A 50728-nucleotide genomic window follows, 5' to 3' on the forward strand; every position below is an offset into this window, starting at 1 on the left:
CGGCTTCCGCGCGGCCGGCAGAGCGGTCACGGCAGCCGGCTTCGTGGCCGGTGCGGTCAGGGCCGGCCGTCGCGGCGGCGGGGCGTCGCCCGCCCGCACCCAGCCGGGGCCGGGGTTGATCGGAGCACTGCGTTGGAATGCCTCTGACACGGCGCGGGCGCGGGTGTCCGCGGCCTCGTTGAGGGGATGGTTCGCGTGCCCCTTGACCCACTCGAACCGGTATTTGCGCCCCTTCAGGGCCTCATCGAGTTCCTGCAGCAGGTCGAGGTTCATCACCGGCTTGCCGTCCGCCTTGCGCCAGCCCTTCGCCTTCCAGCCGCGCATCCACTTGGTGATGGAATTGATCACGTACTGGCTGTCGCAGAGCACGAGCAGGTCGTCGTCCAGGTGCGCGGTGGCCCGGAACAGCTCGAGCACGGCCTTGAGCTCGCCCTGGTTGTTGGTGGCGTGCTTCCACCCGCCGGCGGCCCAGCAGGAATCGTCGACGAACCAGGCCCAGCCGGCGGGGCCGGGGTTGCCGAGAGCGGAGCCGTCTGCGGCGGCGATGATAGTCATACGGGCCTTTCGTGGTGCCGGCTTCTGCGGGACCCGTCTAGTCTGCCATCGTGACGAGGGGCCCAGTCCAGCCTCGCGGCTCAGGTTAGGGCCGCCGGCGCAGGCTACAAGCTCCGCCGGCGTCGCTAACCTGCGCCACGAGGCCCGACCACGGGTGCGGGCGGCCATCGTGACGCGGGGCTGCTATTCGCTGATGCAGGCTCCGGAGGACACGGGCGCACGCAGCGCCGCGGCCTGCTCCACCACGGGGTCGACCTCTTCCATGGCGAGGGCGTAGCCGAGGTTGGCGGTCACCGTCGACTTCGCGAAGATGACACCGGAGACGAGACCGGCCTCGCTCAGCAGGGGGCCGCCCGATTCGCCGTGCTGCACATCGGCGGCCAGCGTGTAGATCTGCCGTTGGGAGGGGTCCTGGCCGTAGATGTCGGCCACCAGGGCGGGCGCGACCGCGACCACCTCCGCGGGCCCGGACTCGAACGGGCCGCCGAAGGGATAGCCGTCGCTGACGGCCGGGCTGCCCGGCGCGAGGTTGTCGCCGAGCGGCAGCGGAGGAGCGTCCAGGCCGGAGACGGCGATCACGGCGAGGTCGACGCTCGGGTCGAAGTAGACGACCTGACCCGGCCTGGCGTTGCCGTCGGGGGTCTCGACGACGGGTTCGGCCACGCCGGCGACGACGTGGGCGTTGGTCAGGACACGGTCGGGGGCGATCACGAAACCGCTGCCCGACTGGTTTTGCCCGCAGGCGTAGGCGGTGCCGGTGATCTTCACCACGGATGCCTGTGCCGCGAGCAGCGCGTCGCTGTCCGTTCCCATGCTGGGGAGCGTGGGGGCCGGGCCGTTGAAGGCCTCGATCACCCGGGGGATGCCCTCGGTCACGACGACGGAGCGCAGCTGGGTGAGCAGCGTCCTGACCTGGTCGGGCGTGAGGGAGTCGATCGTGCGGATCACGCTCGAGGAGGCGATCGCCGGGGACAGCACGGGCACCCCGAGGGAGCCGATGCTGAAGGCGATCATGGAGGCGACCAGGGCGGAGACCGTGAGAGCGGCTCCGGCGCCGAAGACGCGGTCGACGGCGTGGAGCCTGGCGCGGGCGCGGCGCGGGCGGAGCGCCCGGCCGATCGCTCCCCCCAGGGAGAGCCCGCCGAACAGGAGCAGGGCCGCGGTCGCGAGCGTGGCCGCCGTGCGCCACTCGGCGGCGGGGACCCAGGAACCCACCAGCGGAACGAAGAAGTAGGCGGCGACGGCGCCGCCGACGAGGCCGGCGATGCCGCTCAGGCTGCCGATCAGACCGCTGCGAAAACCGGAGACGAGGTAGCCGACGAGCACGAGCAGGAGGGTGAGGTCGAGGATGGTGGTGATCGGCATCCGTGGACCTCGTTCGCTAGTCGGTGTGCTGCTTCCCCCACCGGCCGCATCTGTCATCACAGCGTACGTCGTCGGCGGTCGGGTTTGCTGAAGGAAGCCTCCACAGGCGGCGGAGCCCGGAGTTCTTCACCGGTCCCGGGCGGCGCCGTGCCGTGCCGCCGGCCAGGGCAAGGGTTGTCCCATGAATCGGACAATCGTCAAGACCAGGGAAGCCCACGACTTCCTCGCGCTCGTGCCTCAGCTGGCCGGGTTCCTGCCCGAGAACAGCCTGGTGCTCGTCGCCTTCCGCGGCAACCGAACCTGCGGAGCGATGCGCTTCAACCTTCCTGAACCCGACTCCTCCCGTTCCGTGCTGGGACGAGTCGTCTCGTCGCTCATCGGCACGCTCTGCAAGATCCCCGGGGTGGATGCGGTCGTCCCGGTCGTCTACAGCGATGAGCCCATCGCGAGCGTGACCGGCCTGCCCCAGGAACGATTCGCGGAGGTCCTCTCTGCACGCGCACGCCTGTGCGGGTTCCTGGTTCGGGACTCGCTCTGCGTGGCACCCGATGGATGGGGGTCCTACCTCGACCCCGACTGCCCGGCCGGCGGGCATCCGTTGAGCGCCATCGCGGCGTCCGAGGTCAACCGGTCCATTCCCGCCGAGGCGCGCCTCGACCTCGCCACCCTGCGAAGCCGGGCCGACCTGCCGCGGGTCGACCCGGCGCGGAAGGCTCGGGTCGGCCGCAGGCTGGCCAGGTACCAGCGGCTCGGGAGCTCCGCGCAGACCGTGCCGGAACTGCTCGACCTGGCCGGCGACATCATCGACCCGGTCGCCACCGCCGAGGCCGCGCTCGGCTTCGATTCGGAGAACCTCGCCGTGGAGGAAGCCGCCGCGTTGCTCTTCCTCGTGCAGGGACCGGCCTGCCGGGACCAGATGATGCTGCAATTCGCGTTCGGGGAATCGGTCGGGCGCCGAACCTTCGCGCTGAATCTGCACTACGCGGCCCTGCAACGCGCCACCGGGCGCAGCCTCGACGACCTCGTCGCCGAGGAATGCGCGGCATCCGACGTGCCCGATGTGCCGGACGCGCGGGAGACCAGCGACTACATGCTCGGTCTCACGGACGAACGCCCGGACCCCGGCCGAATCGAGCGGGCCGTCCGGCTGCTGAAGGCTGTCGTCGCGCTGGCGCCTCGCGCGTGCCGGCCGGCACCGCTCTGCATGCTGGCGTGGCTCTCCTGGGCGATGGGCCGCGGGTCGGTCGCCGGCATCTTCATCGACCAGGCGCGTTCCATCGACCCCGGTTACGGCATGGCCGAGCTGCTCGACACGGTGGTGTCGAGCGGACACCTGCCGGACTGGGCGTTCGCCGTGCCGCCGGACGAGACCTCAGAAAAATGACCGGGACGCCCTGGCCGTGAAGTCAGGGCGTCCCGGTCGGGTGCTTGCCTAGAGGTACTTGGGTGCCTCGGAGAGCACGCCGTGCAGGATATCGCCGATCTCGCTGAACTCGGCCGGGCCGATGGTGAGCGGGGGAGCGAGCTGCACGACGGGGTCTCCGCGGTCGTCGGCGCGGCAGTAGAGCCCGGCCTCGAACAGTGCCTTGGACAGGTAGCCGCGCAGCAGGCGCTCGGACTCGGCGTCGTTGAAGGTCTCCTTCGTCACCTTGTCCTTGACCAGCTCGATCCCGAAGAAGTAACCCTCACCGCGCACGTCGCCGACGATCGGCAGGTCGAGCAACTTCTCCAGTTCGGCGCGGAAGAGCGGCGAGTTCTCGCGCACGTTCTCGTTGAGCTTCTCCTCCTCGAAGATGTCGAGGTTGGCCATGGCCACCGCAGCGGACACCGGGTGCCCGCCGAAGGTGTAGCCGTGGTAGAAAGTCGTGTCGCCGTGCTTGAAGGGCTCGTAGATGCGGTCGCTGATGATGGTGGCGCCGATCGGCGAGTATCCGCTGGTCATTCCCTTGGCGCAGGTGATCATGTCCGGTTCGATCCCGAAGGTCGTCGACGCGAACATGTTGCCGATTCGTCCGAAGGCCGTGATGACCTCGTCGGCCACCAGCAGCACGTCGTACTGGTCGCAGATCTCGCGTACCCGCTTGAAGTAGCCGGGGGGCGGCGGGAAGCAGCCGCCGGAGTTCTGCACGGGTTCCAGGAACACTGCGGCCACGGTCTCCGGCCCCTCGAACTGGATCATCTCTTCGATCCGGTTGGCCGCCCACAGGCCGAACTTCTCCAGGTCGTCGCCCAGACCGGAGCCCATCTCATCGGCCCGGTAGAAGTTCGTGTTCGGCACCCGGAACCCGCCCGGGGTGACCGGTTCGAACATCTCCTTCATCGCGGGGATGCCGGTGATGGCCAGGGCGCCCTGCGGTGTGCCGTGGTAGGCCACGTTGCGCGAGATGACCTTGTGCTTGGTCGGGCGGCCCTGCAGCTTCCAGTAATACTTCGCGAGCTTGAAGGCCGTCTCGACGGCCTCGCCGCCGCCGGTGGAATAGAACACACGGTTCAGGTCGCCGGGGGCGTGGGAGGCCAGTCGGTCGGCCAGCTCGATCGCGCTCGGGTGGGCGTAGGACCAGATCGGGAAGAAGGCGAGTTCCTCCGCCTGTTTCGCGGCCGCCTGCGCGAGGCGCTTGCGGCCGTGGCCGGCCTGGACGGTGAACAGGCCGCTCAATCCGTCGATGTACTTCTTGCCGTTGGAGTCCCAGATGTGGTGACCCTGGCCCTTGGTGATGATCGGCACGCCGTGGCCGGCTTCGAGCACCGACTGGCGCGAGAAGTGCATCCAGAGGTGGTCCTTCGCCTTCTGCTGCAGGGTGGCGTTCTCGGCATCCGTGTAGACGCGAGGTGTCGCCGTCTCGTCGGTCTGAGCGATGGGTGCTGTGATAGTCATTTTTTACCGTGTTCCCCAGTTGTAGAACTGCTTGTGGAGTTTGAGATAAACGAATGTCTCGGTGGAGGAAACCCCATCGAGACTGCGGATCTGTGAGTTGAGCAGGGTGATGAGTTCGTCGTCGTCCTCGCAGACGACTTCGACCAGAAGATCGAACGAACCGGCCGTGAGCACGACATAGTCGACGGCCGGGATGGCGGACAGCTGCTCGGCGAGAACCCGGGTGTCCCCGGTGGCACGGATGCCGATCATGGCCTGGCGGTAGAAGCCCAGCTGCATCGGGTCGGTGACTGCGACCACCTGCATGACCCCGGCATCCGTCAGCTTCTGAACGCGCTGGCGCACGGCCGCTTCGCTCAGGCCGACCGCCTTGCCGATTTCGGCATACGATCGGCGGCCGTCAGCCTGGAGCTGCTCGATGATCTTCTTCGAGACATCGTCCAGTTGTGCCGTCTTGCCCGCAGCGTTGCGTCCGATTAGAGCCATTCAGCGATTATGACAGCGAGAACACCCTCAGGCAAGCGATTCCGCAGAAAATCAGCTCGAAAGCGACGGAATCGAATGAGAAAGGCCTGGTTTCGTCTGGTTGGGTTTCGGTCGGTCGCCGTTAGGATAAACCCGTCGACGTGGTGCCGTCGGCGATTTGCACCCGGTACCCGGTGCCCGGTGCACTCAACGGAAGGTGGCCTGCCGTGGGACGCGTCGGTTACGAACTTCTGCCCGGACAGGCAGCCGACTGGACCTTTGTGGTGGGGCGCGGCTTCATGGCCGCCCTGCCCGCGGCCACCCCGTCCGGCATCATCGCCACCCTGAACGCGCTGGTAAGCGCACCCCAGGTGGAGGCCGAGGACATCGTCGCGCTCCTGCCGCTGGGTGGCGGGGACGCGGTCGAGAGCTTCGCGGTCATCGTGCAGCGGGCGCCGACGGATGAGGACGGCATCCCGGTGTCCGTGATCGTCCGCGGCGAGGTCGCGGTCGATGTGTTCTCGGTCGGCGGGTCGCGACGGTTCACGGCCGGCGGCATCCGTCCCTGGCACCTCGCGGACTTCCGCGCCGTGATCGGGCTGGCCGTCGGTTCGCCGGAGCGATCCGCCCCCCGGTTGGACCGGCTCGAAGCGGGCCGGGATTTCGGCGTGGGCACGGTTCTGGCGCGCACCCTGTTCTGGTCGCTGGCGGACCTCGCCCAGAGCGAGGAATCGACGCTCATCCGGGTGCCCCGCCCCGATGCGGGCGCGGACGCCGATACCGTCCTGCATCGGCCGACCCTGCCCGCGCCCGCCCCGCAGCCCCAGGCCGAGCCTGCCGACGGGCCCCGGGGCGCGCCCGCCGACCGGCCCCGGTGCGGGTTCCGGCTGCCGGACGGCCAGGAAATCCGCCTGGACACGGTCTGCCAGCTCGGCCGTCGGCCGCGCCCACCGCGCATTCAGCGGTCCGTTCCGGTTCGGCTCGTCACCGTCGCCTCCCCGACCTCCGCCGTCTCCGGAACGCACCTGGAAATAGGGCAGGAGGGGGAGTCGGTGGTGGTCACCGACCTCGGCTCCACCAACGGCACAATCGTCACCGCGCCCCGGGGCCGCGGGCAGCGGCTGCGCCCCGGCGAGTCGCTGGTGGCGCTGCCCGGTACAAAGGTGGACATCGGGGACGGTAATATCATCGAGATCCTCCCCGCGAGCGGCATCACGCCGACTCAGTAAGCGCACGCCGATTTCGGAAGGCACATCCGTGACCCAGATAGGTCAAGGTTCGACCGGCTTCACGGTCGTTCTCCCGTCGGTGCAGAAGACGGTGACCCTGGCCTGGGCCGCCCTCACCGACACCGGGCACCGCCGCCAGGTCAACGAGGACAGCCTCGTCGCCGAACCTCCCGTCTTCGCCGTCGCTGACGGCATGGGCGGCCATTCGGCCGGCGACGTCGCCAGCGCCGCGGTGGTCACCCGGCTCGCCGAACTCGCCGGGACCGACCACCTCGAAGCGGAAGCGATCAACTTCGCCCTCGGCCTCTCGGTCATCGACATGGCCGCCGGCGAAGGCGTGACCGACCTCGGCACCGGAACCACGGTGACGGGCGTGGCAATCGGCATCGTGTCCGGCGCACCCCAGTGGATCGTCTTCAACATCGGCGATTCCCGGGTGTACCAGCTCACCTCCGGCGTGCTCGAACAGGTCACCACCGACCACTCCGTTGTGCAGGAACTCGTCGACGCGGGACGCATCACGCGGGACGAAGCCGACGTGCACCCGCACGGCAACATCGTCACTCGGGCCGTGGGCTTCCACGAACCGCCCGTTCCCGACTACCGCATCCGCCCGCTGCAGGCCGGAATGCGCCTGCTGATCTGCTCCGACGGCCTGACCAAGGAGCTCACGGCGTACGGCATCCGTCATTTCCTCATTTCCAACCCGCGGGCGGATGACGCGGCGGAGGCACTCCTGGACGCGGCCCTCGACAACGGCGGTCGGGACAACGTCACCGTGATCGTGCTCGACGTTCTCGCCGTCGAAGACTCCTCAGCAACCGAAGACACCGCAGCAGCCGAAGGGTCCGTACCCCCAGAGTTGGGGTGATTCCCCGGCCCCGGTTCGGGAAATCCCGTGCCTAGACTTAAAACCACGCCCGTCGATAAACCCGGTCGCCGGCATGGGTCCACGCACGAGATGCATCGATGACACGGGAGGCGACAATGGCCAGACGCTTACCGTCGACGCCCCCGAACCTGCCCGGGTTCTCCTACCTGCGCGTGCTCGGTTCCGGCGGTTTCGCCGACGTCTTCCTTTATGAGCAGAACATGCCCCGGCGTCAGGTCGCGGTCAAAGTGCTGCTGGCGGAGATCGTCAACGACCACGTTCGCCAGCTGTTCCAGGCCGAAGCCAATCTGATGGCCCAGCTCAGCTCGCATCCGTCCATCCTGACGGTCTTCCAGGCGAGCGTCTCCGCCGACGGGCGACCGTATCTGGTGATGGAGTACTGTTCCTCCACCCTCAGTCAGAGCTATCGCGTCGAAGCGCTCTCGGTGCCGGAGACCCTGCGGGTGGGAATCAAGATCGCCAGCGCCGTCGAAACGGCGCACCGGGCCGGAGTGCTCCACCGGGACCTCAAACCCTCCAACATCCTCGTCACCGCGTACGGACACCCGGTGCTGTCCGACTTCGGAATCGCCGCCACGCTCGGCGAGGCCGAGAATTCCGACGCGATCGGGCTCTCCATCCCCTGGTCGGCGCCCGAGGTGCTGCTGAACGAGATCTCCGGCTCGGTGGCCTCCGAGGTGTGGTCGCTCGGCGCCACGCTCTACTCCCTGCTGGCCGGCCGCTCGCCGTTCGAATTGCCCGGTGCGGACAACGGCTCGGCCCAGATCATGGGCCGGATCCAGAAGGCCGGGATTCCCCCGCTGAACCGCACCGATGTGCCCGGCCGGCTCGAACTGATCCTCGCCAGGGCGATGTCCCGGCGCCCGGAACTCCGGCAGCCCAGCGTGCTGGAACTCATCCGTGAGCTGCAGTCGGTCGAGGCGGAGCTGGGGCTCGCGCAGACCCGCCTCGAGGTCGCGGTGGACGACTGGGCGACGAGCACGCTCGCGGACCAGGACGACAAGACCCGGATCACGGCCATCAACTCGATCGACGCCTACGCCGGGCGCCGGCGCCGGAAGCCCGTCCCGGCCGGCGCCGCACCGCGGTCCACGACCAGGGCCGGAACGGGCAGCGGCACACCGGGGGACACCGTGACGACCCTGCCCCGCACGCGCAAGCGAGCGCTCACGCTCGTGGCGCTGCTCACGGCGGCGGTGCTCATCCTCGGGCTGGCCGCGACGGCGGTCGCCTTCCTCATGCGCGACTCCGGGAACGCGATCCCCGGCGTCAGCGATGTGTCCGGCGAACTCCGCAACGGGACGGTCGTCTTCAGCTGGCCCGACCCGGGGGTCAGGGACGGCGACAACTTCGTGGTCGCCCTCCGCACCGGCGAGAGCAGCATCCAGCGCGGAACGGAATTCGCGGTCGACCCGCAGGGCGAGGAGCGGGTCTGTGCGACCGTGTCCGTCAGCCGGGACGGCCAGGCCGGCACTCCGAGCGGCGAGAAATGCGTCGACACCACCGGTGGCGGCCCGTGATCCGTCGGTGGCTCTCCGCCCACCGTTCCCTGTTCGTCACCACGCTCAGCGGCACCGTCGTGGTCGCCGTCATCGCCGCCGTGGCGATCGTCTCCGGCGGCTACACGGCCCAGCGCCTCGACCTCGGCGACGCCGCCGTCTGGGTGACGAACGAGACCCGGCAGGTCGTCGGTCGGGCCAACACGGCGGTGTTCGAGCTCAACACCGTCGTCACCGCCGGGAGCGGGAACCTCGATGTCGTGCAGCAGGGCGCCACCGTCCTGGTGTTCGATCGCGGCAACAGCGCGCTCGACATCCTCGACCCCGCGACCGCGGAGGTCGCCGACAGCGTGGCGCTGCCGCCCACCGCGCCCACCGTGTTCCTCGCGGGGGACCGAGCGGTGATCGCGTCGGATGGCAACGTCTGGAACGTGCCCGTCAGCCGCCTGGACGGCTTCGACGCGGCCGCGGAACCCACGCTGGCCTTCGGCGCCGGATCCGTCGTCAGCGTGGACGCCGACGGGGTGCTGTACGCGTTCACCCCGTCCACCGGCGAGCTGTCCCGGGTGGACCTGCTCACCGCCGGTACTGTCACGGACACTCTCACCCTGGCCGCGGGCGCACCGGAAGACCGCTACCAGCTGACCAGCGTCGACGACCGGTGGGCACTGCTGAACGAGTCGACCCGTCGCCTGCACCTCGAGAGCGGCGAGGTCGACCTGACCGGGATCATCCGTTCGGGGGACGGGCCACTGCTGGCCCAGCCGAGCGTGCGCGGCGACCGGGTGCTCGTCTCCCACCGGGAGGGGCTCGTTTCCGTGAGCCTCGAGGGCGGACCGCCGGCCGCGGTGGTCACCGGTCGCAGTGGGGCCGCTGCCGCCCCCGCGTCGGATGAGGCCTGCTCCTACGCGGCCTGGGCCGACGGCACCGTCTGGCGCCAGTGCGCGAACGACCCCGCCGACGGCACAACGGCCACTCTGACCGGCCTCGCCGGGGACGCCCGGCTCTCGTTCCGCCGGAACGGCACCGGCCTGGTGCTGAACGACGCGCGAGACGGCGCGGCCTGGGCGGTGCAGCAGGGCAACGAACTGATCGACAACTGGGCCGACCTGATCGACGCCGACCAAAACCAGCAGCAGGTCGAGCAGAACACGGATGACGCCACCCCGGAGTACGAGAAATCCCAGGCTCCCCCGGTCGCCGTCGACGACGAATTCGGGGCCAGGCCCGGCCGAACCGTGACGCTCCCGGTCCTGCTCAACGACTTCGACCCCAACGGCGATGTGCTGGTGATCGACGCGGTGACCCCGTTGCCGGCCGAAACCGGCCGGCTCGCCCTCGTCGGGAACACCCAGCAGGTGCAGCTCGCGCTGACACCGGAGGCCACCGGCACGGTGAGTTTCGGCTACACGATCAACGACGGGCGCGGGGGAAGCGCCTCGGCGACGGTGACTCTCACCCTGCGCGGCGACGACGAGAACTCAGCCCCCGTGCAGGCCCGCACCACCAGCACGACCGTGCGGGCGGGCGGGCGGGTGACCAGCCAGGTGCTCGGCGACTGGGTCGACCCGGACTCCGACCCCTTCTACCTGACCGCAGCGACGATCCCCGCGCCCGACCTGGTCAGCTTCACGCCGGCCGGCAGCGTCGTCTACACGGATGCCGGAACCGAGGCCGGTGCCAAACAGGTCACCCTGTCGGTCACGGACGGCCGGGACACCGGCACCGGATCGCTCTCGGTCACGGTGCGGCCGAGCGGGTCGGTCCCGATCGTCGCGGAATCCTTCGTGGTCCTGGCCACCGCCGGCAGCGAGGTCACCGTGGTGCCGCTCGAACACGCCCGCGGCGGCTCGGCGCCCCTCCGGCTGAGCAGCGTGCCGGCCAAACCCGATGCGACCATCACCGCCGACTACGACGGCGGCAGTTTCCGGTTCGAGAGCGCCGTGGTGGGCGTGCACGAGGTCGAATACGCCGTCACGGACGGCCAGCTCACCGGGACCGGTCGGATCCGGGTGGAGGTCGCCCCCGCGCCCGACGCCAACACCGCGCCGGTCACGGTGCCGCACACGGCCTTCATCCGCGGCCAGCAGGCCACCCTGGTCGATGTGCTGGCCACCGACTCCGATCCCGCCGGCGGTGTTCTGCTGGTGACCGGCACGATGGATGTCCCCGCCGACAGCGGCCTCCGGGTCGAGATCCTCGACCAGCGGATCCTGCGGGTGACCCTGACGCAACCGCTCGAGAACGCGACGGCCGTCTTCGGCTACCGCGTCAGCAACGGCCTCGCCGAGGCGACCGGCACGGTCACCGTGATCGAGATCCCGCCGCCGGCGCAGAAGCAGGCTCCCATCGCGGTGCCGGACACGGTCTCGGTGCGGGTGGGCGATGCCATCGACATCCCGGTGCTGGCCAACGACGAGCACCCGGACGGCGACACGCTCACCCTCGACCCGACGCTGGCGACCCCGCTACCGGCCGGTTCCGGCCTGCTCTTCGCCGCCGGAACGAAGCTGCGCTTCCTGGCGCCGAAGACGGCGGGGAACTTCACGGCCGTCTACCGGGTCAACGCGCCGGATGGCCAGTTCGCCAACGCCGAGGTGCGGATCGCGGTTCGGGAAGCGGACCCTGATTCGAACAACCCGCCCGTGCCGAAGACGGTGACCGCCCGCGTGCTCGCCGGCGACACGGTGAGCATCCCGATCCCGCTGTCCGGGATCGACCCGGACGGGGACTCCGTGCAGCTGGTCGGCCAGGAGACCAATCCGGAGAAGGGGTCGGTCACCATCCGTGGCGCCGATTCGATCGAGTACACGGCGGGGGAGTACTCGGCCGGCACGGACACGTTCACCTATTCGGTGGTCGACGCCCTCGGCGCCCGCGCCGTCGGCAGCGTGCGCGTGGGCATCAGCCCCCGCCTGGACGGTGCGCGGAACCCGGTCGCGGCCCCCGACGAGGTCGCCGTCCGCCCCGGCAGCACGGTCGCCGTGCGGGTGCTCGGCAACGACTCCGATCCCGACGGCGGAGACCTGACCATCACCCGGGTCGAGGCGACCGGCACCGCCGGTTCCCGCGGGCGCGCCGTCATCGACGGTGACGTCGTCTCCGTCAGAGCACCGGCGCAGGAGGGGCGCTACGGGTTCATCTACGAGATCCAGAACGCGCGGGGCGGCACGAGTTCGACCTTCCTCACCGTCGTGGTGCGCGCGGACGCCCCGCTCTCCAAACCGGACGCCCGTGACACCCACGTGGCACTCTCCGATGTGCTCGACGCCCGCGGCACGATCGACGTCGACGTCCTCGCCAACGTCTTCTTCGCGGACGGCCCGGTCAAGAGCCTGGGGCTGAGCGTGCCGGCGAGCTTCTCGGGCGTCGCCGAGGTGACGGATGCCCGGCGCATCCGGGTCAGCGTCGGCGACGCCGGCCAGATCATTCCCTTCTCCGTGAGCAACCCGGATGACCCGAGCATCGTGTCCTACGCCTTCATCTGGGTGCCGGGCACCGACGACGCCCTGCCCCAGCTACGCAAGGGTGCCCCGAGACTGACCGTGTCGAGCGAGTCCCTGCTCAGCATCGACATCAACGACTACGTCGTCGCGGTCGGCGGCAAGAAGGTGCGCCTGACCGACCGGAGCCTGGTGCAGGCCACCCACGCGGACGGCGCCGACCTGGTCAGCTCCGATTCCGCCCTCGCCTACACCAGCGCCGACCAGTATTACGGGCCGGCCTCGATCTCGTTCGAGGTGACCGACGGTGCCGGCGCGGCCGACCCGGACGGGCGCACCGCGACGATCGTGCTGCCCATCACGGTTACCCCCCGCAAGAATCAGCCGCCCGCCTTCGACGGCGCCGTGCTGGACCTCGAGCCGGACCAGACGAAGGTCATCGACCTGACCAGGCTCACCTCCTACCCGTATCCGAAGGACCAGGCCGAACTGGCCTACACGGTGCTCGAACCGCTCCCGACCGGGTTCACCTATTCCCTCGACGGCCAGCAGCTGACCCTCCGAGCCGCGGAATCCACGCCGAAGGGCGACCGGAGCGCGATCACCATCGGCGTGCGCGACAGCGTCACCGCGGGCAAGGCGGGCCGGATCGACCTGGGCGTGGTCGCCTCCACTCGACCGCGGGCGATCCCGGTCGCCGACACGGCCATCGCCCCACGCGGACGCACCACCGTCGTCGACGTCCTCGCGAACGACGACGCTACGAACCCCTTCCCGGCGGTGCCGCTGCGGGTCGTCGCCGTGCGCGGCCTCGACGGCGGCAGCGTCCCCCGCGGAGTGACGATCACGCCCAGCGCCGACAAGAGCAGGCTCACGGTCGTGGTGGCCCAGGACGCGGCGCCGGCGGACACGAACCTCCAATACCAGGTCGCCGACGCCACCGGAGACCCGAACCGCTACGCCTGGGGCACGGTGCGGATCTCGGTACAGGACAAGCCCGACGCGCCGACCGGCGTGCGCGTGACCGGCTTCGCCGACCGCGGACTGTCCGTGGCCTTCAACCCGGGCGCCTTCAACAACTCAGCCATCACCGGTTACGAGATCACCCTGCTCGACGCGTCCTCCGGCGCCCCCCTCGGCACCACCCCCTGCCAGGCCACGACCTGCGAGGTGGCGACCCCCGGCAACGGGCAGGGCAACGCCCTGCGGGTGTCCGTCGCCGCCCGCAACGCCATCGGCCTGTCCGACCCGGCCGTGCTCGCCGACCGGGTCTGGTCCGACGTGGTGCCGCCCGCTCCGACCGGGCTGGCCGCCGAACCGCTCGACGGCGGGTTGCGCCTGCGCTGGAACACCGTGGCGGCGCAGGGCGGCGGGACGGCCATCCGTGGCTATGAGGTGACCGTGGGCGGAACCGGCCGCGGCGAAACCAGCGCGTCCGGGGCCGACTGCGGCGCGACCTCGTGCAGCATCGTCGTCACCGGACTGACCAACGGAGCGAACACGGAATTCACCGTGAGCGCCCGCAACGACGCCTACCCCGCCCTGGCCGGCTGGAGCAGCGCCTCGGGTGCGGGAACGCCGTTCGGACCCGCCCGGGCCGGAGCGATCTCCGCGAACGCGACGGATTCCAGCGGCTCGGTGGCGCTCACCTGGGACCCGTTCGATGGCCGGGGCGACGCGATCGACGGCTACGTCGTGCAGCGGCTGAGCGCGGACCAGGTGCCCACCAGGGCCCAAGCCTGCAGCGTGTCCAGTCCGGCGCCGGGCACGCTCAAAGCGCCCACGCAGGGCGGAATCGTCGCCGAACAGAAGATCCTCAGCGGCGCGACGACCTCGGCCACCTTCGACAACCTGCTCACCGACAACGGCCGGTACTACTTCATCGTGTGGGGCTACAACCGGGCCGGCTGCGCGCCGACGGACGTGGTGAGCGCCCTTGTGCGCCAGGCTCCGGGGCCTGTCACCGACGTGCAGAGCTCGATGGCGGCGCGAGGCGACGCCTGGGACCTGCGCGTCGACGGGGTCAGCCCGAGCGCCGGCATCAGGGAGTACAACCTCCGGGCGGTCGACGGGTCCGGCAACGGGGTCCCGGGCAGCCAGGTCACCTTCGGCGGGTCGGGCTGGCCCCGGGAACTGCTGGGCCTCCCGTTCGGGCAGACGGTCCGGTACCAGGTGCAGGCCTGTTCGCCCTGGGGTACCTGCGGGCCCTGGTCCGGAACCTACTCGGCGCCGGAGGCATCCGTCAGGTTCACCGTCACCGGGCTCGCCTACGACCCGGTCACGGGCGTGTTCGGCTGGACCAACGGGCCGGACAACAACGGGATCGGCGCCGACTACACCTGCTCCGTGCGCGGTGACCCCGCCTCCTCCACCCGGGGCGGACCGAACTCCTGCGCCCTGGCCGCGCCCGCGCCGTCCGGCACGGTGCGCCTCACGGTGACCGTCAACGGCCACGCCTACAACTACGATCAGTGATTCCGACGAAAGTGACCACCCGATGACGATGACCCCGCAGCAGGCCGCTCAGTTCGCCGATGTGTTCGAGCGCCTGGTGAACGGGGTCGAGCAGGTGCTGCTCGGCAAACACCACGTCATCAAGATGGCGTTCACCGCCCTGCTCAGCGGCGGCCACCTGCTGCTCGAAGACGTGCCGGGAACGGGCAAGACCTCCCTGGCCAGGGCCATCGCGCAGAGCGTGCGCGGCACCAGCAACCGGGTGCAGTTCACCCCGGACCTGCTGCCGGGCGACATCACCGGGGTGAGCATCTACGACCAGCGCAGCGGGACATTCGAATTCCACCGCGGGCCGATCTTCGCCAACATCGTGCTGGCGGACGAGATCAACCGGGCCAGCCCGAAGACCCAGGCCGCCTTGCTCGAGGTGATGGAGGAGGAGCAGATCACGGCCGACGGGGTCACGCACCCCGTCGCATCCCCCTTCATGGTGATCGCCACCCAGAACCCGATCGAGCAGGCCGGAACCTACCGGCTGCCCGAGGCTCAGCTCGACCGGTTCATCATGAAATCCTCGATCGGCTACCCCGACCACGCCTCGACGATCCGCATTCTCGAGGGGGCCGGCCAGCGCGCGCACGAGGCCACGGTCCCGGCGGTGGTCTCGGCACAGACCGTGATCGAGCTCGCGGCCCTCGCCCGCACGGTCTTCGTCGACGCCACCGTCAACGACTACGTGGCCCGCCTGATCGACGCCACGCGCACCAGCCCCGAGGTGCGCCTGGGCGCCAGCGTGCGCGGCGCCCTGGCGCTGGTACGCACCGCGAAGACCCTCGCGGCCGCCAACGGCCGCCACTACGTCATCCCCGACGACGTCAAGGAACTGGCCGAGGCGGTGCTCGCCCACCGCCTGGTCCTCGACCCGGAAGCCGAGTTCGACGGGGTCACGCCGTCCAGCGTGATCGCCCGGATCCTGATCGAGACCCCGCCGCCCAGTGACAGGCAGGCTGCGTGACCCAGCGGATGCCCGGCGAGGGAAGGTTCGGCCGGTTCACTCCGCGCCGGCCCCGCCCGGTGTCCCACGACGGCCTCCTGGCCGAGGGTGTGTCGCGTGGGATGCGCGCCGCCCGGAGGTCCGGCACCGGCGCCTCCGTCGCGGGCGGGTTCATCTCGGCCGTCGTCACCCCGCTCGGCTGGTGCGTCCTGGGTGTCCTCGCCGCCTCCCTGCTGTTCGGCTATGCCCTGGGCTGGACGGAACTCGTCGTCATCGGCTGGACCGCCATGGTGCTGGTCGGGGCAGCGCTCAGTTTCCTGATCGGCCGGAACGCGTACGAGATCCACCTGTCCCTGTCGGTCGACCGGGTGGTCGTCGGGGCACGCGTTCCCGGCGAGGTGAGCGTGCTGAACCCGACCCGTCAGCGGCTGCCGGGCGTGGGCGTGGAGGTTCCGGTCGGATCCGGGCTGGCCGAGTTCGCGATGCCGAGTATCGCGCGCGGCGGCAGCTTCGAGGACCTGTTCATCGTTCCCACCCTCCGGCGCGGGGTGATCCCGATCGGTCCCGTGCGCACGGTACGCGCCGACCCGCTCGGGCTGCTGCGCCGGGAGATCGTCTGGGCCGAGCGGGTCGAGCTGTTCGTGCACCCGCGCACCCTGTCGATCCCGAGCATGAGCACGGGATTCATCCGTGACCTCGAGGGCAACCCGACCAGGGACCTGACCAACAGCGACGTGTCCTTCCATGCGCTCCGCGAGTACGTGGCGGGCGATGAGCGGCGCAGCATCCACTGGAAGAGCACCGCGAAAACTGGCCGCTACATGGTGCGTCAATACGAGGAATCCCGCCGCAGCCACCTGATGGTGGCCTTGAGCCTGTTCGTGGGGGACTTCGCGACCGAGGACGAGTTCGAAATGGCCGTCAGCGTCGCCGGCTCCCTCGGCGTGCGGGCCATCCGTGATGCCCGCACCGTGTCCGTCGTGGCCAGCGCGCCGACACCGGACCTCGCCCGGCGCGGCGCTCCGGCGCTCCGGCCGCTGAGCACACTCACCCGCACCCGGCTGCTCGACGATCTCAGCCGGGTCGAGACATCCGACCGGATGATGCACGTCGGGGCCCTGGCCAAGGCCGCGGCCGACACGGTCGCGGGCATCTCCGTGGCCTTCCTGGTCTGCGGCTCGGCCGTCACCCTGTCCCAGTTGCGCACCGCAGCGAATCGCTTCCCGGCGGGGGTCGAGGTCGTGGCCGTGGTGTGCGACCCGGAAGCCGTCCCCAGCCTCAAGCGCGTGGCCGAGCTCAGCGTGCTCCGGATCGGCTTCCTCGAGGACCTGCCGCACAGCCTCGCCCGATCGCTGGCGGCATGAGCGCCCGCGCCGCCGTCCGCTCCGGCGCCCGCAGCGCCCGCCCGGGCTGGCGTTTCACGGTCGGGAACACCGTCGGGCTGTTGCTGGCGACCGCCGCGGCCGCCACAGCCCTCTGGCCGGTCTACCGCAGCCGTGAATTCGTCGTACTCGTGGGCGTCACCTTCGCCCTGGGGGCCGTGACCGCGATCCTCGGTGCGGTGTTCCGCTGGCCGGCCTGGCTGGTGGCCCTGGCCACGATCGCCGTTTACGTCATCGCAGGCGTGCCACTGGCCATCCCCGGCCAGGCGGTGCGGGGCATCCTTCCGACCGGAACCGGTCTGCTCGAGCTGGTCTCCGCGACCGCGCTGAGCTGGAAGCAGCTCGTCACGATCGTGCTGCCGGTCGGGTCCTACCAGACCCTGCTCGTGCCCGCCTTCATTCTCGTTCTACTCAGCACCGTGATCGGCCTCTCCGTCGCCCTGCGCGCGCGGATCGGCGAACTCGGCGCGCTCGCCCCGGCGGCGCTGTTCATCGCCGGCATCGGCCTCGGACCCACCGTCCCGTCCGCCCCGATCGCCACCGGCCTCGCGCTCTTCGTCGTGCTCCTGTTCTGGCTGCTCTGGTTCCGCGCCGTGCGCCGCGGAGCCGTGGTGCGCCTGGTCGCGCAACAGTCGCGCCGAACGACCGCGTCGACGGCGGATCGCCGTTTCGCGGCGGTCCGCGGACTGGTCGGCGCCAGCGTCATCGTCGCCGTGGCGGTGGCCGCGGGCACGGCGGCCGCGATCGCGCTCCCGGCATCCGCTCCACGTGACGTGCTGCGCGCACGCGTGCAGCAGCCGTTCGACCCGCGGGACTACCCGAGCCCGCTGAGCGAGTTCCGCAGCTATCTTCAGCCCGCCCGAGCCGAGGCCGCACTGCTCGAGGTCGCGGGCCTGCCCGAGGGAGGGCGGCTGCGACTGGCCACCCTCGACGGGTACGACGGCGTCGTGTACTCGGTCGGCAGCGAGCAGGTGAGCAGCGCCTCCGGATCGTTCACGCGCCTGCCCGACCGCCTCGACCAGTCCCGGATCGATGGCGACCAGGTGACCCTGGCCGTCACGATCGACGGCTACACCGGGGTGTGGGTGCCCGGGGCGGGCCAGCTGGAACGGATCCGGTTCAGCGGCCCGACGAGCAGTGCGCGCTCAGACTCGTTCTTTTACAACGACAACAGCGGCACGGCCGCGGTGCTGACCGGGCTGGCCCGGGGCGACAGTTATCGCAGCGTCGGCGTGGTCCCGCGGTCGCCGGATGCGCTGGCCGGCCTGCGCCCGGGCCCCGCCGTCCTGCCGCCGCTCAGCGTCCTCCCGGACGAACTCGAACAGGCCCTGGCCGGCTATGTGAACGCCGAAGACGCCCCCGGCGTGCAACTCCAGTCGATGCTGGACGGGCTCCGAGCGGACGGCTACGTCAGCCACGGCGTCGGCGCGGACGAGCCGGTCAGCCGGTCGGGGCACGGAGCCGACCGGATCAGCCAGCTGTTCACCGACCAGCCCATGCTCGGCGACGCCGAACAGTATTCCGTGGCGGCGGCTCTGATGGCACGGCGGCTCGGTTTCCCGGCCCGGGTCGTGGTCGGCTTCGTTCCCCGCAGCGGAGACGGAGCCGGGGCCGACGCGACCGGCACGGTCACCGTCGTGGGGTCCGACCTCTCGGCCTGGATCGAGGTGCAGTCCACGACCGGCTGGGTCACGCTCGATCCGAACCCTCCGCTGCGCGACATCCCGGCGAAGCAGCCCGACGACCCCACCGTGGTGTCCCGGCCGCAAACCGTGGTGCCACCGGCCATTCCGGAGATCGCGGAACAGCGGGACCCGGCCCCGCCCGAGAACTCGGTCGAGGACCCGCCGGCACCGCTCAGCCCCTTCCTCGCCTTCCTGCTCGCCGCGGCGAAAGTGGCCGGTTGGAGCCTGCTCGGCCTGGCCGTCGTGCTCTCGCCCTTCCTGCTCATCATCGCGGCCAAGGCCCGGCGCCGCCGGCTTAGACGCACCCGTCCGGCGCCCCTGGACCGGATCCGGGGCGGTTGGCGCGAATTCGCCGACGCCGCGCTCGACCATGGCATCTCGGTGCCGGCGGGGGCGACCCGCACCGAACTGGCCCGAACCGTGGGCGGGATGCGGCCACTGGTGTTCGCCGCGGCGGTCGACCGGGCGGTTTTCGCCCCGGACCGGCCGGGCAGTGCCACCGCCGACGAGGTGTGGCTGTTGGTCGCCGAACATCGCCGTGACCTCAACGCGGGGAAGAAGCGCCTCGCCCGGCTGCGAGCCCTCGTCTCCCTGCGGTCACTGGGTCGCTACGCTGGAGGGGCATCCGTTCGACGGTCGGCCCCACGAGGGGGAGGCCGCGGCCCGGGAGGAGTCGGTTCGTGAACTGCCGGATCTGTGGGGCACAGCTGCCCGTCGGCGCCATGTTCTGTGGCGAATGCGGCAGCTCGAGCACGGCAACCCCGAAGACCCGCAAACGGTCAGACCCTCGGCCCAGCGACACCACCATCATCCAGCCGCTGCCGCCGCAGCGGGTCGTGATCTCCGTCCCGATCGGCGCCGACGGGCGCCTCGGGGCGCCGCCGGTCCCGGCTCCGGTCCCGGTCCCGGCTCCGGCTCCCGTTCCAACCACCGCTCCCGTCCCGGCTCCCGTTCCGGCTCCGGTTCCCGTTCCGGCTCCGGTTCCCGTTCCGGTTCCGGTTCCCGTTCCGGTTCCGGTTCCGGTTCCGGTTCCGGTTCCGGTTCCGGTTCCGGTTCCGGTTCCGGTTCCGGTTCCGGTTCCCGTTCCGGTTCCGGTTCCGGTTCCCGTTCCGGTTCCGGTTCCGGTTCCGGTTCCCGTTGCGACTCCCGCCCCGGCGCCCGCGCTGTTCGTGCTCCAGTTCAGCACCGGCGAGACCGTCTCGGCAAACGGGACGGGGCTGGTCGGCCGCCGGCCTCTTCCTCAGCCGGCCGAGCACTTCGATCTGCTGGTGCAGGTCAACGACCTCGGCCGTTCCGTGTCCAAGAGTCACCTCGAATTCGGGCAGCACGACGGCGAATTCTGGATCAGTGACCGCTTCTCGGGCAACGGCACCATCATCCGTCGCCCGGACGCGGTCTCGGTCCGGTGCGAACCGGGCCGCCGCTACCTCGTGCCCCGCGGCTCGCGGGTCGACCTCGCCGACCAGTTCTTTATCCTCAACTAGCGAGTCCCCGAACCAATTCGACGGAGATTTTGCCCAAATCAGGCCCGTACGCCCACGAATAGCTGTTTTAACGGAGAATCTCCGTCGAATTGGTTACAGGGTCGACACGGTGGCCCGACTCGGGGTGAGCCTGCGCGGGCGGGGCGGCCGGTTCCTCCCCAGCGGGCGGGGGCGGCGAGAGTGCACGGATGCCGCCTCGGCGCGAGCCGGGGATTCGCCCGGGTGCTGAGCTTGCCGGGTGATCCGAGCCCAGGTACCCCTGACCCTCCCGCCCCGGGCGGCTGACCCTCCCGCGGCCGGGTTTCCGGTGATCGCGAGCCTGGCGCCGCTGGCCGTGGCCGGCATGATCTGGATGATCACCGGCTCGGCCTTCGTTTTGCTGTTCGCCATCCTCGGGCCGGTGATCGCTGTGGCGAGCATGCTCGACGCCCGTCGCACGAATCGTCGGGGCCGGCGCCGGGCCGCGACCGACGAGAGAGAGGCCCTTGCGGCCCTGCGGACGGAAATCTCAGTGCGGCACGATCTCCTGCGCCACGACCGGTGGCAGCGCACCCCCACCGCGGACAGCCTCGCGGTCGCCCCGAACCCGGGAGCGGTGGGCACGGGTACCGACGGGCTGGTCGCCCTGGGCTCCGGCCCGGTGGAGAGCGGCCTCCGGCTGGAAGGAGGGGCCGGCCTGGACGAACACCGCGAGCTGCGGGACACGGCCGCCACTCTGGCAGACGCTCCGATCACCGCCGAGGCGGTTGCGGGCATCGGCATCGCCGGTCCGCTCCCGCTGACGCGTGCGCTGGCCCGCGGGCTCCTGGTGCAACTGGTCTGCGGGCTGCCGCCCGACCAGATCGTGCTGGCCGTGCCGCCGGGCACCGGCTGGTCCTGGGCGCGGGCGCTGCCTCAGGGTACCCCCGGGGCGGCCCCCCGTCCGGAAATTCTGGTCTGCGAGGCTCCGGCTCAGCCCGCCCCGGCCCCGGCCGGCTCCCGGATGATCCTCGCTCTCGCCCCTACGCCGGGCGAACTTCCCTGGGGCTGCGACACCATCGTGCGGGTGCACGGTCCGGGCCGGGCCGAGATCCTGCGGTCCGGGCGGCACGCCCGGGGGCTGGGATTCCAGCCCGAACTGGTCAGCGTCGAACAGGCCGCCTCGGTCGCCGCACGACTGCGCGAGCGCGCCGCGGCGGCCGGGCTGGGCCGCAGGCAACCGTCGGTTCCCGCCACGGTTCGCCTGTCCGATCTCCCCGGCCACCGAGTCTCTGGCACCCGTCCCGTGCTCGAACCGGGCCGGGGCGACGGCCCCGGACCGAGCTTTCCGGCCGGGCTGAGCTGCCCGGTCGGATTGGCGATGCACGGCGAGGTGTCGCTGGACCTGGTCGGCGCCGGACCGCACGCCGTGGTCGGCGGCACCACGGGCAGCGGCAAGAGCGAGCTGCTCGTGACCTGGGTCGCCGCGATGGCGGCGGCGTTCGTGCCGAGCGAGGTGACGTTCCTGCTGGTCGATTTCAAGGGCGGCGCCGCGTTCGCGCCGCTCGGCGCCCTGCCGCACTGCGTGGGACTGATCACCGACCTCGACGGGCGCCAGGCCGCCCGGGCGCTGGCCAGCCTGGCCGCCGAACTGCGCCACCGCGAACGCGTGCTCCGCGGTGCCGGCGCCCGCGACCTGGTCGAGCTGGGGAAGAGAGGCGGGGCCGCGGCGCTCCCGCGACTCGTGATCGTGGTGGACGAATTCGCGACCATGCTCACGGCTTTCCCCGAGCTGCATGCGCTCTTCGTCGACATCGCCGCCCGGGGCCGGTCGCTGGGAGTTCACCTCATCCTCTGCACGCAACGCCCGAACGGCGTCGTCCGCGACGCCCTCCTGGCCAACTGCACCCTGCGGATATCCTTGCGGGTCAACAACCGCGCCGACAGCGTGGCCGTGCTGGGAACGGATGCCGCGGCGGCGCTGTCCGCCGAACACCCGGGACGCTGCCTGATCGCCACCGCGGCGGGCGCGCCGGTGCTCTGCCAGATCGCCACGACCTCGGAGAGCGAGATCCGCGCCATCGCCGACCGGGTCCTCGACCACGTCGACGGCGCGCCAGCCCTGGACGGACCCGCCCCGCGGCGACCGTGGCTCGACGTGCTGCCGGTCACGGTGACCCGCGAGGATATTTGGGCGGTGGAGGCCGCCAATGCTGCGGAGTCCGCCGAGTCCGCCGAGTCCGCCGAAGATGCAGAGTCCGCCCCGTCCACCTCGCCGGGACGGGCGCCGGAATCCCGACCAGGCCCCGGACCGACGTCTCTGCTGGGGTTGCTCGACGAACCCGAGCGGCAGCGCTACCGGGTGGCCCGCTACCAGCCGTTCCTCGGCGGAAACCTGCTCGTGCTCGGCGCTTCCCGCGCCGGCAAGACCGGCGTGCTGGCATCCCTGGCCGAGCAGTCTGCGTCCGCGCCGGACGCACCGTGCCAGGTTGAATTCGTCCCGCCGCACGTCGAGGGAGTGTGGGACGCCCTCGACCGTGCTCGGCGCCTCCTCGACAGCGACGTCGGTCCGGCCGGGCGCCTGCTGCTGATTGACGACTTCGATTCCGTCTACGCCCGCTGGGATCAGGACTACCGCCCGGCCGCGCTCGAGTTGCTGGCCGGACTGCTCCGCGACGGCGGAGAAGGCGGGCTGCGGGTCGTCGTCGCCGCCCAACGGCTTGCCGGGGCGTTGCAGGTGCTGCCCTCCTTGTGCCAGAACAGGCTGCTCCTGCGGCTCGCCGATGTGGCCGAACACGTCGGGGCCGGGGGAACGGCAGCCTCGTTCGACGACACAATGCCGGCGGGCGGAGGCACGTGGCAGGGCCACCGCATCCAGCTCCTCTGCCCGGAACCGGGCGCCGTGGCCCGCTGCGTGGCACTCGCGGCCCGCGGCGCCGAGGCGGGAGTCGCCGAGCACCTCGCCACGGGGCCCGACCGCACACTGCTTGTGGTTTCGGGTTCCCCGCCCCGCACGGCCGCTGCGTTCCGGGCCGCCGGTGGCGCCGAAATCGTGGATCTCGGCCGAATGACGGATGCCTCGCAACTGCGGGCGACGCTTCCCGGGGCCGGAACCGTCTTCGTCGGTGACGTGGACGCGTGGCAGACGCACTGGTCCCTGCTCGCGTCCCTCAAGCCGCGCGCGGAACTCGTGTTCGACGGCTGCAGCCTCGCCGACTACCGGATGATCAGCCGCCGGCGGGACCTGCCGCCGCCGCTCGCTCCCGGACGGGGGCGGATGTGGGCGATCCGCCCGGATGGAACGGTGCGCCGGGCCGTGCTGCCGGCGGGCTCGTGACGGGCGACGCGGGAGAGGGAAGACGCGGGAGAGGGAAGACGCGGGAGAGGGAAGACGCGGGAGAGGGAAGCGGAGGACCGGGCAGGCCCGGGTCAGCCGAGCGCGTCCGAGAGCGCGCGCAACTGAAGCCCGTGGGCGCTGGCCACCGGGGCGCTGGTGACCAGCCCGCCGACCGTGTTCAGGCCCAGGGCGAGCGCGGCATCCGCGAGCACGGCATCCTTCCAGCCCCGGTTCGCGATCATGCGCACATAGGGCAGGGTCGCGTTCGTGAGGGCGTAGGTCGAAGTGTTCGGCACGGCGCCGGGCATATTGGCGACACAGTAGAACAGCGACCGGTGCACCATGAACGTGGGGTCCGCGTGCGTCGTCGGGTGGGAGTCGGCGAAGCATCCGCCCTGATCGACCGCGATGTCCACGAGCACACTCCCCGGCTTCATCCGGGAAACGAGTTCGTTGCTGACCAGCTTCGGGGCTTTCGCCCCGGGGATCAGCACCGAGCCGATGACCAGGTCGGAGTCGAGGAGCGCCTTGTCGATCTCGTAGCTGTTGGAGGCGATCGTCTGCACGCGGCCGAAGTACAGGGCGTCGAGTTCGCGCAGACGGAACAGGTTGGTGTCGAGCACCGTGACCTGCGCGCCGAGCCCGAGTGCGACCTGCATGGCTGCCGTGCCGGCCACACCGCCGCCGAGCACGGTGACCCGTGCCGGGTGGGTGCCCGGCACGCCGGGGACGAGCAGGCCCGGGCCGCCATTGGGCTTGAGCATCGCGTTGGCGCCGACGATGGGGGCGAGGCGACCCGCGACCTCGCTCATAGGTGCGAGCAGCGGAAGCGTGCGGTTGGGAAGCTGCACGGTCTCGTACGCGATGGCCGTGACCCCGCTCGCCAGCAGCGCGTGGGTGAGTGCCGGCTCGGCGGCGAGGTGCAGATACGTGAAAAGAAGCAGGTCGGGGCGGAAGTAGCCGTATTCGGCGGCGACGGGCTCCTTGACCTTGAGCAGCAGGTCGGCGGCGGCCCAGGCGGACGCGGCATCCGGCATGAGGGTCGCCCCGGCCGCGCCATAGCTCTCATCGGTGATGGACGAACCGAGGCCCGCCCCCGTCTGAATCAGCACCTCGTGGCCGTTGGCCACCAGATCCTGCACCCCCGCGGGCGTGATCGCGACCCGGAATTCGTTGTTTTTGACCTCTGCGGGGACTGCGACCTTCATGGTGCTCCTTCCGGCTGCTGTGGACCCCAACGTCCATGCCCGAAATCCTACCTTCGCCCAACCGCCCTTTTCGAGTGCGTTTCTGCCGGGGGAGTGCTGATTCCGTGAGAAACCGCGGCGACAATTAACGATTTGGTCACTCTTGGGTGAAGAAACGGCCGTCCTGTGCGAGTATCTAGCAACTCGCTAAGTTGTGTGTGTTAGATCCCCGCTGAAAAACGCAAGGAGACCCGAACATGTTGCCCAGGCCGTTGCCCGCCGATCCCATGATTCAGCAGCTCATCCGTCAGGCCCAGCAGGCCAAAATGGGGCGTCGCACTCTCCTGGCCGGCGCGGGCGGCGGAGCAGCCGCCCTCGCCCTCGCCGCCTGTTCCAGCGGGGGCGCCAAGAGCAAGCCCACGGCAGCTGCGGACAAATCCGCCACCAGCAAACTCGTGCGCTGGGACAACTGGGCTCTCTACATCGACGTCGACGACGCCGGCAACTACCCCACCCTCCAGGCGTTCGAGGCCGAGACCGGCATCAAGGTCGAGTACACCGAGGCGGTCGACGACAACAACACCTACTACGGCAAGGTCAAGGACCAACTGGCGCTCGGCAAGGACATCGGCGCGGACACCGTCTGCCTCACCGACTGGATGGTCGGCCGGATGATTCGGTTCGGCTACACGCAGGAACTGGACCACGCCAACATCCCCAACCTGAAGAACCTCTTCCCGTCCTTGAAAGACGTGGGATTCGACCCCGGCCGCAAGATGAGCGTGCCGTGGCAGGGCGGGTTCGCCGGCATCTGCTGGAACAAGGAGAAGCTGCCGGGTGGCCTGACCTCGGTGCAGGACCTCTGGGCCCCCGAGCTCAAGGGCCGCGTCGGCGTCCTGTCCGAAATGCGCGACACCGTGGGCCTGATCATGCTCGACCAGGGCGTGGACATCTCCGGGGACTGGGGTGACGACGAGTACAACGCCGCGATCGACGAGCTGTCCAAGCAGGTCTCGGACGGCCAGGTTCGCAACATCAAGGGCAACGCCTACAAGGAGGACCTCATCAACGAGGACACCCTCGCGGCCATCGTCTGGTCGGGCGACATCGTGCAGCTCAACGCCGAGAACGGCGACAAGTGGGGCTTCTCCGTGCCGGAGAAGGGCGGCACGCTGTGGAACGACAACTTCCTGGTGCCGATCGGTGCCACCCACAAGAAGAACGTCGAGACACTGATCAACTACTACTACGACCCGGCCGTCGCGGCCGAGGTCGCGGCGTACGTGAACTACATCACGCCCGTCGTCGGAGCCAAGGAAGCCGCCATGGCGATCGACCCGGAACTCGCGAACAACCAACTGATCTTCCCGGACGAGGCCACCCTGAAAAAGGCGAAGGTCTTCCGCAACCTGTCCGGCGCCGAAGAGCAGAAGTACGACGCGGCGTTCCAGAGCATCCTGCTGGGTTCGTAGGAATGGCAACCGGCGCGTTCGCCAGCGCGGGGGCCGACCTGGAGCTGGTGGGCATCCAGAAGCGTTTCCCCGGCTTCACCGCGATCGAGCACCTCGACCTGAAGATTCCCGCGGGGTCGTTCTTCGCCCTGCTCGGCCCGTCGGGTTGCGGCAAGACCACCACCCTGCGCCTTGTCGCCGGGCTGGAGGAGCCGACGGCCGGACGGATCCTGATCGGCGGCACGGATGTCACGCACCAGAAGACGTTCCAGCGCCCGGTGAACACGGTGTTCCAGAGCTACGCCCTCTTCCCGCACATGACGGTGCTGGAGAACGTGGCGTTCGGGCTGCGCCGGCGCCGCATCGACGACCCGGTCGCCAAAGCCCATGAGGCGCTCCGCCTGGTGGAGCTGGACCACCTGGCGTCGCGCAAACCGCAGCAGCTGTCCGGTGGGCAGCAGCAGCGGGTGGCCCTGGCCCGGGCGATCGTCAACCGGCCGGCCCTGCTGCTGCTCGACGAGCCGCTCGGTGCCCTCGACCTCAAGCTCCGGCGCCAGATGCAGCTCGAGTTGAAGACCATCCAGGAGGAGGTCGGTCTCACCTTCCTGCACGTCACCCACGACCAGGAGGAGGCCATGACCATGGCCGACACCGTCGCGGTCATGAACAAGGGCCGGATCGAGCAGATGGGCGCCCCCGAAGAGCTCTACGAACTGCCGAGAACGGCGTTCGTCGCCAACTTCCTCGGCCAGTCGAACCTGTTCACCGGCCCGGTGGTCGGCAGCACCAGCGAGGCGATCTCCGTGGACGTGGCCGGGCAGCGAGTCGTGGTCCCGGCCGCCCGGGCGCACCGGCACGCCGGGGAGGTGACCGTCGGGGTGCGCCCCGAGAAGCTGAGCCTGCACGTCGAGGCACCCGCGGACGACGTCAACCGCAACATCGTGGGCCCCGGCCGGGTGGTGGACGTCTCGTTCAGCGGGGTGAGCACCCAGTATCTGGTCGAGGTGCCCGGCCTCGGCACCCTCGTCGTCTTCGCCCAGAACATGGCCTTCGGCCCGGTCGCCGGTGAGGGCGACGAGGTCTGGATGAGCTGGAACATCGAGCACGGCTTCGGACTCGACGACGACCCGTCGGACGAACCCCGTTTCGAGGCCGACACCTCCACCCGCAGCATCGCCACCCAGAAACGCGATTCCCTCCTCTCGGAGCTCGGGGGGGCCTAGATGGCATTCGCGGCCTTTGCCACCACCACCGCGCCCGAGCCGGCGGCTCGGCGCAGGAGCCCGATCGCCCTGCTCCTGCTGCTTCCGGGCATCCTGTACCTGGTCCTGTTCTTCCTCGCGCCGCTGGTGTCGCTGCTGCTGACGTCCTTCCAGAAGCCGACCGAGTTCGGCGACATCGGCCAGTTCGACTACGCCTTCAGGTGGGAGAACTACGTCGACGTGGTCCAGGCGTATTGGCCGCACATCGTGCGTTCGTTCGGCTATGCGCTGATCGCCACCGTCCTGGCCCTGCTGTTCAGCTACCCGCTGGCCTATTTCATCGGGGTGAAGGCCCGGAAATGGCCGCTGCTGCAGAGCCTCATGCTCGTGCTGGTGATCGCTCCGTTCTTCATCAGCTTCCTGCTCCGCACCCTGGCCTGGAAGCAGATCCTGTCCGACGAGTCGTTCATCATGACCTCGCTCAAGGCGCTGTCCCTGATGCCCACGGATGCCCATTTCACCGGCACCCCGATCGCCGTGATCTTCGGGATCACCTACAACTTCATCCCGTTCATGACCCTGCCGCTGTACACGACGCTCGAGCGGCTCGACCTGCGATACCTCGAAGCGGGCAGCGACCTGTACGCGCATCCGTTCGAGGTGTTCCGCAAGATCACCATCCCGCTGTCGATGCCGGGGATCGTGGCGGGGACGCTGCTCACGTTCATCCCGGCGGCCGGTGACTACATCAACGCGAGCCGGGACTTTCTCGGCGGACCGGACACCCAGATGATGGGGAATGTGATCGAGGCCAACTTCCTCGTTCTCCAGAACTTCCCGGCGGCGGCGGCGCTGTCGATCATCCTGATGTCGGTGATCCTGATCGTCGTGGGCATCTATGTGAAGCGCGCGGGCACGGAGGAACTGCTGTGAAGATCTCACTGGGCAAATGGCTGCTCCCGCTGTACACGGTTCTGGCGCTGACCTTCCTGATGGTGCCGATCGTGTACACCTTCGTCTTCTCGTTCAACGACTCGCTCAAGTCGAACATCACCTGGCGCGGGTTCACCTTCGACAAGTGGCTCAACGTCTGCGCCGTGCAGAACGGCGCCGTCTGCGAGGCGTTCGCGAACAGCATCATCATCGGCGTCGTGGCGACCATCGTGGCCACCGCCCTTGGCACCATGATCGCGATCGCGATCGCGATCGTGCGGTACCGGTTCAAGTTCCGGTCGCAGACCAGCCTGTTCCTGTTCCTGCCGATGGCCACGCCGGAGGTCGTGCTCGGTGCCGGGCTCGCCGCGCAGTTCCTGTCGATCGGGGTGCCGAAGGACATGCTCACGATCATCCTGGCCCACATCATGTTCTGCATCAGCTTCGTGGTGGTGACCGTCAAGGCGCGCGTCTCCAGCCTGGACCCGGCGCTGGAAGAGGCGGGGCGCGATCTCTACGGCTCGCCGACGCAGGTGTTCATGCGAATCACGTTCCCCCTGCTGCTGCCCGGGATCCTGGCCGCCGCACTGCTGTCCTTCGCGCTGAGCTTCGACGACTTCATCATCACGAACTTCAACTCCGGCGCCGTGACGACCTTCCCGAAGTACATCTACGTGTCCGCCGCCCGGGGGATCCCGGCCGAGGCGAACGTGATCGCATCCGCGGTGTTCATTTTCGCCCTGGTCATCGTGGTCACCACGCAGGTGTCCCAGGCGGCGCGGGCGAAGCGGCTGGCCAAGCAGGCCTGACGCAGCGAACCCGACCGGCCCCGACGAAAACGCCGGGTCCGGTCGGGTTTCAGCTGTGGTCGCGCACGGGGGCGGCTAGATGTAGCTGGCGCTGACCTGGCCGACCGGCCGGCCTCCGCCGTACACGGTGAGGCCGAGGTCCGGCAGGATGGCCTCCACGTCGGTGTGCGCGATCGCGCCGGCATCCGCCAACAGGCGCAGGGCGACGATGGTCGCGGCCCTCAGGTTGCCGTCCAGCATCTTGAGGGCGACGGTGACGCCGTTGGCGGCCGAGGCCACCATGATCCCTTCGGCGCCGGTCTTGATGAACAGGCCCAGACGCTCGATCACGATCGTGTCCGGCAGACCGGGTCCGGCCACGACCCAACCATGCTGGCGCACGGCCTCGGCCAGGAAACCGGCTTCGCGGTAGATCGCGAACGGGGAGTTGGACTTGGACGTTGCGATGCGGGCGATGCCGCGGGCCAGGGCGGTCAGCGACAGGGCGTGCACGGGCGCGCCGCAGCCGTCGATGCCGGTGGCGGAGGGGCGCTCACCGGTGAACCGCTCGACGACGTCGAGGATTCTCTTCTGCAGCGGATGCTCCGGCTCGAGGTAGCCGGACAGGGCCCAGCCGTTCTGCTTGCAGGCCACGAGCATGGCCGCGTGCTTGCCAGAGCACTCCATGTAGACCGGGGCCTTGCCGGCGCCCAGGCGCACCAGGGCGTCGCGCGTGGCGGAATCGTTCGGCCAGGCGGCCGGGCAGGCTAGCGCCGTCTCGGGGATCCCCGCGCGGGACAGCAGGGCGCGCACGAGATCCGCGTGCCGCTGTGTGCCGCTGTGGCTCGATGTCGCGATCGCGGCGTCCTCGCCTCGCAGCGTGACCCCGCTGGCCATCACGGCGATGGCCTGGAACGGCTTCATCGACGAGCGCGGGAAAACCGGGCTCGTGACGTCGCCGAGGGCGCGGAGGACCGCGCCCTCGCTGGTCAGGACGACCGCCGACCCGGCGTGCCGGGACTCGATGAAGCCGTTGCGTTCGATCGTCGCCAGTTCGACCGCGTCGCCGACCGTGAAGGTGTGGGCGGGGGCGTCGGTGAGTGAGTCGTGTGTGAGGTGCACGGGTGCGAACGCCTAGAGCGCGGCGATCGCGTCGTCGATGACCGCGAGGGCATCGGCGAGGAGGGCGTCGGTCACGGCGAGGCTGGGCAGGAAGCGCAGCACGTTGCCGTAGGTTCCGGCGGTGAGCAGCAGCACACCGTGCTGAGCGGCGTAGGTGGCAATGGACGACACGGCGGCGGCGTTCGGCGCCTTGGTGGTGTCGCCGGTACCCGGCTGCACCAGTTCGATGGCGATCATGGCGCCGCGGCCACGGATGTCGCCGATGATGTCGTACTTGTCCTTCAACGCCCCGAGACCGGCGCGCAGCGTGTTCTCGATCCGCACGCCCTCGGCCAGGAGGTCGTTGCGTTCGATCGACTCGAAGACGGCGATCGCGGCCGCGCAGGAGACCGGGTTTCCGCCGAAGGTTCCGCCGAGCCCGCCGGGCTGGGAGCCGTCCATGATCTCGGCGCGACCGGTGACGGCGGCCAGCGGCATTCCGCCGGCGATGCCCTTCGCGGTGAGTACGAGGTCGGGGGTCCAGCCGAAGTGCTCGCTGGCGTAGTACTTGCCGGTGCGGGCCATGCCGCTCTGGATCTCGTCGGCGATCATGACGACCCCGTTGGCCGTGCACCAGGTCTGCAGAGCAGTGAAGAAGCCCTCGGCCGGAACCATGAAGCCGCCCTCACCCTGGATGGGCTCGACCACCAGGCAGGCCAGGTCGCTGGCGCCAACGACCTTCTCCAGGTACGCGATCGTGCGCGCCGCGGCATCCGCGCCACTGAGTCCGTCGTGATAGGGGTAGGAGCTGGGGGCGTGGTAGACGTCGCTGGCGAGGGGGCCGTAGCCGGTGGCGTAGGGCATGGCCTTGTAGTTCATGGCCATGGTCAGCACGGTGCGGCCGTGGTAGGCGTGGTCCAGTACGGCCACGGCGCGGCGGCCGGTGTACTTGCGGGCGATCTTGACGCCGTTTTCGACGGCTTCGGCGCCCGAGTTGATCAGCACCGATTTCTTCGGGAAATCGCCGGGGGTGTGCTCGGCGAGCAGCTCGCAGACGCGCACATACTCCTCGTAGGGCGTGATGGTGAAGAGGGTGTGGATAAAGTCCTGGGTCTGGGCGACGGCGGCCGCGACGACGCTGGTCTCGGTGTGGCCGATCGTGGTCACGCCGATGCCGGCGCCGAGGTCGATGAACTGGTTGCCGTCGACGTCGACGAGGATCGCGCCGTTGGCCTGGGCGATGTAGACGGGCAGGGCGCTGGCGACGCCGCCGGACACGGTGGCCAGTCGGCGCTTCTGCAGGTCGGCCGATTTCGGGCCCGGAACCGCGGTCACGATCCTGCGTTCCTGCGTCACCGTGTAAACCGGTGCGGCGGGGGTGGACGGGGTGGTCGAAGGCGTCATCGTGTCAGTCATGGTGTGACCAGTTTACCGATCCGGTCCACGCCCGGCGCGGCGTTTTGCTGCGAGAATCGGTTCCCAGGGCTTGAGGTCTGCTTCAGAATCCAAAAGGAGGCGCCGTGATCGGTGCACATCGCTACGCCGTGAGTGTCGCCTGGACCGGCAACCGGGGCACCGGCACCAGCGGCTATCGCGACTACGGCCGGGAACACCTGATCGAGGCGGCCGGCAAGGAGCCGATCAGCGCATCGGCCGACCGCAGCTTCCATGGGAACGCAGACCGGTGGAATCCGGAGGAACTGCTGCTCGCGGCCCTGAGCGAGTGCCACCTGCTGTCGTTCCTGCACGTGGCGGTCCGGTACGGCGTCACCGTTGTCGCCTACACGGATGACGCGGTCGGCTCGATGGTGCAGACCCCGGATGGCGGCGGCCGCTTCACCGAGGCGATCCTCCGCCCGCAGGTGACGGTTTCCGATCCCGGCCAGTTGGAACTCGCCCAGTCCCTGCACGCCGAGGCGGCGCGCCTGTGCTTCATCGGCGCATCCGTAAACTTCCCGGTCACGCACCAACCGGTCACGGTAGCCGTCACCCACTAAGCCACCACGCGCCCACCACCCGCCCACCAAGCGCCGAGCCACCACCCGCCGAGCCGTGAGCTTGACTCCCATTTTTTCAAGAAAATGGGGCGAAACTCACGGCTCGGCGAACGGATGCGACGGGGTGACGGGGTGACACGACCGGGAGAGGCGACCGGGGGAGGCCGCGCCGGAAGGGACTACAGGCCGGACAGGGCGGCGAGGGTCTCCTCGATTACGGTGGCGGCGTCGTCGATCAGTTCCTCGGAGATGACGACTGACGGCATGATGCGCAGCACGGAGTCCCAGCTGCCGGCATCCAGCACGATTACACCGTTGGTGGTGGCGTGCTTGATGATGGCGGTGAGTGCCTCGGGGTACGGCGTGGTCGTGCCGGGGTGCACGAGCTCCACGCCGAACATGGCGCCCTTACCGCGCACGTCGCCGACGACGGAGAACCGCTGGGGCCAGTCGCCGATGCGCGCCCAGAGCGCCTTCTCGACCCGCTGCGCCTCGCCGAGGAGGTCATCGCGCTCGATCAGGTCGAAGACCGCGAGGGCCGCCGCGGTGGAGACCGGGTTGCCGCCGAAGGTGCCGCCGATTCCGCCGGGCTGCACGGAATCCATGATATCGGCGCGGCCGGTGACCGCGGCCAGCGGGAATCCGCCGGCGATGCCCTTGGCCGTTGTGACCAGGTCGGGCACGACGCCGTGGTGCTCGATGGCGTACCAGGTGCCGGTGCGGGCGATGCCGGCCTGGATCTCGTCGGAGACGAAGACGATGCCGTTCTCTGTGCAGAATTCGCTCAGCCGCTTGAAGTAGCCGGGGGCGGGGATGACGATGCCGCCGTCGCCCTGGATCGGCTCGATGAAGAAGGCTGCGATCTCGGAGGCGCCGATGTGGGTGTTGATGTAGTCGATGGTCTTCTCGGCGGCTTCTTCACCGGTCAGGCCGTCTCGGTAGGGGTAGCTGGTCGGCACGCTGTAGATCTCGCCGGGGAAGGGTCCCATGCCGGCTCGTTCCGGCCAGGGGCGGTAGGTCATCGCCATGGTCAGGTTGGTGCGGCCGTGGAAGGCGTGGTCGAGCGCCACGATGGCGCGACGGCCGGTGAACTTGCGGGCGATCTTCACGGCGTTCTCGACGGCTTCGGCGCCGGTGTTCACCAGGACGGAGCGCTTCTCGAAGTCACCGGGGGTGATCTCGGCGAGCTTCTCGGCGACCGCTACGTAGTTCTCGTAGGGAGTGACTGTGAACAGGGTGTGCGTGAGCTTGGCGGCCTGCGCGGCGGCGGCCGCGGCCACGTCCTGGTTCGCGTGGCCGATGGTGGTCACGCCGATGCCGCAACCGAGGTCGATGATCTGGTTGCCGTCCACGTCAACGAGGATCGCGCCGGCTCCGTGATCCATGTAGATATTGACCAGCGTGCCGGCGCCGCGAGACACCGAGCGCAGGCGACGTTCCTGCAATTCGACCGATTTGGGGCCGGGGAGGGCCGTGACGAGTTTGCGTTTTTGGGGTACCGAATACTCTGCAGACATGACTCCAGCTTAGGTCGCGCCCATTTCCGCGGTGTTTCCGACCGGCCGGAGAGCGGCGAGACGGGCCCGGACGGCAGCCGGAGTCAGACGCGTTCGCGCGGGAAGACGCGGTCGGCGAGCTTCTGCAGCGTGCCGGACGGCGGCGATTCGTTGTACTTGCCGGCCAGTTCCTGATGGGACAGGGAGTGGATGGCGGCCATGACCTCGTCGGTCGCGGCGCGCCGGGCCTTGCCGGACTCGGGGGAGCCGTGGCGACGCAGGTCGAGGGGCTCGCCGAAGGCCACGGTGACCTTGCGGATGCGGGGAAACCTCGCCCCGACCGGCTGGATTTCCTGCGTGCCGATCAGCCCGACGGGCACGACGACCGCTCCGGTGGTGAGAGCCAGCCAGGCCACCCCCGTGCGCCCCTTGTACAGACGGCCGTCGAGAGACCGGGTCCCCTCCGGATAGATCGCGAAGGCGCTGTCGGACTCCAGGATGCTGCGCCCGGCGTCCAGGGCATCCTGCGCCGCCTGCCCGGCCCCGCGCTCGACTCCGACCGCGCCGATCGAGGTGAAGAAGGTGCGGCAGACCCAGCCCTTGAAACCCGTGCCGGTGAAATAGGTGGACTTGGCCAGGAACTGCACGCGCCGCGGCGCAGACAGCGGAATCACGATGCTGTCGATGAAGGACAGGTGGTTGCTGGCGAGGATGACGGGACCGGTCCGGGGGATGTTCTCGCGCCCGGTGATGGTGGGACGGAAGACCAGCCGGGCGATCGGCGCCATGATGCCGTAGCCGAGGAAATAGACGAATCCGGGCCGTTTCGTGGCTTCCGGTTCATCGGCGACCGGTTCGACGTGAGGCTTGTCCTGGGGTTCGTCGTGAGCTTCGTCCTTGGCACCGGTCATCCGACGACCCTACCGCCACGGTGCCGCCCGCCACGAAAGGACGGCGTCGCGCGCCCCGGCCGGGGGCCCGGGGCTCTGGGCGGACCGGGCTCCCGGACGTAACATGGAAAGGTGCGCAGACGAGTAGTTATTCTCGGGTCCACCGGCTCGATCGGAACCCAGGCCCTCGACGTGATCAAGCGGAATCCCAGCTGGTTCGAGGTGGTCGGGCTGTCCGCGGGCACCAATCGCACCATGCTCGACGAGCAGGCGGCCGAGTTCGAGGTCGAGCACACGGCGCTCGGCGCCGACGAGGCCGAACAGCTGGTGCGCGATGTGGAGGCCGACGTCGTGCTCAACGGCATCACCGGTTCGGTGGGTCTCGGGCCGACCCTCGCCGCGCTGCGGGCCGGGCGAACCCTCGCGCTGGCCAACAAGGAATCGTTGATCGTCGGCGGAGACCTGGTGAAGTCCCTGGCGGCGCCGGGGCAGATCGTGCCCGTCGACTCCGAGCACTCCGCCATCGCCCAGGCACTGCGCTCCGGCACTGCCCGTGAGGTGCGGCGCCTGGTGCTGACGGCATCCGGGGGGCCGTTTCGCGGTCGCAGCCGGGGTCAGCTGGCGGGTGTCACCCCGGCGGAGGCACTCGCCCACCCCACCTGGGACATGGGCCCGGTGGTCACCACGAACTCCGCGACGCTCGTCAACAAGGGCCTCGAGGTGATCGAGGCGCATCTGCTCTTCGACGTCGGGTACGAGCACATCGACGTGGTCGTGCACCCGCAGTCGGTGGTGCATTCCATGGTCGAGTTCATCGACGGGTCCACGATCGCCCAGGCCTCACCGCCCGACATGCGCCTGCCCATCTCCCTGGGCTTGTTCTGGCCGAACCGCGTCTCTGCGGTCGGCGTGCCGATCGACTGGACCACCCCGCACAGCTGGACCTTCGAACCCCTCGACACCGCGGCCTTCCCGGCGGTCGACCTGGCCAAACAGGTGGGGCGTGCGGGATCGACCTACCCGGCCGTGTTCAACGCGGCCAACGAGCAGGCGGTCGCGGCGTTCCATGCGGGCGCCATCGGCTTCCTCGGCATCGTCGACACCATCCAGCGGGTCGTCGAGGCGCACGAGCAGGACGGCCCGCTCACCCGCGAGTCGCTCGCCGCGGCCGAGGTCTGGGCGCGGGCCGCGGCCGACGCGCTCATCGCCGGCTGACGGCGAGCCCGGCCGCAGGCACGCTCACTGCGACACGGTGACGGATGCCGCGGCTCAGGTCGCGGCGCCGGGCCGCCGGTAGCTCTCCGCGGTCGTGCGAAGTGCCTGCGCCCACGGGGTCGCGGAGACGCCCAGTTCGCGCTCGGTCTCGGTGGAATCGATCAGATAGGGCACCAGGAACTGGTAGCTCGAGGCCCAGATCTCGCGCATCATCGGGTTCATCGCACCGAGGGAGCGCAGCAGCAACTGGGGGTAGCCGCGCACCCGGCCCCGACTGCCGTAGCGGCGGTTCAGCTGGTCGGCGATCTCGGAGCGGCTGATCGCGGCGCTCGGCACATGCCAGAGCCGGCCCCAGTCGCCCGCACGGTCGGACGCGGCCACCAGGGTGGTCACGATGTCCGGCAGGTAGCTCCAGCTGTGCACCAGGCCTGGCAGGCCGACGACCCTCGCCGTTTTCGAGCCCAGGATCGCCGTGAAGAACCGGTCTCCGAGATGGGCCGTGCCGACGACATCCGGGCCGAAGTAGTCGCTCGCGCGCACCTCGACGGCCTTGATCTCGCCTCGTTCGTGGGCTTCGCGTACGAGCCGCCAGCCCTCACGGCGCACCACACCCTTCGTCTCGGTCGTGGTCTCGGGGGAATGCTCGGTCATCGGCCCGTCGGGCAGGCCGTACGGGTAGAGGTTGCCCATCACGACCAGGGCAGCCCCGGACGCCGTCGCCGCCTTGATCGCCGCATCTATCACCGGCGGCCACTGGCTGGGCCAGTCGGTGTAGCGGGGATTGGTGCAGAGGAAGATGGTCGAGGCCCCCGCGGCGGCCCGGCTGAAGGCCGTGGGATCACCGGCATTGAGCACGACCGACTCGGCTCCGGCGGCCGCTGCCCCCGACCGGGTGGCGATGGAGACCTGGTCCCCGCGCGCGGCAAGCCGTTCGGCGAGCGGGCGGCCGATCATACCGGCGCCGACTACGAGCTGCTGGGGCATGGGACCTCCTGGATTCGCCGCCGACGCTAGTCGTCGCAGTTGTCGTCCTTCTTCTTACACGTGTCTTTCCCGTTGTCCTTCCCCGTGTCCTGTCCGGGGTCGGCGGTGGCGGCCGGCGCGGGAGCCACGGTCGGCTCCGGCTTGCTGGCGATGATCGCCGCATCGAGGTCGGCCGAGACGACGTTGAGGGCGGATTGCACCTGCGCCGAACGCTCGGCGGTGACCTGGCCGGCCGCGGCTGCGGTCAGCAGGTCGGCCTGCACCGCGACGAGTGCGGATTTGGCGCCTTCGAAGTCACCGGCTGCGGCGTCGGTGCTCACTTCCTGCACGCCGGACTGCAGCTTTCCGGCGATTGCCGGGTCCAGCGCCGGGGGCGTGTTCGAGCATCCGGTCAGGGTGGCGGCGACCAGGAACACCGTGGCCAGGGCGAGGGTCAAGCGGGGGCCGTGCGTCATGGCGTCAGGCTTTCCTGGAGCTGCTGGAGGTGGGTGCCGAGTGGCCCGTCGACGGCCGGGTAGCTGGCCGGTGGCGCGCTGGGTTCGGCCGCACGGGGGGAGAAGACCACGACGGCGAGCAGGATGGCCGCGGCTGCCACGACGACCCCGATCACCAGTCTGCGCCTGCTGCGGGGCAGGGCGGGGGAGGGTGCGTCACCGCGGGGGTGCGCTGCGGTGAGGAACTCGGTGGGCTCATCCCGGCCCGGGGCCGGCATGACCTTCGTGGCGGCGAAGACCAGAGTCGGGTCGGGAGCCTCGGCCGCGAACACCCTGGTCGGATCGAGGCGTTCCGTGCTCTCGAGGCGTTCCGTGCTCTCGAGGCGTTCCGTGGCGCCGAGGAGCTCGGTGGGGTCGTTGGCGCCTTCGGCCGCGAGGACCATGGTGGGGTCGAGCGTCTCCGGCGTCGGCAGAATTTCCGTGGCGGCCGTGATTCCGTTGGCCCCCATGACCTCGGTGAGGGCCGTCGCATCCGTCTGGGCCTCTGCGGTGGCCAGGCGGCGCAACTGCACGGCCGCGTCCTCCGAGCTCAGCCGGTCGGCGGGCTCCCGGCTCGTCATTCCGCCCAGGACCTCGGCCCAGGCCAGGCCCAGCTCGGCCGGGATTTCGGGCTGGCGCTGCAGCCGGGCCATCGCCGATTCGATCGCGGTTCCGGTGAAGGCGCGCTCACCGGTCAGGCATTCGAGCAGCACGAGGCCCAGCGAGTAGACGTCGCTGGGCGGCCCGATCGTCGTTCCGAGCGCCTGCTCGGGGCTGAGGTAGCCGGCGGTACCCAGCAGCGACCCGGTCGCCGTGAGCCGGGTCGCGTCGAAGAGGCGGGCGATGCCGAAGTCGGCGAGTTTGGCGTGCATGGCCCGGCCGGGGAACCCCGAGGGCGCCAGCAGCACGTTCGCCGGTTTGATGTCACGGTGGATGATTCCGCGCGCATGCACGTAGTGCAGCGCCTCGGCCAGGTCGGCGCCCATCGCGGCGACCTCGTCCGGGTGCAGGGGCCCGGAGGCGATCCGGCTGCGCAGATCGGTGCCGTCGACGAGTTCCATCACGATGAACGTGCGTGAGACGCCGTCGATCACGGCCGTGCCGGCATCGAAGAGGGTCACCAGCGCGAAGTGGTTGAGGCTCGCGAGCACGGTGACCTCGCCGCTCTGGCGTTCGGGACCGGCGTCGTCGGCCGCGTCCAGCCGGAACAGCTTCACGGCCACGGTGCGTCCCAAGTACAGGTCGGTGGCGCGGTAGACGGCCGCCATCCCCCCGGTGCCGAGGAGGGCGTCGATGCGAAAGCGGTCGGCCAGGCTGACGCCAATGGGACCGACGGTGTGTTGCGTGGACAGAGGGGACCTCCCGGTGGATCCGCGCAGTGAGAGGGATCCGTTGGGTCAAGCAAACCACACCTCTCAGGGGGAACGGCCAGCGCCCTCGCAGGATGGTGTGGGTAATCTACGACTGTGGAAACCGTGCTGCTGTACATATTGGGCGTCGTCGTCGTCGTGATCGGCCTTGCCCTGTCCATCGGCCTGCACGAGATCGGCCACCTGCTCCCGGCCAAAGCCTTCGGGGTCAAGGTCACCCAATACATGATCGGCTTCGGTCCCACGCTCTGGTCCCGCCGCAAGGGCGAGACCGAATACGGGGTGAAAGCCGTGCCGCTCGGCGGGTACATAGCGATGATCGGCATGTTCCCGCCGGCCAAAAAGGGCGGCAAGGTGCAGGCATCCAGCACCGGCTTCTTCAAACAGCTGGTCCAGGAGGGCGCGCCCGAGAAGAAGCAGAGCGCCCTGTCGACCATGGTCGACGATGCCCGCCAGTCCAGCGCCGATACCATCGGCGAGGGCGAGGACCACCGCGCGTTCTACCGCCTGCCCGTCTTCAAACGCGTCATCATCATGCTCGGCGGCCCCACGATGAACCTGCTGATCGCGGTCGTGCTGTTCGCGATCCTGCTCATGGGCTTCGGCACGGCGCAGGCGAGCACCACCGTCGGCAGCGTGTCCCAGTGCGTGCTGCCGGCCACGAGCACCCGCCAGGCCTGCGAACCGACCGACGAGAAGGCCCCCGGCGCCGCGGCCGGCCTCCAGCCCGGCGACCGGCTCGTCAGCATCGACGGCGCCGCCATCACGAGCTGGGACCAGTCGACCGCGATCATCCGTGAGTCGCCCGGCACCCCCCTCACCGTCATCGTCGAGCGAGACGGTTCCCCGCTGAACCTCACCATCACCCCGAAACTCACCGAGCGGTACGTGACGGATGCCGCCGGCAAGGTCGAGAAGGATTCCGCCGGCAAGGCGGTCACCCAGGAGGTCGGCTTCGTCGGGATCGGCCCCGCCGGCGAACTCGTGCAGCAGCCGGCGACCGCCGTGCTGCCGGCGGTGGGCGACAACATCGGCGCCGTCGTGCACATGATCGCCAACCTGCCCCAGCGCATGGTCGATATCGCAAACGCCGCCTTCGGACCGGGGGAGCGCGACCCCAACGGCCCGATCAGCGTGGTCGGCGTCGGCCGCGTCGCCGGCGAGATCGCCAGCATCGACACGATCCCGGTGGCCAGCAAGATCGCCAGCCTGCTGGGTCTTCTGGCCTCCCTCAACGTGGCCCTGTTCGTGTTCAACCTGATCCCGCTGATGCCGCTGGACGGTGGGCACGTGGCCGGCGCGCTCTGGGAGGGCCTGCGTCGCTGGGTCGCCCGGCTGTTCAAGCGCCCCGACCCGGGCCCCGTCGACACTGCCCGGCTGATGCCGCTGACGTTCGCGGTCGTGATCGTGCTCGGCGGCATGAGCCTGCTCCTCATCTACGCCGACATCGTCAAGCCCATCAACCTCTTCGGCTGACCCGCCTGACCCGCTCGCTCCGAGGTGCGGTGAACCAATTCGACGGAGATTTTGCCCTAAAAGCGGTATTTCGGCGTTTTCGGGCCGTTTCGGGCAATATCTCCGTCGAATTGGTTAGGGGCGCGGGGGCGCAGAGAGCAGGGCGCGAGCAGCGGGCCGCAGGGCCCCGGACGCTATAGCGGCCTACTCCCGGCGGAGTACGCCGGCCGGGCCCGTCGGCGGACGAAGCAGGGGCGCTCCGGAACTACGATCGGAAGATGCAGCACTGGGATTCCGACGCTCCGTGGTACGACGACGATCGGGGTCGCGCCGGCGGCGACGAAACCCGGGTTCCGATCATCGGCAGGGTGTGGATCCCTGTCGTCATCTCCTTCCTGGTGCAGGTGCCCACGGTCGCCATCCTCGCTCTCCGCGGGTCGGCGTCAGAGCCCGGACACCCCGGGCGGCGTTTCCCCGGCGCGGAGCCCCACCTCCCGGACGACTGGTTCCTTGCCGTGGGCCTCGCGCTGATCGGCCCACTGGCCCTGATCGGCGCCCGCCGTTTTCCCGGCCCGGTCGCGGCCGTCGCCGCCGCGGCCGGAGGAGCGCTGGTGTTGGTGCGTCCTGACATCGGGCTGCCCTACGTGGCGCTGGCCTTCGCGGTCGTGCTCGGCATCCTTCGCGGCGCCCGGGTCTGGGTGTACTCCTCGGTCGCCGCCGTCTGGGTGGCCACCATCGGGCTCGCCGGGATTCTCGATTTCCCGCTGCAGCCGGCCCGGATCGCGTTCACGACGCTCGTGCTGGCCGCGCTGATGGGATTGGGTGAGTGGCTGCGCTCCCGCCGCGACCGGATCAGCACCCTGCGCCGCACCGCGGTCGCGCGGCGGCAAACGGCCGAGCAGCGCGAGCGGGTTCGGATCGCCCGGGAACTGCACGACGTGCTCGCGCACTCGCTCTCCCAGATCAACGTGCAGGCCGGGGTCGCCCTGCACCTGCTCGACAGCCAGCCGGACCGGGCCGCCGAGTCGCTGGCCAGCATCAAGGCCACGAGCAAGAACGCCCTCGACGAGGTGCGCACGGTGCTCGGCATCCTTCGGTCCGACGTCTCGGAGGAGAACTCCGCGCCCCTTGCTCCCGAACCGGACCTCGACCGGTTGCCCGCGCTGATCGAGTCCTTCCGCAACCAGGGGATGCGCGTGGAGCTGGCCGGCGAGCTCGGCCCCGTCGCCGAGGCGGCCGGCGCGGCCACCCAGCTGGCCCTGTACCGGATCTGCCAGGAGGCGCTCACAAATGTGTTGCGGCACGCGCCGACGCGCTCCGCGGCCGTGCGCCTGGCCGTGGACGGCGGCGACGCCGTGCTGACGGTGACGGATGGCGACGGCCTCGGGCAGGCCGACGCCCCGATCACCCCCGGCGGCGGCCTGCTCGGAATGCGCGAGCGCGCCGAACTGCTCGGCGGCACCCTGCGGGTCTCGCCCTCGGGCGATGGGTTCGAGGTCGAGGCGCGCCTGCCGCTGGGGAGGACCCGGTGATCCGGGTCGTCATCGCCGACGACCAGCAGTTGATCCGGGCGGGATTCCGGGCCCTGCTCGAGTCCGAACCCGACCTCGAGGTGGTGGCCGAGGCGGCGACCGGTCCCGAGGCGGTCGAGCAGGTCACCCGGCACCGGCCCGACGTGGTGCTGATGGACATCCGGATGCCCGGCGGTGACGGCCTGTGGGCCACCGAACGCATCACCGAGAACCCTGCTCTCGCCGCCACGCACATCGTGATCGTCACCACCTTCGAGCTGGACGAGTACGTGGCCCAGGCCATCCGCGCCGGGGCCAGCGGCTTCCTGGTCAAGGACACCGAGCCGACCGAGCTGATCCGCGCTGTGCGTGTCGCCGCGGCCGGGGACGCGCTGCTCTCGCCCGGCGTGACCCGCCGGCTGCTGGAACGCCTGGGGCCGGACCTCCGCGACCCGCACGACGAGACGCTGCTCGCGAGGCTGACCGGTCGCGAACGAGAGGTGCTCGGGCTGGTCGGCCGCGGCCTGACCAACACCGAGATCGGGCCGCGGCTCTTCCTCAGCCCGCTCACCGCGAAGACGCACGTGTCGCGCATCATGAGCAAACTCGCGGCCCGCGACCGGGTGCAGCTCGTGATCATCGCGTACGAGGCGGGGCTGGTGGGCTCGGGTCAGTAGGCGGTTCCGGCGGGCCGGTCAACGGATGCGCACATCCCCGGGTGGACGCGAAGTGCCTCCGCCCGGCGGATTCGCGTCAGCCCGGCCACGGCGACACTGGGGTATCGGTCTCGTCGGACTCCCGGCGGACCGCCACCGAATCGCCACAGAACCGAATCGCCACAGAATGGACTCCTCATGCTCTCCACTGCAGTGCTCACCGCGCTTGCCGCCCAGCCCGGCTACGGCGGGGGTCCCGGCCACGGCGGCGGGATGATCTGGTTGCTCGTCCTGCTTCCGCTGTTCGGGCTCCTCCTGCTGGGGCTCCTGTTCGCCCTGTTCGGACGTCGCTGGCGCCGGGGAATGGCCAGCCCCGCCGGTTCCGGCTACGGCGCCCGTCCTGGCTGGCCGGTCGCCGGCGACACCAGCAGCGCCGAGAAGACCCTGGACGCGCAGGCCCGCCGACCGGCAGAAGGGGCGCTAGCGGGACAGCAGCAGCGCGTCGCCCTGGCCGCCGCCGCCACAGAGCGCGACGGCCGCCTTGCCGCTGCCGCGACGGGCGAGTTCGAGTGCCGCGTGCAGGGCCAGCCGGCCCCCGGACGCCCCGATCGGGTGGCCGATCGCGATGGCGCCGCCGTGGATGTTGACGCGGTCGGCTGAGATACCGAGCTCCCGGGTGGACTCGAGCGCCACCGCGGCGAATGCCTCGTTGATCTCGACCAGGTCGAGGTCCCCGGCCGCCCAGCCCTGCCGGTCGAGTGCGTGCATGATCGCATTCGCGGGCTGCGAGTGCAGCGAGTTGTCCGGCCCGGCGACCTGACCGGATGCCTCCACGACGGCCAGCCAGCTCAGCCCGTGGTCCTCAGCCCAGCGGCGGCTGCTCAGCACCACGGCGCTCGCCCCGTCACTGAGCGGCGACGAGTTGCCGGCGGTGACGGTGCCGTCCGCGGCGAAGGCCGGGCGCAGGCGCCCCAGCGACTCCGGAGTGCTGTTGCCCCGCACGCCCTCGTCGGTGGAGACCAGAAGCGGCTCACCCTTGCGCTGCGGAACGCTGATCGGCGTGATCTCGCCGTCGAGCAGGCCGGCCTCGGCGGCCGCGGCTGCGCGTTGGTGTGAGGCGGCCGCGATGGCGTCCTGGTCGGCGCGCCCGATGCCGAGGGTGGTGTTGACGTGTTCGGTGGAGAGCCCCATCGACAAACCGTCGAAGGCATCCGTGAGCCCGTCGTGCGCGGCGTGGTCCAGCACGGTGACGCTGCCGAACGGCCAGCCCTGGCGCGAGCCGGGCAGCAGGTGCGGGGCCCGAGACATGGATTCCTGCCCGCCGGCCACGACGACATCCGCTTCGTTCAGACGGATGAGCCGGGCCGCGTCGATGATCGCCGCCAGCCCGGAGAGGCAGACCTTGTTCACCGTCATCGCCGGCACGTTCCAGGGGATGCCGGCACCGATGGAACTCTGCCTGGCCGGGTTCTGGCCGCAGCCAGCCTGGAGCACCTGGCCCATCAGTACGGCGTCGACCTCGTCGGCGGCCACGCCGGCGCGCGCGAGGGCTCCGACGATGGCGGCGGTCCCCAGCTGCACGGCGGTCAGGGCGGACAGCTGGCCGTTGACGCGGCCCTGGGGCGTGCGCGAGCCCGCGAGGATGACCACTTCGATGTCGCTCATGATGACTCCTTTGTCTTCGTGTTCTCTGATCGTGTTCCGGCTTGCCGCCGGCCTGGTGTTCGTCGTCTCTCCTGACAGTATCGCCGACGTTCGGGCGAGAGGCGGGACCCGGCCGGGACATGGCGCGGGCACGGACGACGCTGGTCAGAGGGGAGAAATCCTCAGCCCCGGAAAGAACCAGCCGGCTCATCTAGAATGTTGCCGTGGCTGCAATCAACCTGGGAATGCCCAAAGTACCTGAAGTACTCGCTCCGCGTCGCAAGTCGCGTCAGATCAAGGTCGGCAAGGTGCTCGTCGGCGGTGACGCCCGCGTCAGCGTGCAGTCGATGACGACGACGCCGACGACCGACATCAACGGCACCCTCCAGCAGATCGCCGAATTGACGGCATCAGGATGCGACATCGTGCGCGTCGCGGTGCCGAGCCGGGACGATGCCGAGGCCCTGCCGATCATCGCCAAGAAGAGCCAGATCCCGGTGATCGCCGACATTCATTTCCAGCCGAGCTACGTGTTCGCGGCGATCGACGCCGGCTGCGCCGCCGTGCGGGTCAACCCCGGCAACATCCGCAAGTTCGACGACCAGGTGGGCAAGATCGCCGCCGCGGCCAAAGCCGCCGGCGTTTCCCTCCGGATCGGCGTCAACGCGGGCTCGCTCGAGCCGAGCCTGCTGCAGAAGTACGGCAAGGCCACCCCGGAGGCTCTCGTCGAGAGCGCGGTCTGGGAAGCGAGCCTGTTCGAGGAGCACGACTTCCACGACTTCAAGATCTCCGTCAAGCACAACGACCCGGTGATCATGGTCAAGGCCTACCGACTGCTCGCGGAACGCGGCGACTGGCCCCTGCACCTCGGCGTCACCGAGGCCGGACCGTCGTTCCAGGGCACCATCAAGAGCGCCACGGCGTTCGGGATCCTGCTCGGAGAGGGCATCGGAGACACCATCCGGGTGTCGCTGAGCGCGCCTCCGGCCGAGGAGATCAAGGTGGGCCTGCAGATCCTGCAGTCACTGAACCTGCGTGAGCGCAAGCTTGAGATCGTGTCCTGCCCGAGCTGCGGCCGCGCCCAGGTCGACGTGTACAAGCTTGCCAACGACGTCACCGATGGTCTGGAGGGCATGACCGTGCCCCTGCGCGTCGCGGTGATGGGCTGTGTCGTGAACGGACCGGGCGAGGCTCGGGACGCCGACCTCGGTGTCGCGTCCGGCAACGGCAAGGGCCAGATCTTCGTGCGCGGCGAGGTCATCAAGACCGTGCCGGAGTCCGAGATCGTGGCGACCCTGATCGAGGAGGCCAATCGGATGGCCGCCGAGATGCCGCCGAGCGAGGACTCCCTCGGCGCTCCGGTCGTGACGGTCGGCGCCAACTAGCCGAGCTCATCAGCGCAGCACCGTGCCGGCGGCGAACCAATTCGACGGAGATTTTGCGGTAAAACTGCTGTTTCGCAGGGTTCAGGGCCGATTTCGGCAGAATCTCCGTCGAATTCGTTCGGGACGGAACTGCTGCAGGGACGCTGGCTCAGTCGTCACCGGGTCCACCACGGGCATCCGTCGCCCTCGATGTTTGGATCCGCCCGCCGGCCCGATGCCGGCCAGTCAGCCAGCCCGCCCGCCGCCCGTCGGTCGGGCCGGCCAGCGCGCCGTAAAGTAGGTGCGTGCCTATTCGTATGTCCAACTACTTCCTCCGTACCCTCCGCGAAGACCCGTCGGATGCCGAGGTCGCCAGCCACCGCCTGCTCGTGCGTGCCGGTTACATCCGCCGTCAGGCCCCGGGAATCTTCGCATGGCTGCCGATCGGCCTGCGCGTCAAGGCGAAGATCGAGACGATCGTGCGCGAGGAGATGGCCGCCGCCGGCGCCTTCGAGGTGCATTTCCCGGCTCTGCTGCCGCGCGAGCCCTACGAGATCACGGGCCGCTGGGACGAGTACGGCGACGGCCTGTTCCGGCTCCAGGATCGCAAGGGCAGCGACATGCTCCTCGCGCCCACCCACGAAGAGGTCTTCACCCTGCTCGTGAAAGACCTGTACAGCTCCTACAAGGACCTGCCCCTGTCGATCTTCCAGATCCAGGACAAGTACCGCGACGAGGCCCGGTCCCGCGGCGGTCTGCTGCGCGGGCGCGAATTCACCATGAAGGATGCCTATTCCTTCGACTACACGGATGCCGGCCTCGACGCCAGCTACCAGGCCCAGCGCGACGCCTACGAGCGCATCTTCACCCGGCTGGGCCTTGAGTACGTCATCGTGCAGGCGGACGCCGGCGCGATGGGAGGCTCCAAGAGCGAGGAATTCCTGCACCCGACGCCGGTCGGCGAGGACACCTTCGTGCGTTCCGCCGGCGGCTACGCGGCCAACATCGAGGCGTTCAAGACGGTCGTTCCGCCCGCCATCGACTGGGCCGGCTTCCCGACCGCCGAGGTGTTCGACACCCCGGACACCCCCACCATCCAGACCCTGGTCGACCGCGCCAATGATGATCACCCCCGTCCCGACGGCCGCGCCTGGACCGGCGCGGACACCCTCAAGAACGTCGTCCTCGCGCTGATTCAGCCCGACGGCTGCCGTGAGCTCCTCGTGATCGGTCTCCCCGGAGACCGTGAGGTGGACCTCAAGCGCGTCGAGGTCGCCGTCGCCCCCGCCGAGGTGGAGGCCGCGAACGAAACCGACTTCGCCAAGTTCCCCGGGCTGGTCAAGGGCTACATCGGACCCTGGTCCGCGAACGGGGCGGTGCTCGGCGAGAAGTCGGCCACCGGTATCCGTTTCGTGGTCGACCCCCGCGTCGTCGAGGGCACCGAGTGGATCACCGGCGCCAACGAGGCCGGGCGCCACGTCTTCGGGCTCGTCGCCGGACGGGACTTCGCCGTCGACGGCACGATCGAGGCCGCAGAGGTGCGCGCCGGAGACCCCGCACCCGACGGCTCCGGCCCGGTGGAACTCGCCCGCGGCATGGAGATCGGGCACGTCTTCCAGCTCGGCCGCAAGTACGCGGAGGCGCTCGGACTCAAGGTTCTGGACGAGAACGGCAAGCTGGTCACGGTCACGATGGGCTCCTACGGCATCGGCGTCACCCGCATTCTCGCGACCATCGCCGAGCTGAACAACGATCCCAAGGGCCTGATCTGGCCCGCGACCGTGGCGCCCTTCGACGTTCACGTGATCGCCACCGGCCGGGACGAGGTCGTCTTCGAGACCTCGCAGACCGTCGTCGCTGCGATCGAGGCCACCGGCCGTGAGGTTCTCTACGACGATCGCCGCAAGGTGTCGCCCGGGGTCAAGTTCGGCGACGCCGAGCTGATCGGCATCCCGCAGATCGTCATCGTCGGCCGCGGGGCAGCCGACGGCATCGTCGAACTCTGGGACCGCCGCACGGGGGACCGCACCCAGGTGGCCGTCGACGACGTCACCGCCAGCTTCAGCTGAGGCGCTGCAGCCTCTCACGCTAACGAATTCGACGGAGATTTTGGCCGCATTGGCCTAAAACGCCCTGGAAAACCGCAATTAGCGGTGAATCTCCGTCGAATTGGTTCACGGCCGGCCTCTTTCCCGGACGGTGATGTCCGTCGTTCGAGGTGCGTTGTCGTTCGATGTGCGTCAGAGGCGGGCGAGCCGGGACCGGGCGAAGCAGTACAAGCCGTAGGCGATCAGGCCCGCGCCGACCACCACCAGGATCGCGACCCCGAACGGCAGGGCGACGAGTGCCTTCAGCGCGCCGTCCATGCCGGTGGCCTTGTCGGGGTTGTGCGTGAACGCCGCGACCGCGAAGAGGACGCCGACGGTGCCGAGCGCGATGCCCTCAGCGCTGTAGCCCACGGTGCCGAGTGCCACCACCGCCGTGCCGGCCGCCCCGCGGGGCACCGTGATGCTCTCGGTGAACTTGTGGCTGGCGCCGCGCACGACGAAGACGGCCCCGATGCCGAGCACGACCAGACCGCCGATGAACAGCAGGATGACCCCGCCCGGGAGCCCGAGCAGGGTCGCCGTGGAATCCCGGGCGGTTTCGGACGAACTCGCCGAGGCGCCGCGCGCGAACGTGAGCGCCGTGGCCGCGATCAGGAGGAAGACGGCGCCCTTGCCGATCAGGACGGCGCGTTTGGCCCACTTGCGCTTGGGGTCGCGCGCGGGTTCGACGAAGGCCTGAACCAGATACCAGAGACCGAGCGCGGCCAGGCCGATCACCACCGTCCACAGCAGGAACACGCCGCCCGGGGTGCGTGCGAGCTGACCGAGCGCGCCCGACTGGTCTGCCGAACCGCCGCCCGCGCCCGCGCCGGTCGCCACGCTGATCGCGATCGAGCCGATCATCACGTGCAGCAGGCCGTTCACCGCGTAGCCGGCGCGGGCCAGCAGCTGGAACGTTCGGCTGCCTTCGACGGTTCGGGCTGCATCCTGGGCATTGTCAGAAACGGATTCGGGTGTCATCCGGCCAGCGTAGCGTCGAGTCTATTGCCGGGGCAGGGTCAGTTTCCGTGCCTGGCGTCCCCGGTCCGGGTGACGGGGACCCGAGGAGTCGGGTACCGTATAGGAGAGCCCGCTGCGCAGTTTCGCGGCGGCAAGATCTGAATAGAGGAGGCCGGCCATGGACATCGACCTCAGCGTGTTGCGGCAGATGGAGCGCGAGAAAGAGATTCCCTTCGAGGAACTCGTGCAGATTATTGAGCAAGCAATTCTGACGGCCTATCAGAAGCACACCCACCAGGGTGACGCTCCGAAGCAGGCCGTCGAGGAAGAGCCGGAAGCGCGCGTCGTACTCGACCGCAAGACCGGCCACGTCGACATTTTTGTGCCCGAAAACGATGAAGAGGGCAACGTCGTCGGCGAAGCCGTCGACAACCCCACCGACTTCGGCCGCATCGCGGCCTTCGCGGCCAAGCAGGTCATCAACCAGCGTCTGCGCGATCTGGCCGACGACGCCGTGCTCGGCGAGTTCAAGGGCCGTGAGGGCGAGATCGTCGCCGGGATCATCCAGCAGGGACCGAACCCGCGCATGATCCACGTCGACCTGGGCACGATCGAAGCGATCCTGCCGCCCGAGGAGCAGGTGCCGAGCGAGAGCTACGTGCACGGGCAGCGCATCCGCGTCTACGTCACGGCCGTCGGCAAGGGTCTGAAGGGCCCGCAGATCACCGTGTCGCGCACACACCCGTCCCTGGTGCGGCGCCTGTTCGCCCTCGAGGTCCCGGAGATCGCCAGCGGCGTCGTCGAGATCGTGTCGCTGGCCCGCGAAGCAGGCCACCGCACCAAGATGGCCGTTCGCGCCACCGAGCCCGGCGTCAACGCCAAGGGCGCCTGCATCGGCGAACTCGGCCAGCGCGTGCGAGCCGTCACCGTGGAGCTCAACAACGAGAAGATCGACATCGTCGACTACTCGCCCGACCTCGCCACTTTCGTGGCCAGCGCGCTGTCGCCCGCGAAGGTGACCAGCGCCTATGTGATCGATGAGTCCATCAAGGCCGTCCGCGCCCTCGTGCCCGACTACCAGCTGTCGCTGGCGATCGGCAAGGAAGGCCAGAATGCGCGCCTCGCGGCGAAGCTTACGGGTGCCAAAATCGACATCCAGCCGGACAGCATTCTGGAGGATGCCGAATAGGGGGTACGATGGAACCCGTTAGAACGTGCATTGGATGCCGTTCGCGCGCTCCGCAGTCCTCATTATTGAGGGTTGTAGCCCGAGAATCGGAACTCGTGGTGGATGAAACCGCCACTCTGTCTGGGCGAGGCGCGTGGCTGCATCCCACTACCGCGTGCTTCCAGGATGCACAGCGGCGACACGCTTTCGGGCGTGCCCTTCGCGTGACCAGTTCTTTGGACGCGAAACAACTAGAGAACAGGCTGAACAGGCTTATGGATAACTAATGAGCGGCTCGAAATGAGACCCGTCCGTTACTAACGGTCTGCCCCTTTCCGGGTGCAGGCCCGGAACAGGAGAATTGTGGCTGCAAAACCACGCGTACACGAGATCGCCAGCGAGCTCGGAGTCGACAGCAAGGTAGCCCTTGCCAAATTGAAGGAAATGGGCGAGTTCGTCAAGGGACCGTCCAGTAGTGTTGAACCCCCGGTAGCGCGCCGTCTGCGCGCCGCCCTCCAGGCCGAGTCCGGTGCGGCATCGAGCACGTCTGCGGCAGTTCCCGCCGGGGCGACCCCCGCCGCGGCAGCAGCACCGGCCAAGCCGGGTGCCGCCCGTCCGTCACCGGCCAAGCTCGCCGTCAAGCCGGGCGCACGTCCTGTCGCCGAGGTTCCCGCAGCGGTCCCCGCCGCGGACGCCCCGCCGATGCCGACGGCCCCGCTGACCGTTGCCGAGCGTCAGGCGCAGGCAGCCGAGAAGGCCGCAGCGGCTGAGAAGTCCGCCGCCGCCGAGAAGGCCGCTGCCGCAGCCGCCGAGCCGGCCGCCGCGACGGATGTTCCGGCCGCCAAGACCGAGGGCGCGGTGGCATCCGCTGCCAAGCCCGGTGGCTCCGTTCCGAAGCCGCCGGCTGCGCGTCCGGGCAACAACCCGTTCGCCAGCAACCAGGGCATGGGCAAGACCCCCAGCCCGCGTCCGGGCAACAACCCGTTCGCCAGTGCACAGGGCATGGGCCAGCGCCCGCCGTCCACGTCTTCCCCCAGCAACATTCCCCGCCCCGCTGCTCCGCGCCCCGGCGCGCCGCGTCCGGGCGGACCCGGCCAGGCTCCGCGCCCGACCGGTTTCGGTCAGCGCCCGGGTGCCTTCCAGCGTCCCGGTGGCGCTCCGGGCGGCGCCGGCGGCGCA

At 69.8% G+C, this 50728-nt stretch carries 38 protein-coding genes; 24 read left to right on the plus strand and 14 right to left on the minus strand.

The window, feature by feature from the left end; genetic code table 11:
- Together E3T37_RS03160 and E3T37_RS03165 are read right to left on the minus strand one after the other, a co-directional pair.
- Positions 1 to 555: RNase H family protein (locus tag E3T37_RS03160; RefSeq protein ID WP_134365392.1), on the minus strand; the 555-nt coding region annotated here is incomplete at its 3' end.
- Between the two features lie 183 nt (positions 556 to 738).
- On the minus strand, positions 739 to 1920 hold the full coding sequence (locus E3T37_RS03165; RefSeq protein ID WP_134365393.1) for a MarP family serine protease: 1182 nt from the start codon (positions 1918 to 1920) through the stop codon (positions 739 to 741).
- Positions 1921 to 2101: 181 nt separating this feature from the next.
- On the opposite strand from E3T37_RS03165, the gene E3T37_RS03170 reads away from it, so the two are divergent.
- Positions 2102 to 3304 (plus strand): DUF4192 domain-containing protein, encoded by a 1203-nt coding sequence (locus E3T37_RS03170; protein ID WP_134365394.1) that lies wholly within the window; start codon positions 2102 to 2104, stop codon positions 3302 to 3304.
- 48 nt (positions 3305 to 3352) lie between these two features.
- Here E3T37_RS03170 and E3T37_RS03175 read toward each other — a convergent pair whose 3' ends face one another.
- Positions 3353 to 4795, minus strand: coding sequence for an aspartate aminotransferase family protein (locus tag E3T37_RS03175; protein WP_134365395.1), 1443 nt, complete (start codon positions 4793 to 4795; stop codon positions 3353 to 3355).
- Between the two features lie 3 nt (positions 4796 to 4798).
- Positions 4799 to 5281, minus strand: a complete 483-nt coding sequence (locus tag E3T37_RS03180; protein ID WP_134365396.1) for an Lrp/AsnC family transcriptional regulator — start codon at positions 5279 to 5281, stop codon at positions 4799 to 4801.
- Positions 5282 to 5487: 206 nt separating this feature from the next.
- Between E3T37_RS03180 and E3T37_RS17115 the strand changes: the two genes are divergently transcribed.
- The 9 genes from E3T37_RS17115 (at position 5488) to E3T37_RS03225 (ending at position 23617) form a co-directional block, all read left to right on the plus strand.
- Complete coding sequence (locus E3T37_RS17115) at positions 5488 to 6489, plus strand: FHA domain-containing protein (RefSeq protein WP_241975809.1); 1002 nt, start codon at positions 5488 to 5490, stop codon at positions 6487 to 6489.
- Between the two features lie 28 nt (positions 6490 to 6517).
- Positions 6518 to 7360 (plus strand): PP2C family serine/threonine-protein phosphatase, encoded by an 843-nt coding sequence (locus E3T37_RS03190; protein WP_134365397.1) that lies wholly within the window; start codon positions 6518 to 6520, stop codon positions 7358 to 7360.
- A 116-nt stretch (positions 7361 to 7476) separates the two neighbouring features.
- Entirely contained in the window at positions 7477 to 8901 is a 1425-nt protein-coding gene (locus E3T37_RS03195; RefSeq protein WP_134365398.1) for a serine/threonine-protein kinase, read from the plus strand.
- Positions 8898 to 14798 (plus strand): fibronectin type III domain-containing protein, encoded by a 5901-nt coding sequence (locus tag E3T37_RS03200; RefSeq protein ID WP_241994533.1) that lies wholly within the window; start codon positions 8898 to 8900, stop codon positions 14796 to 14798. The genes E3T37_RS03195 and E3T37_RS03200 overlap by 4 nt, the downstream gene beginning before the upstream one ends.
- 22 nt (positions 14799 to 14820) lie before the next feature.
- On the plus strand, positions 14821 to 15792 hold the full coding sequence (locus tag E3T37_RS03205) for a MoxR family ATPase (protein WP_134365400.1): 972 nt from the start codon (positions 14821 to 14823) through the stop codon (positions 15790 to 15792).
- Positions 15789 to 17135: a DUF58 domain-containing protein gene (locus E3T37_RS03210; protein ID WP_241978705.1), complete on the plus strand. Its 1347-nt coding sequence runs from the start codon at positions 15789 to 15791 to the stop codon at positions 17133 to 17135. The genes E3T37_RS03205 and E3T37_RS03210 overlap by 4 nt, the downstream gene beginning before the upstream one ends.
- Positions 17132 to 19522, plus strand: coding sequence for a transglutaminase-like domain-containing protein (locus E3T37_RS03215; protein ID WP_134365401.1), 2391 nt, complete (start codon positions 17132 to 17134; stop codon positions 19520 to 19522). Before E3T37_RS03210 ends, E3T37_RS03215 begins: the two co-directional genes overlap by 4 nt.
- Positions 19519 to 20322: an FHA domain-containing protein gene (locus E3T37_RS17015; protein ID WP_174844088.1), complete on the plus strand. Its 804-nt coding sequence runs from the start codon at positions 19519 to 19521 to the stop codon at positions 20320 to 20322. The genes E3T37_RS03215 and E3T37_RS17015 overlap by 4 nt, the downstream gene beginning before the upstream one ends.
- A gap of 238 nt (positions 20323 to 20560) precedes the next feature.
- Entirely contained in the window at positions 20561 to 23617 is a 3057-nt protein-coding gene (locus tag E3T37_RS03225) for an FtsK/SpoIIIE domain-containing protein (RefSeq protein ID WP_134365402.1), read from the plus strand.
- A 92-nt stretch (positions 23618 to 23709) separates the two neighbouring features.
- Here E3T37_RS03225 and ald read toward each other — a convergent pair whose 3' ends face one another.
- Entirely contained in the window at positions 23710 to 24825 is a 1116-nt protein-coding gene (gene ald, locus E3T37_RS03230; protein ID WP_134365403.1) for an alanine dehydrogenase, read from the minus strand.
- A 236-nt stretch (positions 24826 to 25061) separates the two neighbouring features.
- Between ald and E3T37_RS03235 the strand changes: the two genes are divergently transcribed.
- Genes E3T37_RS03235 through E3T37_RS03250 form a run of 4 tightly spaced genes read left to right on the plus strand, consistent with a single transcriptional unit; the run spans position 25062 to position 29199 of the window.
- A complete protein-coding gene (locus tag E3T37_RS03235; RefSeq protein ID WP_134365404.1) occupies positions 25062 to 26276 on the plus strand; it encodes a PotD/PotF family extracellular solute-binding protein in 1215 nt (404 codons plus the stop codon).
- Positions 26277 to 26278: 2 nt separating this feature from the next.
- Positions 26279 to 27478 carry an ABC transporter ATP-binding protein gene (locus tag E3T37_RS03240; protein WP_134365405.1) on the plus strand — a complete coding sequence of 400 codons (1200 nt, stop codon included), beginning with the start codon at positions 26279 to 26281 and terminating at the stop codon, positions 27476 to 27478.
- On the plus strand, positions 27479 to 28390 hold the full coding sequence (locus E3T37_RS03245) for an ABC transporter permease (protein WP_134365406.1): 912 nt from the start codon (positions 27479 to 27481) through the stop codon (positions 28388 to 28390). It begins immediately after the preceding gene.
- Positions 28387 to 29199, plus strand: a complete 813-nt coding sequence (locus E3T37_RS03250; RefSeq protein ID WP_174844089.1) for an ABC transporter permease — start codon at positions 28387 to 28389, stop codon at positions 29197 to 29199. The genes E3T37_RS03245 and E3T37_RS03250 overlap by 4 nt, the downstream gene beginning before the upstream one ends.
- A 75-nt stretch (positions 29200 to 29274) precedes the next feature.
- Here E3T37_RS03250 and E3T37_RS03255 read toward each other — a convergent pair whose 3' ends face one another.
- Together E3T37_RS03255 and gabT are read right to left on the minus strand one after the other, a co-directional pair.
- Positions 29275 to 30300: an asparaginase gene (locus tag E3T37_RS03255; protein ID WP_134365407.1), complete on the minus strand. Its 1026-nt coding sequence runs from the start codon at positions 30298 to 30300 to the stop codon at positions 29275 to 29277.
- Between the two features lie 12 nt (positions 30301 to 30312).
- Positions 30313 to 31695: a 4-aminobutyrate--2-oxoglutarate transaminase gene (gabT, locus tag E3T37_RS03260; protein ID WP_134365408.1), complete on the minus strand. Its 1383-nt coding sequence runs from the start codon at positions 31693 to 31695 to the stop codon at positions 30313 to 30315.
- 107 nt (positions 31696 to 31802) lie between these two features.
- Here gabT and E3T37_RS03265 point away from each other — a divergent pair, with 107 nt between their 5' ends.
- Positions 31803 to 32276: an OsmC family protein gene (locus E3T37_RS03265; protein ID WP_370261659.1), complete on the plus strand. Its 474-nt coding sequence runs from the start codon at positions 31803 to 31805 to the stop codon at positions 32274 to 32276.
- Between the two features lie 179 nt (positions 32277 to 32455).
- Here E3T37_RS03265 and E3T37_RS03270 read toward each other — a convergent pair whose 3' ends face one another.
- Both E3T37_RS03270 and E3T37_RS03275 read right to left on the minus strand, forming a co-directional pair.
- Positions 32456 to 33793, minus strand: coding sequence for an aminotransferase class III-fold pyridoxal phosphate-dependent enzyme (locus E3T37_RS03270; protein ID WP_134365410.1), 1338 nt, complete (start codon positions 33791 to 33793; stop codon positions 32456 to 32458).
- 83 nt (positions 33794 to 33876) lie between these two features.
- Positions 33877 to 34683: a 1-acyl-sn-glycerol-3-phosphate acyltransferase gene (locus tag E3T37_RS03275; RefSeq protein ID WP_134365411.1), complete on the minus strand. Its 807-nt coding sequence runs from the start codon at positions 34681 to 34683 to the stop codon at positions 33877 to 33879.
- Positions 34684 to 34794: 111 nt separating this feature from the next.
- On the opposite strand from E3T37_RS03275, the gene E3T37_RS03280 reads away from it, so the two are divergent.
- A complete protein-coding gene (locus tag E3T37_RS03280) occupies positions 34795 to 35877 on the plus strand; it encodes a 1-deoxy-D-xylulose-5-phosphate reductoisomerase (protein WP_134365412.1) in 1083 nt (360 codons plus the stop codon).
- A 54-nt stretch (positions 35878 to 35931) separates the two neighbouring features.
- On the opposite strand, the gene E3T37_RS03285 is transcribed toward E3T37_RS03280, so the two are convergent.
- From E3T37_RS03285 to E3T37_RS03295, 3 genes are read right to left on the minus strand one after another with little or no spacing between them, the layout of a single operon-like run.
- Positions 35932 to 36861 carry an NAD-dependent epimerase/dehydratase family protein gene (locus E3T37_RS03285; RefSeq protein ID WP_134365413.1) on the minus strand — a complete coding sequence of 310 codons (930 nt, stop codon included), beginning with the start codon at positions 36859 to 36861 and terminating at the stop codon, positions 35932 to 35934.
- Positions 36862 to 36887: 26 nt separating this feature from the next.
- Complete coding sequence (locus E3T37_RS03290; RefSeq protein WP_134365414.1) at positions 36888 to 37316, minus strand: hypothetical protein; 429 nt, start codon at positions 37314 to 37316, stop codon at positions 36888 to 36890.
- On the minus strand, positions 37313 to 38713 hold the full coding sequence (locus E3T37_RS03295; protein WP_370261662.1) for a serine/threonine-protein kinase: 1401 nt from the start codon (positions 38711 to 38713) through the stop codon (positions 37313 to 37315). Before E3T37_RS03295 ends, E3T37_RS03290 begins: the two co-directional genes overlap by 4 nt.
- A gap of 87 nt (positions 38714 to 38800) precedes the next feature.
- On the opposite strand from E3T37_RS03295, the gene E3T37_RS03300 reads away from it, so the two are divergent.
- The 3 genes from E3T37_RS03300 to E3T37_RS03310 all read left to right on the plus strand — a co-directional run bounded on the left by E3T37_RS03300 (position 38801) and on the right by E3T37_RS03310 (position 42347).
- Positions 38801 to 40180: an RIP metalloprotease gene (locus E3T37_RS03300; RefSeq protein ID WP_198415950.1), complete on the plus strand. Its 1380-nt coding sequence runs from the start codon at positions 38801 to 38803 to the stop codon at positions 40178 to 40180.
- 257 nt (positions 40181 to 40437) lie between these two features.
- A complete protein-coding gene (locus E3T37_RS03305) occupies positions 40438 to 41691 on the plus strand; it encodes a sensor histidine kinase (protein ID WP_134365416.1) in 1254 nt (417 codons plus the stop codon).
- Positions 41688 to 42347: a response regulator transcription factor gene (locus E3T37_RS03310; protein WP_134365417.1), complete on the plus strand. Its 660-nt coding sequence runs from the start codon at positions 41688 to 41690 to the stop codon at positions 42345 to 42347. The genes E3T37_RS03305 and E3T37_RS03310 overlap by 4 nt, the downstream gene beginning before the upstream one ends.
- 459 nt (positions 42348 to 42806) lie before the next feature.
- Here the strand turns inward: E3T37_RS03310 and E3T37_RS03315 are convergent, their stop codons facing one another.
- Positions 42807 to 43991 (minus strand): acetyl-CoA C-acetyltransferase, encoded by a 1185-nt coding sequence (locus E3T37_RS03315; protein ID WP_134365418.1) that lies wholly within the window; start codon positions 43989 to 43991, stop codon positions 42807 to 42809.
- Between the two features lie 203 nt (positions 43992 to 44194).
- Between E3T37_RS03315 and ispG the strand changes: the two genes are divergently transcribed.
- Positions 44195 to 45355 carry a flavodoxin-dependent (E)-4-hydroxy-3-methylbut-2-enyl-diphosphate synthase gene (gene ispG / locus E3T37_RS03320; RefSeq protein WP_174235675.1) on the plus strand — a complete coding sequence of 387 codons (1161 nt, stop codon included), beginning with the start codon at positions 44195 to 44197 and terminating at the stop codon, positions 45353 to 45355.
- Between the two features lie 296 nt (positions 45356 to 45651).
- Positions 45652 to 47403 (plus strand): proline--tRNA ligase, encoded by a 1752-nt coding sequence (locus tag E3T37_RS03325; protein WP_134365427.1) that lies wholly within the window; start codon positions 45652 to 45654, stop codon positions 47401 to 47403.
- Between the two features lie 171 nt (positions 47404 to 47574).
- Here the strand turns inward: E3T37_RS03325 and E3T37_RS03330 are convergent, their stop codons facing one another.
- Positions 47575 to 48402 (minus strand): DUF1206 domain-containing protein, encoded by an 828-nt coding sequence (locus E3T37_RS03330; RefSeq protein ID WP_134365419.1) that lies wholly within the window; start codon positions 48400 to 48402, stop codon positions 47575 to 47577.
- A 157-nt stretch (positions 48403 to 48559) separates the two neighbouring features.
- Here E3T37_RS03330 and nusA point away from each other — a divergent pair, with 157 nt between their 5' ends.
- The 3 genes from nusA to E3T37_RS03345 form a co-directional block, all read left to right on the plus strand.
- Positions 48560 to 49570, plus strand: a complete 1011-nt coding sequence (gene nusA, locus E3T37_RS03335; protein ID WP_134365420.1) for a transcription termination factor NusA — start codon at positions 48560 to 48562, stop codon at positions 49568 to 49570.
- A gap of 8 nt (positions 49571 to 49578) precedes the next feature.
- Entirely contained in the window at positions 49579 to 49836 is a 258-nt protein-coding gene (locus E3T37_RS03340; RefSeq protein WP_134365421.1) for a YlxR family protein, read from the plus strand.
- Between the two features lie 76 nt (positions 49837 to 49912).
- A partial coding sequence (locus tag E3T37_RS03345) for a translation initiation factor IF-2 N-terminal domain-containing protein (protein ID WP_174844090.1) occupies positions 49913 to 50728 on the plus strand: 816 nt, incomplete at its 3' end.

Origin of the sequence: Cryobacterium sp. TMT2-10, from assembly GCF_004403075.1 — a bacterium.
Lineage (GTDB): Bacteria > Actinomycetota > Actinomycetes > Actinomycetales > Microbacteriaceae > Cryobacterium > Cryobacterium shii.

Coding starts and splice junctions, on each gene's coding strand:
- E3T37_RS03235 (WP_134365404.1), top strand. CDS start 25,062: ATGTTGCCCAGGCCGTTGCCCGCCGATCCCATGATTCAGCAGCTCATC.
- E3T37_RS03330 (WP_134365419.1), bottom strand. CDS start 48,402: ATGACACCCGAATCCGTTTCTGACAATGCCCAGGATGCAGCCCGAACC.
- E3T37_RS03195 (WP_134365398.1), top strand. CDS start 7,477: ATGGCCAGACGCTTACCGTCGACGCCCCCGAACCTGCCCGGGTTCTCC.
- E3T37_RS03315 (WP_134365418.1), bottom strand. CDS start 43,991: ATGAGCGACATCGAAGTGGTCATCCTCGCGGGCTCGCGCACGCCCCAG.
- E3T37_RS03240 (WP_134365405.1), top strand. CDS start 26,279: ATGGCAACCGGCGCGTTCGCCAGCGCGGGGGCCGACCTGGAGCTGGTG.
- nusA (WP_134365420.1), top strand. CDS start 48,560: ATGGACATCGACCTCAGCGTGTTGCGGCAGATGGAGCGCGAGAAAGAG.
- E3T37_RS03340 (WP_134365421.1), top strand. CDS start 49,579: ATGGAACCCGTTAGAACGTGCATTGGATGCCGTTCGCGCGCTCCGCAG.
- E3T37_RS03215 (WP_134365401.1), top strand. CDS start 17,132: ATGAGCGCCCGCGCCGCCGTCCGCTCCGGCGCCCGCAGCGCCCGCCCG.
- E3T37_RS03180 (WP_134365396.1), bottom strand. CDS start 5,281: ATGGCTCTAATCGGACGCAACGCTGCGGGCAAGACGGCACAACTGGAC.
- E3T37_RS03275 (WP_134365411.1), bottom strand. CDS start 34,683: ATGACCGGTGCCAAGGACGAAGCTCACGACGAACCCCAGGACAAGCCT.
- E3T37_RS03305 (WP_134365416.1), top strand. CDS start 40,438: ATGCAGCACTGGGATTCCGACGCTCCGTGGTACGACGACGATCGGGGT.
- E3T37_RS03165 (WP_134365393.1), bottom strand. CDS start 1,920: ATGCCGATCACCACCATCCTCGACCTCACCCTCCTGCTCGTGCTCGTC.
- E3T37_RS03325 (WP_134365427.1), top strand. CDS start 45,652: ATGTCCAACTACTTCCTCCGTACCCTCCGCGAAGACCCGTCGGATGCC.
- E3T37_RS03290 (WP_134365414.1), bottom strand. CDS start 37,316: ATGACGCACGGCCCCCGCTTGACCCTCGCCCTGGCCACGGTGTTCCTG.
- E3T37_RS03285 (WP_134365413.1), bottom strand. CDS start 36,861: ATGCCCCAGCAGCTCGTAGTCGGCGCCGGTATGATCGGCCGCCCGCTC.
- ald (WP_134365403.1), bottom strand. CDS start 24,825: ATGAAGGTCGCAGTCCCCGCAGAGGTCAAAAACAACGAATTCCGGGTC.
- E3T37_RS03205 (WP_134365400.1), top strand. CDS start 14,821: ATGACGATGACCCCGCAGCAGGCCGCTCAGTTCGCCGATGTGTTCGAG.
- E3T37_RS03245 (WP_134365406.1), top strand. CDS start 27,479: ATGGCATTCGCGGCCTTTGCCACCACCACCGCGCCCGAGCCGGCGGCT.
- E3T37_RS03175 (WP_134365395.1), bottom strand. CDS start 4,795: ATGACTATCACAGCACCCATCGCTCAGACCGACGAGACGGCGACACCT.
- E3T37_RS03170 (WP_134365394.1), top strand. CDS start 2,102: ATGAATCGGACAATCGTCAAGACCAGGGAAGCCCACGACTTCCTCGCG.
- gabT (WP_134365408.1), bottom strand. CDS start 31,695: ATGACTGACACGATGACGCCTTCGACCACCCCGTCCACCCCCGCCGCA.
- E3T37_RS03270 (WP_134365410.1), bottom strand. CDS start 33,793: ATGTCTGCAGAGTATTCGGTACCCCAAAAACGCAAACTCGTCACGGCC.